43 protein-coding genes and 1 pseudogene (1 of these 44 cut by a window edge) are annotated in these 52,460 nt (G+C 67.7%); 21 read left to right on the top strand and 23 right to left on the bottom strand.

Annotated features, from left to right (window positions below; all coding sequences use genetic code 11):
• Window positions 1–242, top strand: the 3' end of a protein-coding gene (locus ACEQZY_RS03890; protein ID WP_370152435.1) for an ABC transporter ATP-binding protein. Its footprint begins 757 nt before the window's first position; only the last 242 of its 999 coding nucleotides appear in the window; its start codon lies beyond the left edge, outside the window; it ends in the stop codon at window positions 240–242.
• 21 nt (window positions 243–263) lie between these two features.
• Here ACEQZY_RS03890 and ACEQZY_RS03895 read toward each other — a convergent pair whose 3' ends face one another.
• The 4 genes from ACEQZY_RS03895 to ACEQZY_RS03910 all read right to left on the bottom strand — a co-directional run bounded on the left by ACEQZY_RS03895 (window position 264) and on the right by ACEQZY_RS03910 (window position 6,167).
• Window positions 264–3,377 carry an efflux RND transporter permease subunit gene (locus ACEQZY_RS03895; protein ID WP_370152437.1) on the bottom strand — a complete coding sequence of 1,038 codons (3,114 nt, stop codon included), beginning with the start codon at window positions 3,375–3,377 and terminating at the stop codon, window positions 264–266.
• Window positions 3,374–4,507 (bottom strand): efflux RND transporter periplasmic adaptor subunit, encoded by a 1,134-nt coding sequence (locus tag ACEQZY_RS03900; protein ID WP_370152439.1) that lies wholly within the window; start codon window positions 4,505–4,507, stop codon window positions 3,374–3,376. Before ACEQZY_RS03900 ends, ACEQZY_RS03895 begins: the two co-directional genes overlap by 4 nt.
• 77 nt (window positions 4,508–4,584) lie before the next feature.
• A complete protein-coding gene (locus ACEQZY_RS03905) occupies window positions 4,585–4,854 on the bottom strand; it encodes a ribbon-helix-helix domain-containing protein (RefSeq protein WP_370152441.1) in 270 nt (89 codons plus the stop codon).
• A gap of 110 nt (window positions 4,855–4,964) precedes the next feature.
• Entirely contained in the window at window positions 4,965–6,167 is a 1,203-nt protein-coding gene (locus ACEQZY_RS03910; RefSeq protein ID WP_341703552.1) for a pyridoxal phosphate-dependent aminotransferase, read from the bottom strand.
• Window positions 6,168–6,587: 420 nt separating this feature from the next.
• Here ACEQZY_RS03910 and ACEQZY_RS03915 point away from each other — a divergent pair, with 420 nt between their 5' ends.
• The 4 genes from ACEQZY_RS03915 (at window position 6,588) to ACEQZY_RS03930 (ending at window position 10,297) form a co-directional block, all read left to right on the top strand.
• Window positions 6,588–7,616, top strand: a complete 1,029-nt coding sequence (locus tag ACEQZY_RS03915; protein ID WP_370152444.1) for an ABC transporter substrate-binding protein — start codon at window positions 6,588–6,590, stop codon at window positions 7,614–7,616.
• 125 nt (window positions 7,617–7,741) lie between these two features.
• On the top strand, window positions 7,742–8,953 hold the full coding sequence (locus tag ACEQZY_RS03920) for an MFS transporter (RefSeq protein WP_341703550.1): 1,212 nt from the start codon (window positions 7,742–7,744) through the stop codon (window positions 8,951–8,953).
• A complete protein-coding gene (locus ACEQZY_RS03925; protein WP_370152447.1) occupies window positions 8,950–9,840 on the top strand; it encodes a DMT family transporter in 891 nt (296 codons plus the stop codon). Before ACEQZY_RS03920 ends, ACEQZY_RS03925 begins: the two co-directional genes overlap by 4 nt.
• Before the next feature lies 1 nt (window position 9,841).
• Window positions 9,842–10,297, top strand: a complete 456-nt coding sequence (locus ACEQZY_RS03930) for a MaoC family dehydratase (RefSeq protein WP_370152449.1) — start codon at window positions 9,842–9,844, stop codon at window positions 10,295–10,297.
• Here ACEQZY_RS03930 and ACEQZY_RS03935 read toward each other — a convergent pair.
• The 3 genes from ACEQZY_RS03935 to ACEQZY_RS03945 all read right to left on the bottom strand — a co-directional run bounded on the left by ACEQZY_RS03935 (window position 10,294) and on the right by ACEQZY_RS03945 (window position 14,595).
• A complete protein-coding gene (locus ACEQZY_RS03935; RefSeq protein ID WP_370152451.1) occupies window positions 10,294–11,865 on the bottom strand; it encodes a methyltransferase in 1,572 nt (523 codons plus the stop codon). The genes ACEQZY_RS03930 and ACEQZY_RS03935 overlap by 4 nt on opposite strands.
• A gap of 10 nt (window positions 11,866–11,875) precedes the next feature.
• Window positions 11,876–13,558: an energy-dependent translational throttle protein EttA gene (gene ettA, locus ACEQZY_RS03940; protein WP_370152497.1), complete on the bottom strand. Its 1,683-nt coding sequence runs from the start codon at window positions 13,556–13,558 to the stop codon at window positions 11,876–11,878.
• Between the two features lie 107 nt (window positions 13,559–13,665).
• Window positions 13,666–14,595, bottom strand: coding sequence for a histone deacetylase family protein (locus ACEQZY_RS03945; RefSeq protein WP_370152453.1), 930 nt, complete (start codon window positions 14,593–14,595; stop codon window positions 13,666–13,668).
• A 159-nt stretch (window positions 14,596–14,754) separates the two neighbouring features.
• On the opposite strand from ACEQZY_RS03945, the gene ACEQZY_RS03950 reads away from it, so the two are divergent.
• The 3 genes from ACEQZY_RS03950 (at window position 14,755) to ACEQZY_RS03960 (ending at window position 19,630) form a co-directional block, all read left to right on the top strand.
• Window positions 14,755–15,873, top strand: a complete 1,119-nt coding sequence (locus ACEQZY_RS03950; RefSeq protein ID WP_341703719.1) for an efflux RND transporter periplasmic adaptor subunit — start codon at window positions 14,755–14,757, stop codon at window positions 15,871–15,873.
• Window positions 15,874–15,916: 43 nt separating this feature from the next.
• Entirely contained in the window at window positions 15,917–19,048 is a 3,132-nt protein-coding gene (locus ACEQZY_RS03955) for an efflux RND transporter permease subunit (protein WP_341703720.1), read from the top strand.
• Window positions 19,049–19,183: 135 nt separating this feature from the next.
• Entirely contained in the window at window positions 19,184–19,630 is a 447-nt protein-coding gene (locus tag ACEQZY_RS03960; RefSeq protein ID WP_341703721.1) for an Hpt domain-containing protein, read from the top strand.
• 17 nt (window positions 19,631–19,647) lie between these two features.
• Here ACEQZY_RS03960 and ACEQZY_RS03965 read toward each other — a convergent pair whose 3' ends face one another.
• Entirely contained in the window at window positions 19,648–20,169 is a 522-nt protein-coding gene (locus ACEQZY_RS03965; protein ID WP_341703722.1) for a response regulator, read from the bottom strand.
• Between the two features lie 76 nt (window positions 20,170–20,245).
• Between ACEQZY_RS03965 and ACEQZY_RS03970 the strand changes: the two genes are divergently transcribed.
• The 5 genes from ACEQZY_RS03970 to ACEQZY_RS03990 all read left to right on the top strand — a co-directional run bounded on the left by ACEQZY_RS03970 (window position 20,246) and on the right by ACEQZY_RS03990 (window position 24,249).
• Window positions 20,246–20,884 (top strand): flavin reductase family protein, encoded by a 639-nt coding sequence (locus tag ACEQZY_RS03970; protein ID WP_370152456.1) that lies wholly within the window; start codon window positions 20,246–20,248, stop codon window positions 20,882–20,884.
• A 199-nt stretch (window positions 20,885–21,083) separates the two neighbouring features.
• The gene (gene hemA, locus ACEQZY_RS03975) at window positions 21,084–22,298 is read left to right on the top strand and encodes a 5-aminolevulinate synthase (RefSeq protein ID WP_341703724.1); all 1,215 of its coding nucleotides are present in this window, start codon (window positions 21,084–21,086) and stop codon (window positions 22,296–22,298) included.
• Window positions 22,299–22,422: 124 nt separating this feature from the next.
• Window positions 22,423–22,911, top strand: a complete 489-nt coding sequence (locus ACEQZY_RS03980; protein WP_341703725.1) for an ATP-binding protein — start codon at window positions 22,423–22,425, stop codon at window positions 22,909–22,911.
• Between the two features lie 139 nt (window positions 22,912–23,050).
• Window positions 23,051–23,725 carry an OmpW family outer membrane protein gene (locus ACEQZY_RS03985; RefSeq protein WP_341703726.1) on the top strand — a complete coding sequence of 225 codons (675 nt, stop codon included), beginning with the start codon at window positions 23,051–23,053 and terminating at the stop codon, window positions 23,723–23,725.
• A gap of 185 nt (window positions 23,726–23,910) precedes the next feature.
• The gene (locus ACEQZY_RS03990) at window positions 23,911–24,249 is read left to right on the top strand and encodes a chorismate mutase (protein WP_341703727.1); all 339 of its coding nucleotides are present in this window, start codon (window positions 23,911–23,913) and stop codon (window positions 24,247–24,249) included.
• 204 nt (window positions 24,250–24,453) lie between these two features.
• Here the strand turns inward: ACEQZY_RS03990 and ACEQZY_RS03995 are convergent, their stop codons facing one another.
• The 4 genes from ACEQZY_RS03995 to ACEQZY_RS04010 form a co-directional block, all read right to left on the bottom strand.
• Window positions 24,454–24,762 (bottom strand): BON domain-containing protein, encoded by a 309-nt coding sequence (locus ACEQZY_RS03995; RefSeq protein ID WP_341703728.1) that lies wholly within the window; start codon window positions 24,760–24,762, stop codon window positions 24,454–24,456.
• 290 nt (window positions 24,763–25,052) lie between these two features.
• On the bottom strand, window positions 25,053–25,874 hold the full coding sequence (locus ACEQZY_RS04000; RefSeq protein WP_341703729.1) for an NAD(P)-dependent oxidoreductase: 822 nt from the start codon (window positions 25,872–25,874) through the stop codon (window positions 25,053–25,055).
• Between the two features lie 49 nt (window positions 25,875–25,923).
• Window positions 25,924–27,057: an MBL fold metallo-hydrolase gene (locus ACEQZY_RS04005; protein ID WP_341703730.1), complete on the bottom strand. Its 1,134-nt coding sequence runs from the start codon at window positions 27,055–27,057 to the stop codon at window positions 25,924–25,926.
• A gap of 167 nt (window positions 27,058–27,224) precedes the next feature.
• A complete protein-coding gene (locus ACEQZY_RS04010; RefSeq protein ID WP_341703731.1) occupies window positions 27,225–29,018 on the bottom strand; it encodes an acyl-CoA dehydrogenase in 1,794 nt (597 codons plus the stop codon).
• A 112-nt stretch (window positions 29,019–29,130) separates the two neighbouring features.
• Between ACEQZY_RS04010 and ACEQZY_RS04015 the strand changes: the two genes are divergently transcribed.
• Genes ACEQZY_RS04015 through ACEQZY_RS04025 form a run of 3 tightly spaced genes read left to right on the top strand, consistent with a single transcriptional unit; the run spans window position 29,131 to window position 32,091 of the window.
• On the top strand, window positions 29,131–30,081 hold the full coding sequence (locus ACEQZY_RS04015; RefSeq protein ID WP_341703733.1) for an L-threonylcarbamoyladenylate synthase: 951 nt from the start codon (window positions 29,131–29,133) through the stop codon (window positions 30,079–30,081).
• A 3-nt stretch (window positions 30,082–30,084) separates the two neighbouring features.
• The gene (locus ACEQZY_RS04020) at window positions 30,085–31,524 is read left to right on the top strand and encodes an FAD-binding oxidoreductase (protein ID WP_370152462.1); all 1,440 of its coding nucleotides are present in this window, start codon (window positions 30,085–30,087) and stop codon (window positions 31,522–31,524) included.
• 15 nt (window positions 31,525–31,539) lie between these two features.
• Window positions 31,540–32,091 (top strand): dihydrofolate reductase family protein, encoded by a 552-nt coding sequence (locus ACEQZY_RS04025; RefSeq protein WP_370152465.1) that lies wholly within the window; start codon window positions 31,540–31,542, stop codon window positions 32,089–32,091.
• Window positions 32,092–32,113: 22 nt separating this feature from the next.
• Here the strand turns inward: ACEQZY_RS04025 and ACEQZY_RS04030 are convergent, their stop codons facing one another.
• From ACEQZY_RS04030 to ACEQZY_RS04040, 3 genes are all read right to left on the bottom strand, one after another.
• The gene (locus ACEQZY_RS04030; protein WP_370152468.1) at window positions 32,114–33,976 is read right to left on the bottom strand and encodes a TRAP transporter permease; all 1,863 of its coding nucleotides are present in this window, start codon (window positions 33,974–33,976) and stop codon (window positions 32,114–32,116) included.
• Between the two features lie 92 nt (window positions 33,977–34,068).
• Entirely contained in the window at window positions 34,069–35,034 is a 966-nt protein-coding gene (locus ACEQZY_RS04035) for a TAXI family TRAP transporter solute-binding subunit (protein ID WP_341703737.1), read from the bottom strand.
• Between the two features lie 85 nt (window positions 35,035–35,119).
• Complete coding sequence (locus ACEQZY_RS04040; RefSeq protein ID WP_370152471.1) at window positions 35,120–35,623, bottom strand: DUF488 family protein; 504 nt, start codon at window positions 35,621–35,623, stop codon at window positions 35,120–35,122.
• A 182-nt stretch (window positions 35,624–35,805) separates the two neighbouring features.
• On the opposite strand from ACEQZY_RS04040, the gene ACEQZY_RS04045 reads away from it, so the two are divergent.
• The 3 genes from ACEQZY_RS04045 (at window position 35,806) to ACEQZY_RS04055 (ending at window position 41,330) form a co-directional block, all read left to right on the top strand.
• Window positions 35,806–36,951, top strand: coding sequence for an efflux RND transporter periplasmic adaptor subunit (locus ACEQZY_RS04045; RefSeq protein ID WP_370152473.1), 1,146 nt, complete (start codon window positions 35,806–35,808; stop codon window positions 36,949–36,951).
• A 28-nt stretch (window positions 36,952–36,979) separates the two neighbouring features.
• The gene (locus tag ACEQZY_RS04050; RefSeq protein ID WP_341704237.1) at window positions 36,980–40,156 is read left to right on the top strand and encodes an efflux RND transporter permease subunit; all 3,177 of its coding nucleotides are present in this window, start codon (window positions 36,980–36,982) and stop codon (window positions 40,154–40,156) included.
• A gap of 88 nt (window positions 40,157–40,244) precedes the next feature.
• Window positions 40,245–41,330: a DUF2855 family protein gene (locus ACEQZY_RS04055; protein ID WP_341704238.1), complete on the top strand. Its 1,086-nt coding sequence runs from the start codon at window positions 40,245–40,247 to the stop codon at window positions 41,328–41,330.
• An 85-nt stretch (window positions 41,331–41,415) separates the two neighbouring features.
• Here the strand turns inward: ACEQZY_RS04055 and hemW are convergent, their stop codons facing one another.
• The 3 genes from hemW to rph are packed head-to-tail and all read right to left on the bottom strand — an operon-like array spanning window position 41,416 to window position 43,946.
• On the bottom strand, window positions 41,416–42,621 hold the full coding sequence (gene hemW / locus ACEQZY_RS04060; RefSeq protein ID WP_370152477.1) for a radical SAM family heme chaperone HemW: 1,206 nt from the start codon (window positions 42,619–42,621) through the stop codon (window positions 41,416–41,418).
• A complete protein-coding gene (rdgB, locus tag ACEQZY_RS04065) occupies window positions 42,602–43,225 on the bottom strand; it encodes an RdgB/HAM1 family non-canonical purine NTP pyrophosphatase (RefSeq protein ID WP_370152479.1) in 624 nt (207 codons plus the stop codon). Before rdgB ends, hemW begins: the two co-directional genes overlap by 20 nt.
• 4 nt (window positions 43,226–43,229) lie before the next feature.
• Entirely contained in the window at window positions 43,230–43,946 is a 717-nt protein-coding gene (gene rph / locus ACEQZY_RS04070; RefSeq protein WP_341704241.1) for a ribonuclease PH, read from the bottom strand.
• Between the two features lie 185 nt (window positions 43,947–44,131).
• On the opposite strand from rph, the gene ACEQZY_RS04075 reads away from it, so the two are divergent.
• Window positions 44,132–45,601: an alginate export family protein gene (locus ACEQZY_RS04075; protein WP_370152481.1), complete on the top strand. Its 1,470-nt coding sequence runs from the start codon at window positions 44,132–44,134 to the stop codon at window positions 45,599–45,601.
• Between the two features lie 99 nt (window positions 45,602–45,700).
• Here ACEQZY_RS04075 and thrS read toward each other — a convergent pair whose 3' ends face one another.
• From thrS to ACEQZY_RS04095, 4 genes are all read right to left on the bottom strand, one after another.
• A complete protein-coding gene (thrS, locus tag ACEQZY_RS04080) occupies window positions 45,701–46,933 on the bottom strand; it encodes a threonine--tRNA ligase (RefSeq protein ID WP_370152483.1) in 1,233 nt (410 codons plus the stop codon).
• A 252-nt stretch (window positions 46,934–47,185) separates the two neighbouring features.
• Window positions 47,186–48,184 carry an alpha/beta fold hydrolase gene (locus ACEQZY_RS04085; RefSeq protein WP_370152486.1) on the bottom strand — a complete coding sequence of 333 codons (999 nt, stop codon included), beginning with the start codon at window positions 48,182–48,184 and terminating at the stop codon, window positions 47,186–47,188.
• Between the two features lie 147 nt (window positions 48,185–48,331).
• Window positions 48,332–49,789, bottom strand: coding sequence for an amidase (locus tag ACEQZY_RS04090; RefSeq protein ID WP_370152488.1), 1,458 nt, complete (start codon window positions 49,787–49,789; stop codon window positions 48,332–48,334).
• A gap of 73 nt (window positions 49,790–49,862) precedes the next feature.
• Window positions 49,863–50,783 carry an AraC family transcriptional regulator gene (locus ACEQZY_RS04095; RefSeq protein WP_341704246.1) on the bottom strand — a complete coding sequence of 307 codons (921 nt, stop codon included), beginning with the start codon at window positions 50,781–50,783 and terminating at the stop codon, window positions 49,863–49,865.
• 116 nt (window positions 50,784–50,899) lie between these two features.
• On the opposite strand from ACEQZY_RS04095, the gene ACEQZY_RS04100 reads away from it, so the two are divergent.
• Window positions 50,900–51,517, top strand: coding sequence for a hypothetical protein (locus ACEQZY_RS04100; RefSeq protein WP_370152491.1), 618 nt, complete (start codon window positions 50,900–50,902; stop codon window positions 51,515–51,517).
• Here the strand turns inward: ACEQZY_RS04100 and ACEQZY_RS04105 are convergent.
• Window positions 51,496–52,460, bottom strand: a pseudogene (locus ACEQZY_RS04105) (hypothetical protein); the annotation flags it as partial. The gene ACEQZY_RS04100 and the pseudogene ACEQZY_RS04105 overlap by 22 nt on opposite strands.

The following is a 52,460-nucleotide window of genomic DNA, read 5'->3' on the forward strand; positions in this document are numbered from 1 at the left end:
TGTTCCGGCAGCCCAATCATCCCTACACGCAGGCCCTGCTGGCCGAGGCGCCGCGCCTGGTGGCCGAACGGCGCGACTACACGCCGATCGCGGGCGAGATTCCCTCGCCACTGAACCCGCCGCCGGGCTGCCATTTCCACCCGCGCTGCCCGCATGCGACCCAGCGCTGCCGCAGCGAGGCGCCGGCCCTCAGGGAAATCGCGCCGGGCCGCCTGTCGGCCTGCCATTTGAACGACCGCTAGCCGGCACCGGGAGACGGGAGATCAGGCCGTCTTCGGCCGGATCCGGAACCAGGCGGCATACAATGCCGGCAGGAACAGCACCGTCAGCAGCGTCGCCACCAGCAGGCCGCCGATGATCGTGTAGGCCATCGGCCCCCAGAAATCGCTGCGCGACAGCGGGATCATGCCAAGGATCGCCGCCAGCGCGGTCAGCACGATCGGCCGGAAACGGCGGATCGTGGCATCGACCACGGCATCCCAGGGGTGGCTGCCGGCCGCGATATCCTGGTCGATCTGGTCGACCAGGATCACCGAGTTGCGCATGATCATGCCGGCCAGCGCGATGGCACCCAGCATGGCGACAAAGCCAAAGGGCACATTGAAGCCAAGCAGGCCGACGGTGACACCGATCAGCCCGAGGGGTGCCGTCAGCAGAACCAGGATCATGCGCTGGACCGACTGCAGCTGGATCATCAGCAGGGTGACCATGATCGCGATCATCACCGGCACCACGGCGCCGATCGAGGCATTCGCCTTGGCGCTTTCCTCGATGGCGCCGCCCATGACGATGCGGTAGCCCGGCGGCAGCCTCGACCGCAGACCGTCCAGCTGCGGCTCGATCTGCTGGGAGACCACCGGCGCCTGGATGCCGTCGATGATGTCGGCGCGGGCGATGATCACCGGCTGGCGGTCGCGCCGCCAGATGATGCCCTCTTCCAGACCGTACTTCACCTCGGCCACCTGGGTCAGCGGCACCGGCCGGCTGCTGTCGGCGCCGGCGACATTGATATCCTTGATGCCGTTCAGGCTGAGGCGTTCCTCAGGCACGGCGCGGGCAACCACGTCGATCAGTTCGCGGCCCTCGCGATACTGGGTTACCGTGATGCCGGAAACGATGGAGTTCAGGGTGGTCGCGAGATCCTGCGAGGAGATGCCGAGCAGCCGCGCCTTGGCCTGATCGACATCCAGCCGCACCACCTTGCTCAGCTCGTTCCAGTCGAGATTGACATCACGGGTATTCGGATTGGCCCGCATGATGTCGGCAACCTGGAAGGCGATGTCGCGCACCACCATCGGATCGCTGCCATAGACACGGAACTGCACCGGAAAGCCGACGGGGGGGCCGTTTTCCAGCCGGTTGACGCGGCCACGCAGCAGGATGAAATCCTCCTGGAAGGCGCGGATCAGCCGCTCGCGAACCGCCTCGCGCTCCTTGTCGCCGCCGGTCAGCACCACGACCTGGGCGAAATTGTCGTTCGGCAGCTCGATATTCAGCGGCAGATAAAACCGCGGCGCACCGGCTCCCACATAGGTCGTGTAGCTGATGACATCCGGATCCTTTGCCAGCATGGCTTCCAGCTTCAGCGCCTCGGCCTCGGTGGCCGCGATGGAAGCGCCCTGCGGCAGGCGCAGATCGACCATCAGCTCGGGCCGGTTCGACGACGGGAAAAACTGCTGCTGCACGAACTGGAAGGAAAAGCCGCTGGCCAGGAAAATCACCACCGTGGCGCCGATCACCAAGAAGCGGAACCGCACGCACCAGTCCACCACCGGGCGGACATAGCGGTAGATGCCGCGCCGGTAGATGTCGTCGCCATGGCCATGCCCGCCGCCGGATGCGTTTTTGGGCGTCGGCAGCAGGCGATAGCCGATATAGGGCGTGAAGATCACCGCCACCACCCAGGACACCAGCAGGGCAATGGTGACCACGGCAAAGATCGAAAAGGTGTATTCGCCGGCCGAGGACTTGGCAAAACCGACCGGCACGAAGCCGGCTGCGGTGATAAGCGTGCCGGTCAGCATCGGAAAGGCGGTCGAGGTATAGGCGAAGCTGGCAGCGCGGAAGCGGTCCAGACCCTGCTCCATTTTCACCTGCATCATCTCGACGGCGATGATCGCGTCGTCGACCAGCAGGCCGAGCGAGATGATCAGGGCGCCGAGCGAGATGCGGTGGAAGTCGATGCCGAAAATCTGCATGCAGGTGAAGGTGATGGCCAGCACCAGCGGGATGCACAGCATCACCACCACGCCACTGCGCAGGCCGAGGCTGAGGAAGCTGACGCCGAGCACGATCACCACCGCCTCCAGCAGCACCTTCATGAATTCGCTGATCGAGCGCTGCACCACGGTCGGCTGGTCGGCCACCGCGAGCATGTCGATGCCGATCGGCATGTCGGCCCGCAGCCGCGTCATGGTTGCAGCCAGCTGCTCGCCCAGCTCGATCATGTTGCCGCCCTTGGCCATCGAAATGGCCAGCCCGACCCCTTCCTGTCCGTTGAAGCGGAAACGCGGGGCCGGCGGATCCGCGTAGTCGCGATGGATGTCGGCGATATCGCCGAGCCGCAGCAGCCGGCCATTGGCCTGGATCGACAGTTCGGACAGCGCCCGGGCCGTCTCGATCTCGCCGCTGACCCGGGTGGCGATGCGGTCGGAGGCCGTCTGCACCACGCCCGATGCGGTCTGGGCATTCTGCGCCTGGATGACATCGAGGATCTGCTGCGGGCTGACGCCGAGATTGGCCAGCTTCTTGTTCGAGAACTCGATGAATATCTTTTCCGGCTGCACGCCGAGCAGCTCTGCCTTGCCGACATTCTTGATGCGCAGCACTTCCTCGCGCACGTCCTCGACATAATCCTTCAGCTCGCGGTGACTGAAGCCGTCGGCGGTGAAGGCATAGATGGTGCCGAAGGTATCGCCGAACTCGTCGTTGAAAAACGGCCCCTGGGTTCCCTGTGGCAGGGTATGCCGCATATCGGAAACCTTCTTGCGCACCTGGTACCAGATATCGGGCACCTGCTTTGGCGGCGTGTCGTCGCGCAGCACCACGTAGACGGTGGATTCTGCCGGCTTCGAATAGCTCATCACGTAGTTGAGATACGGCGTCTCCTGCAGCTTCTTCTCGATCTTGTCGGTGACCTGCTGCTCGACCTCGCGGGCGGTGGCGCCCGGCCAGTTGGCACGCACGATCATGATCTTGAAGGTGAAATCCGGGTCCTCGGCACGGCCGAGCTGCATGTAGGACAGCGCGCCGGCAGCCAGCAGGATCACCATCAGGAAGCCGATCAGCGACTGGTGCCGCAGCGCCCAGGCCGACAGGTTGAACCCGCCGCCGCCATCCTCGCCGGACGGCGTCGGCATCACCGGCACGCCGCTCACGACTTGATCTCCGCCCGCGCCGGCTCCAGCAGACGCACCGTCTGGCCGGGGATCAGTTTATGGACGCCGGCGGTGACCACCTGTTCGCCGGCCGCCAGGCCGTCGGCGATCAGCACCGCATGCTCGACATAGGCCGCGACGGCAACCGGGCGCAGCGCGACACTGCCCTGCTCCGCCGTTCCGGTATAGATCCACACTGCCGGCCGGTCGCCCTGCTGGTACAGCGCCGACAGCGGCAGGGCGACGACATTGTCGCTGCCGCGGCGGACGATGGTGACGCTGGCCGTCATGCCGAGCCGCATGGCCGGCGGCGGATTCTGCACCGTCACCTTCACGGCATAGGTGCGGGTGACCGGATCCGCGCCGGGCGCGATCTCGCGCACCACGCCGGCGAATTCCCTGTCCGGGCTGGCCCACAGGCTGATCGCGATGGCCGTGGCATTGCGCAGTTCGTCCAGCCGGTTTTCGGCAACGTTGAACACCACTTCCTTCTCTTCCGGCCGCGCCAGCTTCATCACCGTCTGCCCGGCCGACACCACCTGGCCGGCCTCGGCCGAAATGCCGGTGATCACTCCGTCGGCATCGGCATGCAGTTCGGTATAGTCCATCTGGTTCTGCGCCACCCGCAGCTGCGACTGCGCACTGTCGAGCTGCGCCTGTGCGGTGTTGTAGGTGTTCTGCCGGCGGTCGAGTTCGGCCTGGCTGATCACGCGGGTCTCGAACAGCCGCTTGTAGCGGGTCAGCTCGATCTGCGCCTGATTGAAATTGGCCTGCGCCGCACTGACCTGGGCGCGGGCATTCTGGATGGCGAGCCGGGTATCGTCGGGATCGAGGCGCCCGAGCAGCGTACCCTTCTTGACCTCGCTGCCGATCTCGACGAAGCGGGCGACCAGCTTGCCGCCGATGCGGAAGGCAAGGCTGGTCTCGTAGCGGGCCCGCACTTCGCCGGTATAGCTGGAGCGGCTCTCGAAGGCCTGCGGCGCGACAGTTACGGTGCGGACCGGGCGGATCGGTTCCGGCGGCGGCGGCGGCTGGTCGCAGGCGGCGAGGATGCCGAATGCCAGACCGGCCAGAATGAGCCGGAACCCGGCCTGCCGCGCCCCCGCGGCCAGGATATTCATCGCGCGCATGCTGCCTCTCCTGTCGGACGGCAGTCGGGAGCAGAACACTCGGACTCGGAAACTGCGGTATCCCCCGACGCCGCCTGTTACGCCAACTTCTCTGCCGGGATATCCGCACTTGTGGCGGATCCTGCCGGCTGCAGCAGCCCCTGACGGGCACGATCCAGAACCCAGACCCGGATCGCGCTCGACAGATTGCCCGTCCGCGCAGCATCGATGTCGCTGACCATCTGGTTGATGGTCTTGCCTTCCTGGACAGCCGCCTCCTGCAGCGCTTCCCAGAACGCCTGTTCCAGGGAAATGCTGGTGCGGTGGCCGCCGACCACGACGGAGCGTTTTTTTACCGTCGAGGGCATCGCTGACCTGCCCGGCCGGGGTCCGGCCGCCTCAGGAGTTGCTTAGCATCCGCGGTTTTCCGCGCCAAGATCGCCCCCTGCGGCAACGTGACGGCCGTCACCAGTTACCGTCAAGAAAGCCCGGCACAGAAGTCCTGGATCCGCGTGCAGGCGTCCTTCAGGGCCTCGGTCGAGGTGGCATAGGAAATGCGGAAATGCGGGCTGAGGCCGAAAGCCTCGCCGAACACCACCGCAACGCCCTTTTCCTCCAGCAGCGCATTGCAGAAATCGAGATCGCTGCCGATCTTCACGCCGCCCTTGCTGGTCTTGCCGATGGTGCCGGCACAGCTCGGATAGACATAGAAGGCGCCTTCCGGCTTCGGGCAGTGAATGCCGCTGGCCTGGTTCAGCATGCTGACCACCAGGTCGCGCCGCTGCTTGAACACGGCATTGTTCTTGGCGATGAAGTCCTGCGGGCCGTTCAGCGCCTCGACGGCGGCGGCCTGGCTGACCGAGGACGGATTCGAGGTCGACTGCGACTGCAGGCTGCCCATCGCCTTGATCAGCTGCACCGGACCGCCGGCATAGCCGATGCGCCAGCCGGTCATGCAATAGGCTTTCGACACGCCGTTCATGGTCAGCGTGCGTTCGTACAGCGCCGGCTCGACCTGGGCCGGGGTGGTGAAGACGAAATTGTCATAGGTCAGGTGCTCGTACATGTCGTCGGTCAGTATCCAGACATGCGGGTGCTTCAGCAGCACATCGGTCAGCGCCTTCAGTTCGTCGCGGCTATAGGCTGCGCCCGACGGATTCGACGGCGAGTTCAGCACCAGCCACTTGGTTTTCGCCGTGATCGCGGCATCCAGCACCTCGGGGCGCAGCTTGAAGCCGTCCTCGGCCTTGCCGGTCACGAAGACCGGCTTGCCGCCGGCGAACTGCACGATATCCGGATAGCTGACCCAGTAGGGCGCCGGGATGATCACCTCGTCGCCCGGGTTGATGGTGGCCAGCAGGGCATTGAACAGCACCTGCTTGCCGCCGGTGCCGACCGAGATCTGCTCCGGCTTGTAATCGAGGCCGTTCTCGCGCTTGAACTTGGCGACGATCGCCTGCTTCAGCGCCGGGGTGCCGTCGACATCGGTATAGCGGGTTTCGCCGCGGTCGATCGCCGCCTTGGCGGCCTCGCGGATATTCGCCGGGGTCTCGAAATCCGGCTCGCCGGCGCCCAGGCCGATCACATCGCGGCCGGCGGCCTTCAGCGCACGGGCCTTCTGGGTGGCGGCAATGGTGGCCGAGGGCTTGATGCGGCCGAGGGCATCGGACAGGAACGGCATGGGACTGGCGACTCCTAGCGCGGATTCAGAAGTGGAAAGGCGGGCGCACCTTACGTCCGGCTCCGGGTCAGTGCAATCTCCTGTCCCGCACCGGAACCCGGCCAGTCTGCCATAATTTCCGGCAGATTGCCGGCCATATAGGCAAATTTCCCGGCCATCTGCATGAGCCATACGGAACCGGGGCCCCGGCGCCGGAAATGCCGCACCGCCACGACTGGACCGGGAATTGCATACAGTTTTGTCCGAGCCTGTGCCCGATTCGGCCTTGGCGGCCTGTCCGGCGGCACCCTAGACTGCCGCCTTCGCAGCCGCGCCGGACCGGACACACCCGGCGCGTTTGCCTGCGCCAGCCCCGGAGGTACGGCCTGTGCCGGAACCACAAGCGACCGGCGGCCGGCCTTAATGGGGAGATATCTGACCATGACGTTCGCTCGTACGCTTACCCACGCCGCCGCCGGCCTCGCGCTGGCGCTGGGCCTCGGTGCCGCCGGCACCGCCGCCGCGGAAACCAAGATCAAGTTCACCCTCGACTGGGTGATCCAGGGGCCGACCTCCCCGTTCCTCTATGCCCTGCAGAAGGGCTATTACAAGGCCGAGGGCCTCGACGTTTCCGTCGATGCCGGCCAGGGCTCGGCCGGCGCCCTGCAGCGCGTCGCCACCGGCGCCTACGACATGGGCTTCGCCGACATCAACGCGCTGGTCGAATACAACGCCAAGAATCCGGACGGCCAGGTCAAGGCGGTGATGATGGCCTATGACGCACCGCCGTTTGGCGTCTATGCGCTGAAAAAGTCGGGCATCAAGACCCCGAAGGACCTGGAAGGCAAGAAGCTCGGCGCGCCGGTCTTCGATGCCTCGTTCAAGCTGTTCCCGGCCTTCGCTGCCAAGACCGGCATCGACAAGTCGAAGGTGACCCATATCAACCTGAAGCCGCAGCTGCGCGAGCCGAGCCTGAAGGACGGCACCGTCGATTTCATTTCCGGCCACTACTTCTCGTCGGCGCTCGACCTCGAGAAGATCGGCGTGCCGCTCAGCGATGTCGTCGTCTTCACCTATGCCGATGCCGGCATGGACTTCTACGGCAATGCCGTCGTCGCCTCGCCGAAATTCATCAAGGAGAATCCTGCTGCGGTGAAGGGCCTGGTCAAGGCCACCATCAAGGCGTGGAAGGAAGTGGTCGCCAATCCGGAAGCCGGCGTGAAGGCCGCCAAGGAGCGCGACGGCCTGATCGACGCAGACCTGGAGCTGAAGCGCCTGAAGATGTCGATCGAGAAGAATGTCGTCACCGACTACGTCAAGAAGAACGGCTTCGGCGATGTCGACATGGCCCGCCTGCAGCGGTCGTCGGACGCCGTCGCCGCGGCCGTCGGTATCGAGAAGGCGCCGAAGGCCGCCGATCTGTTCGAGGCCGGCTTCCTGCCGCCGAAGGCCGACCGTATGTTCAAGTAAGCCGGCTTCCGGCCGGTACCGGGGCGGCGGGGCAACCCGCCGCCCTTTGTCTTTCCGGGCCGGTTTTTCATTGCCAGGTCCGGTCATCCGACTAGTATGGCGCGTCAAAAAAAGAAAAGCGTGCCATGTCCTCCTCGTCCGCCCCGGCCGCAGCCGGGGAGCCATCCGCCACCGACTGGCCGGCCATTCTCGCCGTGATCGCCGCGGGGGTGCTGGTTTCGATCCAGCTCGGCAAGCTGCCGCCCCTGCTGACGCAGCTGCGGGCCGAATTCGGCCTCGGCATGGTGCTGGCCGGCCTTGTCGCCTCTTCCTTCAATCTGGTCGGTGCCGCCACCGGCATCATCGCCGGCGTGGCCTCCGACCGCATCGGCAGCAGCCGCGCACTCGGCCTCGGCCTGCTGATCACCGCGGCCGGCAGCCTGCTGGGCGGCCTCGCCGACGGAATCCCGCTGCTGCTGGCGGCGCGGCTGGTCGAGGGCTGCGGCTTCGTCCTGACGGTGGTTTCCGGTCCCAGCCTGCTGACCGCGGCAACCCGGCCGCAGGACCGTTCGCTGGCTTTGGGCCTGTGGAGCAGCTACATGCCGCTCGGCGTCGCCTTCGGCATGTTCGGCGCCCTGCTGGTCGGCCGGCTGTTCGACTGGCGCGGGCTGTGGTTCCTGCTGGCGGCGGTGATGGTGCTGGCTGCGCTGCTGATCCTGCGCCGGACCCGGACCATCGCACTGCCGCCGGCCCGGCGCTTCGGCATCGCGCCGCTGCGCCGGCCCGGGCCCTGGCTGCTGGCCGGCTGCTTCGCCTGCTACACGACACAGTGGTTCGCCATCGTCACCTGGATTCCCACCTATCTGCGCGACAGCGGCGTGACCAGCGAGGCGGTGATCGCGGCCGGCGCCGCCCTGGTGGTGCTGGTCAACGTGGCCGGCAACATGATCTCGGCCGCCCTGATGCATCGCGGCCTGCCGCGCTGGCTGATCATTGCCGTGATCTCGGTGGCGATGGGTGCCTTCGGCGTGGCCACCTTCGATACCGCCCTGCCGGTGCCCGCCAAGATTCTGCTGGCCATGGCCGCCTCGGGATTCGGCGGCATGCTGCCGGCGGCCGTGCTGGCCAGCGTGCCGCGGCAGGCCCGCCAGCCCGGCGAGATCGCCACGGTGAACGGGGCGGTGATCCAGCTGCTGAATATCGGCTCCTTCCTCGGGCCGCCGGGCCTCGCCGCCCTCGTCACCCATCTCGGCGGCTGGGATGCCGGCCGCTGGCTGCTGCTCGGCACCGGACTGGCCAGCCTGGTGCTGGCACTGGCACTGCGACAGGTCGAGCGGCGGCAGGAGGCCGGATCGTGAAACCGGAACGCGGCGACCTGTTCATGCTGATGGCCGTCATCGTGTGGGGGAATACCTTCCCCACCGCCAAATACGTGCTGACCGTGCTGCCGCCGCCGGTCTATGCCGCCTCGCGCTACCTGCTGGCGGCGGCGACGCTGATGATCGTGCTGGCCCTGCGCGGCGGGCTGCAGCCGCCGCGACGGCAGGACCTGCCCGGCCTGATCGGCCTCGGCCTGGTCGGCATCACCCTGATGCAGCTGCTGTGGACCAACGCGCTTGACCTCACCACCGCCTCCAAGGGCGCCATCCTGGTTTCGGTCTCGCCGGTCTTCGCGCTGCTGATCTCCGCCTTCCGCGGCCAGCGGCCGGCCCTGCTGGCCTGGCTGGGCGTGCTGCTGTCCTTCGGCGGCGTCTTCCTCGTCATCAACAACAGCCTGACCGAAATCACGGTGGGCGGCGGCAGCCTCGCAGGCGACCTGCTGTTCCTGCTGGTCGCCTTCTGCTGGGCCAACTACTCGGTCTTCTCGACGCCGTATCTGGCCACGCTGGGGGCGCTGCGCACCACCGCCTGGTCCATGCTGTTCGGCGCCCTGCTGCTGTCGCCGGCACTGTTCTTCGGCATCGGCGACATCCGCTGGGAGGCCGTCACCCCCGCCATCGTCGCCTGCTATGCCTTCACGGCGATCATCGCCGGCGCGCTCGGCTATCTGTTCTGGTATGCCGGCATTGCCCGGCTCGGTGTCAGCCGCGCCGTGATCTATTCCTACCTGATCCCGGTCTTCGCGCTGCTCAGCGCCGTCAGTTTTCTCGGCGAGCATGTTTCGCCGGTGCAGTTCGGCGGCGCCATCGTGGTGATCGCCGGCCTGATCCTCACCCGCATCAGCCCCGTGAAGGCGCGCGACTGACATGACCGACCTGTATTTCGACGACCTGCATCCCGGCCAGCTTTTCGTCACGCCGGCCGTGACCGTCAGCGAGGCGCAGATTCTCGATTTCGCCAGGGTCTACGACCCGCAGCCCTTTCATATCGACCGGGTGGCGGCGGCGCAGACGGAATTCGGCGGGCTCATCGCGTCGGGTTTCCAGACCCTGTCGCTGTCGTTTGCGCAGTTTTTCCGTCTCGGCGTCTTCGCCGCCGCCAATCTTGGCTCGCCCGGCATGGAGGAAGTGCGCTGGCTGCTGCCGCTCAGGCTGGGCGACACCATCCATGCCGAGGCCGAGGTGATGGCACTGAAGGCCTCGCAGTCGAAACCCGATCGCGGCGTGGTGACCATGCGGCACGACACCATCAACCAGGACGGCCGGCTGATCCTGACCGTCACCTGCCTGCACCGCCTGAAGCGGCGCGCGGCGCGCGCCTAGCTTTCCGCGATCAGGCAGAGACCGGGCCGGCCATCGGGCAGGCTGACCGGCTCGACCGCCAGCACCACCAGGCCTTCGGCCTGCGCCTGGGCCTGCAGCGTTGCCGCATCCTGACGCGCCGGGTCCGCCAGGGCGATGAACACCCCGGCCACCGCCAGCGCGACCTTCACCGCCGAGAACAGTGCCGGCGCATCCGGCGCCCGCACCAGGGCGTCGCCGGCGAGGATGAGGTCATAATGATCCGGTCGGGCCTCGAGATAGTCGAGCGTGCCGGCCGCCTCGCATTCATCAAAGGCGCCACTCTCGAAGGCAACGCGCACGCGGGCAGGATCGGGATCGACCATGTCGAGATGCTGGCTCAGGCGACGCAGGTCTTCCGCATGCCTTGCCATGCCGCCGCCGATATCGAGAGCCCAGCCGACCTGGAAATCCCGGCCGATCATCCGCTGCGCCACGGCGGCCAGCAGGCCGGCGGCGGGCTGCGCCAGCTGTGCCAGCAGATCGTCGGTGGACAGGGCGGCCAGAGGATCGGCCGCAACCGGCGGTCGCCGGCGCAGGGCGAAGACATAGCCGGCCGCCGGCCGGTTCTCCTCCTTGCGCAGCACCACCTCTTCCAGTGCGACCAGGTCGAAGCCTGCTTCCTCCGCGCGGCGGCGCAGATAGTCCTCGCCATGCTGGTAGCGGCCGGATTTCTCGGCGATGTAGCGGGCGCCGCCGCCCTTCTCGACACTGGCAATGAACAGCCCGCCGTCCCGCAGCGCCCCGTGCAGGGCCGCGAACAGGGGCCGCAGGTCGCCGATATAGATCAGCACGTCGGCAGCCAGCGCCAGATCGTAGCTGTCCGGCCGCCGCTGCAGCAGGGCGACCAGTTCCTCGACCGCGAGGTCGGCATAGACGCCGCGCCGGCGCGCATGCCCGATCATGCGCGGCGACAGGTCGACGCCATCCAGCCGCCGCACCAGCCCCTTCACTTCCGCGCCGACCAGGCCGGTACCGCAGCCGAGATCGATGGCGCGTTCGGCGATCCGTCCGTCCAGCACGCGCCGCGCCAGCGCCGCCAGCTGCTGCGGTGCGCGGTATTCCAGCCAGCCGACCAGCTTCTCGTCGAAGCTGTCGGCGAAGGCATCGAACGTGCTGGCGATGTATTCGGCGCTGGCCTTTTCCGGCGGCTCGCCGGCCAGCACCGCCGCCATGTGGCGGGCCTCGGCATGACCCGGCGCCACCGCCAGAAGGCGTCGGAAGGTGACCAATGCATCGGCACGGCGGTCGAGCCAGACCTGCAGGCGGGCCACCTGGAACAGCAGGGTTTCGGAATCCGGCTGCGCCGCCAGCGCCCGCTGCAGCCGGGCAAGATCCGCGACCTGGCGATCGCCGATGCGCAGCTGCGCCAGCGCCGAGCCGACATGATCGGCCTGCAGCTCGTCCGGCGGCGCCACCGGAACAACGGCCTGCACGCCGCCGAGGCCCAGCAGCATCTCGGAAACCGAACGCGGGCCCGCCGGCGCCGCCGGTCGGCGTGCAGCCGGCCCGCCGCCCTTCTGCTGCGCGCGCCGCTGCCGCCGGTTCATGCCGGTTGCCTCAGCCGCGGCTCAGCGGCTTGTAGCGGATGCGGTGCGGCTGGTCGGCATCGGCGCCGAGCCGCTTCTTCTTGTCCGCCTCGTAATCCTGGAAATTGCCCTCGAACCACTCGACATGGCTGTCGCCCTCGAAGGCCATGATGTGGGTGGCGATGCGGTCAAGGAACCAGCGGTCATGGCTGATCACGATGGCGCAGCCGGCGAAATTCAGCAGCGCCTCTTCCAGTGCCCGCAGGGTATCGACATCGAGGTCGTTGGTCGGTTCGTCGAGCAGCAGGACGTTGGCGCCGGATTTCAGCATCTTGGCCAGATGCAGGCGGTTGCGCTCGCCGCCCGACAGCATGCCGACCTTCTTCTGCTGGTCGGCACCGCGGAAATTGAACCACGAGCAATAGGCCCGGCTCGGCACTTCGCGCTTGCCCAGCTGGATCATGTCGTCGCCGCCCGAGACTTCCTCCCAGACGGTCTTCTTGTCGTCGAGGCTTTCGCGACTCTGGTCGACATAGCCCATCTTCACGCTGTCGCCGACGCGCAGCGTGCCGCCATCGGGCTGCTCGCCGCCGGTAAGCATGCGGAACAGGGTGGTCTTGCCGGCGCCGTTCGGGCCGATGATGCCGACGATGCCGCCCGGCGGCAGCTTGAAGGACAGATCGTCGATCAGCAGGCGGTCGCCGAAGCCCTTGCTCAGATGCTCGGCCTCGATCACCACATTGCCGAGCCGCGGTCCGGCCGGAATGGTGATGGAGACCTGGTCGGCGGCCTTTTCGTTCTGCTGCTGCAGCAGCTCCTCATAGGCCTTGAGGCGCGCCTTCGACTTGGCCTGGCGGGCGCGCGGGCTCTGGCGTACCCATTCCAGTTCCTGCTGCAGGGTCTTGCGCCGGGCGTCCTCTTCCTTGCCTTCCTGCGCCAGCCGCTTTTCCTTCTGGTCGAGCCAGGAGGAATAGTTGCCCTCCCACGGAATGCCGGACCCGCGGTCGAGTTCGAGAATCCAGCCGGCCACGTTGTCGAGGAAGTAGCGGTCGTGAGTGATCGCCACCACGGTGCCCTCGTATTCGTGCAGGAAACGCTCGAGCCAGGCGACCGATTCGGCGTCGAGATGGTTGGTCGGCTCGTCGAGCAGCAGCATGTCCGGCTTCGACAGCAGCAGCCGGCACAGCGCCACGCGGCGCTTCTCGCCGCCCGACAGCTTGGTCACCTCCGCCTCGCCCGGCGGGCAGCGCAGCGCGTCCATGGCGATTTCGACATTGCGCTGCAGGTCCCAGGCATTGGCCGCGTCGATCTTTTCCTGCAGCTCGGCCTGCTCGGCGATCAGCGCGTTCATCTCGTCGTCGTCGGTCACCTCGCCGAACTTCATCGAGACTTCCTCGAAGCGGTCGAGCAGGGCCTTGGTCTCGGCAACACCTTCCATGACATTGCCCAGCACATCCTTGGCCGGATCGAGCTGCGGCTCCTGCGGCAGGAAGCCGACCTTGACGCCGTCGGCCGCCCAGGCCTCGCCGGTGAATTCCTTGTCCAGCCCCGCCATGATCTTCAGCAGGGTCGACTTGCCGGCACCGTTCAGGCCGAGCACGCCGATCTTGGCGCCCGGCAGGAAGCTGAGCCAGATGTCCTTGAGGACCTGCTTGCCGCCCGGGTAGGTCTTGCCCAGGCCCTTCATCACGTAAATGTACTGGTAGGACGCCATCATGCGCTCCGGCGGTGAGTATCTATGAAAGCCGGCCGAGTTGTAGCGAAACGGGCCGGCGGGCGCAATCCGGGGCCCGGATGGGGCCTCGGCAGAAATCGCGGTTTTCAGCCCAGCATCAGAGCCCGAACATGGGCGGCCGAGGCCCGGGCCAGGGCTTCGAGGTCATAGCCGCCCTCCAGCGCCGAGACCAGCCGGCCCTGCGCCGTCGCGGCCGCCACCGCCAGCAGCCGTTCGGTCGCCCAGTGGTAGTCGGCATCGGTCAGCTGCAGCTGGGCCAGCGGATCGCTGACATGGGCGTCGAAGCCCGCCGAGACCAGCACCAGTTCCGGCGCGAAACCCTCCAGCTTCGGCAGCAGCACGGTTTCCATCGCCTGGCGGAATTCCTTCGAGCCGGCAAACGGCCGCAGCGGCAGGTTGACGATGTTGCCGGCCACCCCCTTCTCGCTGGCCGCGCCGGTGCCCGGATAGAGGGGATACTGGTGGGTCGAGGCGTAGAACAGGTCGGGATCGGCCTCGAAGGCGGCCTGGGTGCCGTTGCCGTGATGGACGTCGAAGTCGATCACCGCAATCTTCCGGAGGCCCCAGCGGTCGCGGGCATGCCAGGCGCCGATGGCGACATTGTTGAACAGGCAGAACCCCATCGCCTGGCCCGGCTCGGCATGATGGCCGGGCGGCCGCACGGCGCAGAAGGCGTTGCGGACCTCGCCCTGCATCACCGCATCGATGGCGGCACAGACGGCGCCGGCCGCCCGCAGGGCCGCCTCGCCGGAACCGGGCGAGACCACCGTGTCGCCATCCACATAGCGCAGGCCCGATTGCGGGATCGCCCGCAGGATGCGGTCGGCAAAGCCGCCGGGATGCACCCGGCCGATCTGCTCCGTCGTGGCGCGCGGCGCCTCGCGGCGGTCGAGATAGAGGAATTCCTCGGCTTCCAGCCCTGCCAGCACCGCCCGCAGCCGCTCCGGACATTCCGGATGCCCCTCGCCTGTATCATGGGCGAAACAGGCCGAGTGGGAAAACAGGGCGGTGGCCATGCAGATTCTTTCCTCCCGGCCGCTAATTCGCAGGACCTTGGCAATTAGGACGTATACAATAGATCATGCTCCGGGCCGGTCAGGCAACGCTCCAGGGGGATTCCAGGGGGGCGCTGCCGGAGGTGCGGCAGGCAAGGGATCAGCGGAAAACGGACAGACATGAAACTCTGGGGTCAGGTCATTGTGGTGGGCCTTCTCGCCACGGCTGCCGGTGCGGCCTATTATTACCGGGACAGCCTGCCGCTGGTCGGCGGCAAGCCGGCGGCCACCGCCGCCAGACCCGGCAGCGGTGCCCCCCAGGGCCTGCCGATCCAGACCGCCGCCGCGCGGCGGATGGATGTGACCCGCACCATCGAGGCGGTCGGCACCGCCCAGTCCAACGAAGCCGTCACCATCACCGCCAAGGCGAACGGCATCATCGAACGCATCAATTTCGTCGAAGGCCAGCAGGTCAAGGCCGGCGCCATCCTCGTCGAGCTGGAAGCCGGCGAGAGCAGCGCCAAGATCAACGAACTGCGCGCCGCCCGTGACGGCGCCAAGCTGGCCTATGACCGCGCCCTGGCCCTGGTGGCCAGCCGCAGCGTCGCCCAGGCCCGCGTCGACGAACTGTCGAAGGCCTACGAGGCGGCCGAGGCCCGGCTGACCGCCGAGCGGGCGCGGTTTTCCGACAGCGTGATCCGCGCGCCGTTCAACGGCAAGCTCGGCCTGCGCAAGGTCAGCCTCGGCGCCCTGGTGCGGCCGGGCGACGTGATCACCACCCTGGACGACACCTCGGTGATCAAGCTGGAATTCGACATCCCGGAAACCGTGCTGGGCGGCGTCGCCACCGGCAACATCGTCACTGCCCGTTCCGACGCGCTGCGCGAGCGCAAATTTGAGGGCACCGTCTCCACCATCGACAGCCGCATCGACCCGACCACCCGCGCGGTGCGGGTCCGCGCCCGCATCCAGAATGCCGAAGACGTCATCAAGCCCGGCATGTTCATGACCGTGGCGCTGGCCGTCGGCACCACCCGCGATGCCATCATGATCCCCGAAGAGGCCCTGCTGGCCAGTGGCGGCGAGCAGTTCGTCTATGTGATCAGCGACGGCAAGGCGACCCGCACCCGCGTGCAGGTCGGCCAGCGCCTGCCCGGCCTTGCCCAGGTGATCGAGGGCCTCAGGGGCGACGAGACCGTCGCCGTGACCGGCCTGCAGCAGCTGCGTGATGGCATGCGCGTGCGCGCCACCGGCGCCCCGGTTTCCGGCAGCGCCGCCGACCGCCGCAGCCAGGGCTGACCGCACACCGAACAACACAACATCCTCCGGACGGAGCACTGCAATGGTTCTTTCGGATGTCTCGATCAAGCGCCCGGTCTTCGCCACCGTGCTGTCGCTGGTGCTGATCATCTTCGGCCTGTTCGCCTTGCGCAGCATGTCGGTGCGCGAATATCCAGACATCGACCCGCCGGTGGTCAGCGTCAACACCATCTACCGCGGCGCCTCGGCCGAAATCATCGAAAGCAAGATCACCCAGATCATCGAAGATGCGGTGGCCGGCATCGAAGGCATCCGCGTGATCAGCTCGACCAGCCGCGAGGAATCGAGCTCGGTCAGCATCGAATTCAACCTCAGCCGCAATGTCGACACCGCCGCCAATGACGTGCGCGACAAGGTCAGCCGCGTGCTGTCCAGGCTGCCCGACGAAGCCGATCCGCCGACCATCGCCAAGACCGAGGCCGATGCGAGACCGATCATCTACATCGCCATGTTCAGCGACCGGCTGTCGCTGCTGGAACTGACCGACTATGCCGAACGCTATCTGGTCGACCAGCTCTCCATCGTCGACGGCGTCGCCTCGGTGAATGTCTATGGCGCGCGGCGCTATGCCATGCGCGTCTACCTCGACCGCATGGCGATGGCCGCCCGCAACATCACCGTGCAGGATGTCGAGGGCGCCATCCGCCGCCAGAATGTCGAGCTGCCGTCGGGGCGCGTGGAAAGCAGCATGCGTGAATTCACCGTGCGCACCGAATCCGGCCTGCGCACGCCGGCGCAGTTCCGCAACATCGTGATCGCCGAAAAGGGCGGCTATCTGGTGCGGCTGGGCGAGGTTGCCAAGGTCGAGCTGGCGGCCGAGGACGACCGCACCGAACAGCGCGTCAACGGCGTCACCGCCATCGGCCTGGGCATCATCCGCCAGTCCAAGGCCAATGCGATGGAGATTTCCACCGGCGTCAATGCTGCGGTCGACCGTCTGCAATCCAGCCTGCCGGCCGGCGTGACCATGGAAATCGGCTACGACCAGTCGAAATTCATCAGCCAGTCGATCTACGAGGTGTTCCACGCCCTGATGGTGGCGCTCGGGCTGGTGATCGGCGTGATCTTCCTGTTCCTGCGCTCCTGGCGTGCCACCCTGATCCCGGCTGTCGCCATCCCGGTGTCGGTGATCGGTTCGTTCATCATCATCGGCGCGCTGGGCTATTCGATCAACGTGCTGACCCTGCTGGCGCTGGTGCTGGCCATCGGCCTGGTGGTCGACGACGCCATCGTGGTGCTGGAAAACATCCACCGCCGCATCGAACTGGGCGAACCGCCGCTGCTGGCATCCTTGCGCGGCGCGCGCCAGATCGGCTTCGCCGTCATCGCCACCACCGTGGTGCTGATCGCGGTGTTCGTGCCGATCTCGCTGATGGAGGGCAATACCGGCCGCCTGTTCCGGGAATTCGGCATCTCGGTGGCGGCATCCGTGCTGTTCTCCGGCTTCGTCGCGCTCACGCTCACGCCGATGATGTGCTCGAAGCTGCTGCACGAGGCGAAGGACGAAGGCTGGTTCTACCACGTCACCGAGAAATTCTTCACTGGCATGACCAACGGCTATGCCTGGCTGCTGCGCCGCTCGATCGGCGCACCGGTGGTGGTGCTGGGTCTCGGCGCCGGTGCCGCGGCGGCCGCCGTCGCGATGTTTGCGGCGATCCCGCGCGAATTCGCACCGATCGAGGATCGCGGCGTCTTCTTCGTTTCGGTCACCGGACCGGAAGGCTCCAGCTACGACTATACCCGCAACAACGTGATCCGGATCGAGCAGGCACTGAAGCCGCTGGTCGACCGCGGCGACGCCACCGTCGTGCAGTCCTTCGTGGCGCCGGCCTGGGGCGGCCGGCCCTCGCCGGTCAATTCCGCCTTCATGGTGGTGCGCCTGAAGGACTGGGACCAGCGCAGCGTCAAGCAGCAGGACATCGTCCGCGAAACCTTCCCCAAGCTGCTGGCGATCACCGGCGTGCGCGCCATCGCCATCAACCCGCCGAGCCTGGGCCAGCGCGGCAGCCAGGCACCGGTGCAGTTCGTGATCGGCGGGCCGACCTACCAGGTGCTGGATGACTGGGCCGAGCGCATCCTCGACCGCGCCCTGCAGAATCCCGGCCTGCTCGGCGCCGACAAGGATTACAAGCCGACCCGGCCGGAAATCCGGGTCGAGATCGACCGCAACCGCGCCGCCGATCTCGGCGTGCCGGTCGAGACCATCGGCCGCACGCTGGAGACCATGCTGGGCTCGCGCGAGGTGACGCAGTTCCAGCGCGAGGGCAAGCAGTACAAGGTGCTGGTGCAGGCGCCGCAGGCCCAGCGCGTGACGCCGAACGACCTCAACAACATCTATCTGCGTGCCGCCGGCGACAGGCTGGTGCCACTGGCCAGCCTGGTGCGGCTGGACGAGGGTGCCAGCCCGCGCGAGCTGAACCGTACCGACCGCCTGCGTTCGGTCACCATCTCGGCCTCGCTGGCCCCCGGCTACACGCTGGACCAGGCGCTGACCTATCTCGACCGGGTAGCGGCCGAGGTGCTGCCGCCGGAGGCGCGGATTTCCTATGCCGGCCAGAGCCGCGAGCTGAAGGACACCTCCGCCGCCATCTACCTGACCTTCGTGCTGGCGCTGATCATCGTCTTCCTGGTACTGGCAGCGCAGTTCGAGAGCTGGATCCATCCCACCATCATCATCTTCTCGGTGCCGCTGGCAGTGACCGGCGCGCTGGGCGCCCTGCTGCTGACCGGAACGTCGCTGAATGTCTACAGCCAGATCGGCATCATCATGCTGGTCGGCCTGATCGCCAAGAATGCCATCCTGATCGTCGAATTCGCCAACCAGCTGCGCGACGAGGGCAAGTCGGTCACCGACGCCGTTACCGAGGCCTCGATCACCCGCCTGCGGCCGATCCTGATGACCACCATCGCCACCATCTTCGGCGCCTGGCCGCTGGCCTTCGCCAGCGGTGCCGGCGCCGAATCACGGTCGGCGCTGGGCTGGGTGATCGTCGGCGGCATGTCGTTTGCCACCCTGCTCAGCCTGTTCGTGGTGCCGGTGCTGTACAACCTGCTGGCCCGCTTCACGCGGCCGGCCGGCTTCATCGCCCGCAGGCTGACCGAGCTGGAAACCCGCCCCGATGTCGATGCCGGCCGCTCGGCTGCCGCCGAGTGACCCGGCCGCGGGCCGATCTCCGGAAAGGTTATCGTCTGGTAACTGGACAGGCCGCCGATATCCCGGTTTGATCGGACCTGATCATCCGTACCGGGCTGACAACAGCCCGGCCGGATTCCATAAACAGGCATGGATATGAGTGATTTCGACAACGGCGACAGCGACAATGCCGGCCTGGGCGCGATTCTTGCCAACGCACAGGCTGCCGTTGCGGAACTCGCCGACCAGTATATCGGCTGGGTGAAGGAGGACATGGTCCGGCTGGAAGCCGCCATCGCCCCGATCACCGACAGCGCCGGCAGTGCCGACGCGGTCCGGCTGCGCGCCGTCTACGATGTCGCCCATGACATCAAGGGCCAGGGCAGCACTTTCGGCTACCCGCTGGTCACCGAGATTGCCAACCTGCTCTGCCGCTATACCGAGGCGGCCACGAAACAGGCGAAGACCGACCGTTCAGTGATCGACGCCCATGTCACGGCCCTGCATACCGTGATCAACAACCGCGTCCAGGGCGATGCCGGCGAACTGGGCCGGGAAATCCTTGAGGCCCTGCGCGCCGCCGCCGCCAAAAGCCTCGCCTGACCATCCTGTCCTGAAAATCAGCGCCCCGGAGCCGGGCGCGCATCCGTGCTGCGACGGAACGGTCCGGCATAACCCGGGCGTGCCGTCCGCCGCCGGTCGGGTCCGAAATAGCCACCCTGGCGGATGAAGCGGCGCGGCTTCTCGATGGTCTCGCGCAGCCGCGTCTCGATTGCCTTCGCCGACAGCGGCAGCACCAGGATTTCATGGATCCCGGCCGCCAGGGCCTGCTGCACGCGTTCGCGCGTCACCGTGGCGGTGACGATGATCGCCGGCAGGAAGGGGGCCGGCGACTGCGCATCGCCGCGCAGCCGCGATACCAGCTGCAGGCCGTCATCCCCGTCCGGCAATTCCCAGCGACAGACCAGCAGATCCGGCCGCCAGTCCCCACCGGCCTGCAGCAGGGCCCAAGCGGCGCGACTGCCGGCGGCAAAGCGCGGCTGGCGGATGCCGAAGCCGCCGAGCAGGCTGCGCCAGGTGCCCGTCATCGCCGGGTCTGCCTCGACGATCAGCAGCTGCAGGCGGGCGAGATCGAACCCCATCACATTTCCTCCGTCCGCACCCTTTACAGCCGTCTGCCCGCATCGTCTGGTTAGCACAGATAGCCGGAGCCGCAAAATGACCGATCTGAGCCGCGAGGATGCCGCTTTCCACTATTACGAGCCTGCCAGGGGCCATGGCCTGCCGTATGACCCGTTCAAGGCGATCGTGGCGCCGCGGCCGATCGGCTGGATCTCATCCTGCGATGCCGAAGGCCGGGTCAATCTGGCACCCTACAGTTTTTTCAACGCCTTTCACGACCGGCCGCCGATCATCGCCTTCGGCAGTTCCGGCCGGAAGGACAGCCTGACCAACATCGAGGCGACCGGCGAATTCGTGGCCAGCATGGCGACCCGCCCGCTGGCCGAAGCGATGAATGCCACCTCGGCCAGTGTCGCCCCGGAGGTGGATGAATTCGCCCTGTCCGGCCTGACCCCGGCCCCCTGCCGCCAGGTGCGGCCGCCGCGGGTGGCGGAAAGTCCGGCAGCCATGGAATGCCGCCTGCTGCATATCAGCCACCTGCACGACCTCGACGGCCGGCCGCTGGATGCCTGGATGGTGATCGGCCAGGTGGTCGGGGTCCATATTGCCCGGGCCTTCCTGAAAGACGGCCTGTTCGATACCGGCGCGGCACAGCCGATCATGCGGGCCGGCTATCTCGACCAGTATGTCGCGGCGACGCCGGACAGCATCTTCCGCATGCGCCGGCCGCGCTGATTTTCTGGAAATTGATCCTGATCAATGACTTATCCACAGCCAGCGGCGACCCTGCGACGGCGCGCCGCGGCCCGGACAGGCATCACCCTCTGGTCATTCCACCTGGGCGGTGGCTAATATGCGGGCACCAGCAAACGGTTAACTCCCGCCGGACCTGCCATCCAGAGGCAGGCAGGCCGGACAAAGCAGTCAGAGCCCCATGGATTACGAAGCCCTTTTCGGCCAGGCGGTCGACACATTGCACGCCGAACGGCGTTACCGGGTATTCACGGAACTGGCCCGCAACTGCGGCAGCTTTCCGGTCGCCGACAATTACAGCGGCATCGGCCCTGCGAAGATCACCATCTGGTGCTCCAACGACTATCTCGGCATGGGGCAGAATCCGGACGTGCTGGCGGCCCTGAAGCAGGCTGCCGACCAGTTCGGCGCCGGTGCCGGCGGCACCCGCAACATTTCCGGCAACAGCCATGCCGTGGTCGAACTGGAAGCGGAGCTGGCCGCCCTGCACGGCAAGGAGGCCGCCCTGGTCTTCATGTCGGGCTATATCGCCAACCAGACCTCGCTGGCCACCCTGGCCCGCCTGCTGCCCGACTGCATCATCCTGTCGGATGCCGACAACCACAATTCGATGATCGAGGGCATCCGCCAGTCGGGCTGCGAGAAGAAGGTCTTCCGCCATAACGACCTTGCCCATCTCGAGGAACTGCTGAAGGCGCAGCCGGCCGGCCGGCCGAAGCTGGTCGCCTTCGAGAGCGTCTATTCGATGGATGGCGACATCGCCCCGATCCATGCGATCTGCGACATCGCCGACAGATACGGCGCCATGACCTATCTCGACGAGGTGCATGCGGTCGGCCTCTACGGCGACCATGGCGGCGGCATTGCCGACCGCGATGGTGCCATGCACCGCCTGCACATCATCCAGGGCACACTGGGCAAGGCCTTTGGCGTGGTCGGCGGCTATATCGCCGGCCCGAAGATCATGGTCGACGCCGTGCGCTCCTATGCCCCGGCCTTCATCTTCTCCACTGCCATGCCGCCGGCGATCGCCGCGGCCGCCAGGGCCAGCGTGCGGCATCTGCGCACCAGCCAGGTCGAGCGCGCCCGCCACCAGGAACGCGCCGCCACCCTGCGCCGGATGCTGCTGAATGCCGGCCTGCCGGTGCTGGTGAACCAGAGCCATATCGTGCCGGTGATGGTGGGCGACGCCGCCCTTTGCAAGACGGCCTCCGACATGCTGCTGGCCGATCACGGCATCTACATCCAGCCGATCAACTATCCGACGGTGCCGCGCGGCACCGAACGGCTGCGCATCACCCCCTCGCCCTTCCATACCGATGCGATGATGCAGGCGCTGACCGGCGCCCTGCTGGATGTCTGGCAGCGGCTGGGGCTGCGGCGGCAGGCGGCCTGAAGCGGCAGGCGTATCAGCCCGCCGGCCATTCGCCCGTAATTTTCCGCTTACTTCGCATAAAAACAATTCTAAGTTACGTGTGTCTGCGGTATGACACTGGGAAGTCCGTCGCCCTTTCCAGCCGATGCCAAAACGAATCTTCGAATCCCTCCCCGATTTCGGCTTTACCCGTCAGCAGCTCGAGATTCTCCATCCCCGGCTGCAGGTGCCGCAATTCGTCTATGTCTCGGGCCCGGCCGGCGGCGGCAAGACCACCGCCGCGCTGATGCTGGCCTGGGCCTATTTCCAGCGGGTGAACCGGCCCTTCCGGGCCGATGGCCAGGACATGACCACCACCCAGGTCCGCGAAGCCGCCACCGCACATACCGCCGGTATCCTGTTCAACGACATGGCGGCCCCGCAGGACTACATGAAGGCCGGCTACTGTCTCGACTGCCGCATGGTGTCGTTTGCCATCGCCTTTGACGGCCCCGCCATCGCCCGCCAAGCCTATGCCTATCTGCTGGCCTATCTGCCGGGCCTGGCGTCGCGCGACGATGTCACCGTGATCGCCGTCGAGGAAGACCCCGAGGCCGAGGTCGAACGCTACCGGGTCGACCTGCTGACCAGCTGACCGGCACCTGCCCGCCCCTCTTTGATCCTGATCAAGGCCCGGCACCGCCCGGATGACAGGATGCCTGCGGTTGCGCCCTCCCCGGACGCAAGCTGCAGGCGCCGCGCTTCGGCGCCGTCAGAAGGATCGGAGCAAGAATATGGTACCGGGTCATTTCCGTCTGGCCGCCCTGGCCGGCGCCCTGCTGCTGGCCGGCGGCCTTGCCGCCGCCGATACCGCGGCCCAGTCATCGGGCCAGTCATCGGGCAAGTCGGCCGGCGACATCATGCTGCGCGGCCGCGTGATCGGCCTGCTGCCCGACGAAAGCTCCACCGTCACGGTGATCGGCGGGGATGTCGATGCCAGCAACGCATGGACCGGCGAAGTCGATGTCAGCTATTTCTTCACCGACAACATCGCCGCCGAGCTGATCGCGGCGACCACCAGGCACAAGATGAGCGTGAAGAACGGCAGCAGCGGCAATACCGGGCTGGGCGATGTGTGGCTGCTGCCGCCGACCCTGACCCTGCAATACCACTTCATGCCGAAATCGGATTTCAGCCCCTATATCGGCGCCGGCGTCACCTACGCCGTCTTCTACAGCGAGGATGTTGCCGGCGGCCTGCGCAGCGTCGATTACGACAACGCCTGGGGTGTCGCCTTCCAGGCCGGCATCGATTACCGGATCGGCGACCGCTGGTACCTGAATGCCGACGTGAAAAAGATCCTGCTCAACACCGACGTCACCGTCGTCACCGGTTCAGGCACCACGATCCGGGCCGATACCGACCTCGATCCCTGGGTGGTCGGCCTCGGGGCCGGCTACCGGTTCTGATCGGCCGGACCAGACCCGATCGGGAAAAGCCGGCCCGCCCACCCTCGGTCCGGCCATCCCCGGCACCCCCGCCATCCGGCGGGGGTTTCTTTTTTGTGCCGCCGGCCGCCGGGCCGGATGCTTGACCCCTGCGGCATCGTTCGCATGATGGGCGGCCCGATGGGACCGAGGGAGGAAGCCGCACAATGACCGATGCCAAGCCGCAGGGCGCGCCTGCCGCCGATGCCGATGCCGTGCTGCCGGAGCTGCGGCGGCTGCGCGACAGCATCGACAATATCGATGCCGCGCTGGTCCATCTGCTGGCCGAACGGTTCAAATGCACCCAGCAGGTCGGGCATCTGAAGGCCCGCCACAGCCTGCCGCCGGCGGATCCGGCGCGCGAGGCGGCACAGATCGCCCGCCTGCGCAGCCTGGCCGAGGCGGCCCGGCTCGATCCGGATTTTGCCGAGAAATTCCTCGCCTTCATCGTCCGCGAGGTGATCCGCCATCACGAGGCAATCGCCCAGGAGGCCGGCGGCGACTGAGCCGCCATCCGGGCCGCAGACATGAAAACGGCGGGCCTGGCCCGCCGTTTCCGTTCTGCCTGCGCCGTGGCGCTACTGCAGCAGCAGCAGGCCGAGGCCGGCGGCAAAAGCCGCAAGGCCCAGCACACGATTGATGGCGACATGGCCGAGAATGGCACGGTCGAGCCGGAGAATCGCGTTGTGCATGACGGGCTCCGATCCGCGTTACTTGACGACCAGGTCGTTGCGGACCGCGCGCACGCCGCTGATGCTGCGGGCGATCTCCTCCGCGCGGGTCCGGGCGGCGGCCGTGTCGACGAAGCCGCTCAGCTGCACGACATCCTTGAAGGTCTCGACGCTGATCTGGCCGGCCTTGGTGTCGGGGTCCTTGACCAGCTCCGCCTTCACCTTGGTGGTGATGGCGGCCGAATCGATATATTCGCCGGTCGATTCCCGGGTCGCGGTCGACGAGCAGGCGGCGACCGGCCCGGCCACCATGGCAATCACGACGAGGCTTCTGGCAATGCGGTTCATGACGAAACTCCTTGCGGTGAAAAGGATCGGATGAATGACGGTCGCGACCATTGCGGTCTTGCCGAATACTTCCGTGGCCGCCGGCCCCGCCGGCCGCCACGGGTTTCGATTCTAGCGGGCAATGCGACCGAAATGCGGCCCCGATGCGGGAAGAATGCGGCCTTCCGGCATCCCGGCCGGCCGGCGGGATTCCCGCTATCTGTCTGCCGGATATGGCAAAATGGGAAAGCCCGGCCGCATGGCCGGGCTTTTATCGCCGTGACAAAGTTGTGACACCCGCGATCCGCGCGTCAGACGAAGAAATCCGGCACCAGATCCGTCTCGGCAACGCCTTCATGGCGATAGGCCGACAGGTCGGTGACGCCGGCCGCGGCCAGCACCTCGTCGTCGATGAAGAAATTGCCGCTGCACTCTTTGGCAGGCCGGGTCAGGATCACATGGGCGGCATCGGCCATGATCTCCGGCTTGCGGCAGCGGCGGCGGAAATCCGGCCCGGTGATCACGTTCATCGCGTCGGTATCGATGGCGGTGCGCGGCCACAGCGCGTTGACGCCCACCTTGCCGCGGAATTCCTCGGCCATGCCCAGCACGCACATCGACATGCCGAACTTGGCCATCGTGTAGGCGACATGCGGGCCGAACCAGCGCGCCTCCATGTTCAGCGGCGGCGACAGGTTCAGGATATGCGGATTCGCCGCCTTCCTGAGATACGGCAGGCATTTCTGACTGCACAGATACGTGCCGCGGGTGTTGATCTGGTGCATCAGGTCATACCGCTTCATCGGCGTTTCCAGCGTGCCGGTCAGCGAAATGGCGGAAGCGTTGTTCACCAGGATGTCGATGCCGCCGAAGGTTTCGGCAGCCTTCGCGACCGCCTCCTCGACGATCGCCTCCTCGCGCACATCGACCACCAGCGGCAGCGCCCTGCCGCCGGCCTTCTCGATGGCTTCCGCGGCCGTGTAGATGGTGCCGGCCAGCTTCGGATGCGGCTCGGTGGTCTTGGCGGCCACGGCGATATTGGCGCCGTCGCGCGCCGCGCGCAAAGCGATGGCCAGGCCGATGCCGCGGCTGGCGCCGGTGATGAACAGGGTCTTGCCCTTCAGGTCGCTCATGTCTTCCTCCCTTCCGGCCTGTCCCGGCCGGTTTGTCGCATCCTGCCGCCTATTGCGCCGCGGCACCCTCGGCCGCATCGCTGCGGCGGAACCGCCAGACCCCGGCGGCATCGGCTTCGCGCTCGACCTGCCCGGTCTGCATCAGGTGATGCAGATGCGCCAGTGCCTCGCCGCCGGCCAGGGTCATGTGGTCAGAGATATCGCGCCGGAACAGCAGCGGCAGCGTCTCGGTAACGGTATGCGGCCGGTGCAGCGCGCCGAGCAGGGCATCCAGCCGCACCTGGTGATGCCGGCGCAGCATGTCGATGCGGGTATGCAGCCCGATAAAGGGATCGCCATGGGCCGGCAGCACCAGGATATCGTCGGGCAGGCGGGCGAATTTCGGGAAGCTGTCGAGATAGAGGGTCAGCGGGCCGGCTTCGGGCTCGCCCGGATAGACGCCGATATGCGGCGAGATGCGCGGCAGCACCTGGTCGCCCGAGATCAGCAGGTTGAGGTCGGGCGAGAACAGGCAGGCATGCTCGGGCGAATGGCCGCGGCCGACGATCACCTGCCAGTCATGGGCGCCGATGCGGATGCGCTGGCCCTCGGTGATGCGGTGGAAGCTGCGCGGGATCGGCGACACCGCCTTGCTGAAATTGCCGAAGCCGCGCGCCTTCAGCGCCTCGATCTGGCCGTCGGTGAAGCCGATCTGCCGGTAGAAGGCGATCACCTCGGCCGGCACCTCCGGCATCGCCTCCAGTTCCAGCATGCGGCCGAAGGTCCATTCGCCATGGGTCATCCACAGCGGCGCGTTCCAGCGCTCCTGCAGCCAGCCGGCCAGGCCGAGATGGTCGGGATGGAAATGCGTGCAGAGGATGCGGGTGATCGGCTTGCCGCCGAGATGGCGCGCAAAGACCTGCTCCCAGATCGCCTGCAGCTTCGACGAGCGGAACCCGGTATCGACCAGCGTCCAGCCGGCACCGTCTTCCAGCAGCCAGAGATTGATGTAGTCGAGACCGGGGATCGGCACCGGCATGCGCAGCCACAGCACGCCGGGTCGCATCTCCATCACCTCGGCATCGCCGGGGCGGCCCCCGTTCGCTGCCCTGGCAAAGGGATAGGTCAGGCTGCCGGCGGCATCGCTGGTCGGCGTGCCGTCGATGCCGGGGGTGGCGGACTCGTTTTCCTGGGCTTCGGACACTGGCGGTCCCTTTTGTCTTTGTCGTCACGGAGGCTGGTGGGGCCATTGTGGCCCCGGCCGCGGGTACAGGCAACCGCGTCCGGCCGCCTCCCGCCACAGGAGATAGGGCAGCGCGGCGGCGGCGCCTATCCCTGCCGTTACGTCAAAGGCCGGAAGCCGGCTGCCGCTCAGGCACGCAGCAGTTCCGGCGTCACCTCCTCGAGCCCGGCACTGCCCTCGGTGGCCGACCGGCACAGGCCGTCGACCGACGAGAGCACCTGCTCGGCGAAGACGCGGGCCGAGACGATCTTGGCGGTGAAATACGGATCGGTGGCGCCATTGGCAATCTCGGCCTTTGCCGCCAGCGCCTGGCGCGCCAGCAGCCAGCCGCCCACCGTGCTGGCGAAGGCGCGCAGGAAGGGCGTGGCACCGGCCAGCGCCGCCTGCGGATTGCCGGCAAGCTGGCCGCCCATCCACTGCGTGGCCGCGGTCAGCGCCTTCAGGGCATCGCCGAGATTGCGCTGGATGCCGCCGAAGCCCTCGCCGGCCCGGCCCAGCTCGGCCACGGTGCCGGCAATCTCGCCGAACAGCGCCTGCACCGTCTCGCCGCCATTCAGCGGCAGCTTGCGGGTGACGAGGTCGATGGCCTGGATGCCGTTGGTCCCCTCGTAGATCGGCAGGATGCGGGCATCGCGGTAATGCTGCGCCGCGCCGGTCTCCTCGATGAAGCCCATGCCGCCATGGATCTGCACGCCCATGGATGCCACCTCGCAGCCGATATCGGTAACCCAGGATTTCGACAGCGGCGTGAACAGTTCGACCAGCGCCTTCCAGCGCCTGCGCTCGGCCTCGTCCGGATGATGGTGGGCGCGGTCGATGGCGGCGGCATTCAGGTAGATCAGGCCGCGGCAGGCCTCGGTCAGGCTGCGCATCAGCATCAGGGTGCGGCGCACATCGGCATGCTCGATGATCGAGACATGCTGTTCGGCATTCATGCCGGGATGGCGGCCCTGCTTGCGCTGCTCGGCATAGTCCAGCGCCTGCTGGAAGGCGCGTTCGGCAATCGCCAGTCCCTGGCAGCCGACCGAGAGCCGCGCATTGTTCATCATGGTGAACATGCAGCGCATGCCCTGGTTCTCGGCGCCCAGCAGCCAGCCGACGCATTCACCGTTGTCGCCGTAGCTCATCACGCAGGTCGGGCTGGCATGGATGCCGAGCTTGTGCTCCAGCGAAACCACGCGCAGGTCGTTGCGCTTGCCCGGCTTGCCATTCGCGTCCGGGATGAATTTCGGCACGATGAACAGCGAGATGCCCTTGGTGCCCGGCGGAGCATCGGGCAGGCGCGCCAGCACGAGGTGGACGATGTTGTCCGCCATGTCATGCTCGCCATAGGTGATGAATATCTTGCTGCCGCTGATCCGGTAGGTGCCATCGCCCGCCGGCACCGCCTTCGACTTCAGCGCGCCGACATCCGATCCGGCCTGCGGTTCGGTCAGGTTCATCGAGCCGGTCCATTCGCCCGACACCATCTTCGGCAGGTAGAGCGCCTTCTGCTCGTCGGTGCCATGGGCCATGATCGCGTCGATGGCGCCCTGGGTCAGCAGCGGGCAGAGCGAGAAGGACAGGTTGGCCGCCTGCACCATTTCCTGCGCCGCCATGGTGACTGCCCAGGGCATGGCGCCGCCGCCGAGGTCTTCCGGGAAGGGCATGCCGTTCCAGCCGCCTTCGGCGAATTTCCTGTAGGCATCGGCAAAGCCCGGCGCGGTACGCACAACGCCGTTGTCGACCTTCGCGCCATGCTGGTCGCCGCCGCGGTTGAGCGGCGACAGCACGCCGGTGGCGAATTTCGCGGCTTCCTCCAGCACGGCCGCCACGGTTTCCGGATCGGCATTCTCCAGACCCGGCAGCGTGGCCAGTTCGGCCAGGCCGGCAATCTGCTCCAGCGCGAAGCGCATGTCCTTGACGGGGGCGGCGTAATCCATCTCGGTCTCCCTGTACGCGATCTCTGTAAACTGGCTCTGTAAACCGGCGTTGGCATAATATGGCCCGGGACGCCTAGCAAGGCCAAGGCCGGCAGGCTAAGACAATGCGATCATGGTTGACGTAACGATTTCAGAGGCTGCCGAACGGCTTAAGGCCGGCGCTGTGGTCGCCTTCCCGACCGAGACGGTCTACGGGCTGGGGGCGGATGCCACCGATCCGGCCGCCGTCGCGAAAATATACGCAGCCAAGGGCCGGCCGGATTTCAACCCGCTGATCAGCCACATATCCGATCCCGCGCAGCTCGACGGCCTCGTCGTGATGGATGACCGCGCCCGGAAACTGGCCGCCGCCTTCTGGCCCGGCGCGCTGACCCTGGTGCTGCCCCGCGCCCCCGGCTGCCCGGTGGCGCCGGCAGTATCGGCCGGCCTGCCCTCGCTGGCCATCCGCATGCCGGCACATCCGCTGGCCCGCGACCTGCTGGGCCGGGTCGGCCGCCCGGTGGCGGCGCCCTCGGCCAACCGCTCGGGCCAGGTCTCGCCCACCACGGCCCAGCATGTGCGCGACAGCCTCGGGCCGGACATCGCCGTGCTCGATGGCGGCCCCTGCCCGGTGGGGCTGGAATCCACGGTGATCGGCCTTGCCGGCCCGCAGGCGACACTGCTGCGCCCCGGCGGCATCGCCGCCGAGGAGATCGAGGCGGTGCTGGGCGCGCCACTCGGCCTGCCGCAGGATGCAAAGCTGGAATCGCCGGGTATGCTGCTGAAACATTACGCGCCGCGGCTGCCGGTGCGCCTGAATGCCACTGCACCGCAGCAGGGCGGATCGCAGCAGGGCGGCCGCGAGGGCCTGCTGGCCTTCGGACCGCCTCCCGCGGGTTTCGCCGCCGTCTATGCCCTCAGTGCGGGCAGCGACCTTGCCGAGGCGGCCGCGCGGCTTTACGCGGGCCTGCATGTGCTGGATCATGAACCCGGCCTGACGGGCATCGCGGTGATGCCGATCCCTGCCCGCGGCCTCGGTCTCGCCATCAACGACCGTCTCGCCCGCGCCGCCAGAGGACGCTAGAACATGAATGCCCAGAACAAGATCCGGCTCGCCCCCGACCTGCTCGACCGCTTCCGCGCCATCGTCGGCCCGAAGGGCTGGACCTCCGATGCCGAAACCCTGGCGCCGCATCTGCGCGAATGGCGCGACCTCTATACCGGCAGCACGCCGCTGCTGCTGAAGCCGGCCAGCACCGAGGAGGTCTCGGCCATCGTGAAACTCGCCGCCGAAACGAAGACCCGGCTGGTGCCGCAGGGCGGCAATACCGGGCTGGTCGGCGGCGGCATCCCGTTCGACGGCAACGACGAGATCATCCTGTCGCTGCAGCGGATGAACCGGGTGCGCGCCCTCGATCCGCTGAACGACACCATCACCGTCGAGGCCGGCTGCATCCTCCAGCAGGTGCAGCAGGCGGCCCGCGAGGCCGGGCGGCTGTTTCCGCTGTCCATCGGCTCGGAAGGCAGCTGCACCATCGGCGGCAACCTCTCCACCAATGCCGGCGGCAATGCCGTGCTGCGCTACGGCAACACGCGGGAACTGGCGCTGGGCCTGGAAGTGGTGCTGGCCGACGGGCAGGTCTGGAACGGCCTGCGCGGCCTGCGCAAGGACAATACCGGCTACGACCTGAAGGACCTGTTCATCGGCGGCGAGGGCACGCTGGGCATCATCACCGCCGCGGTGATGAAACTGCATCCGCTGCCCGCCGCCATGGCCACCGCCTTCATCGCCATTCCGGAACCGCAGGCCGCCATCGAACTGCTGGCGCTGGGCAAGGCCGCCACCGGCGGCCAGGTCACCGGCTGCGAGATGATCCCGCGCATCGGCCTCGATTTCGTGCTCCGGCATACCCCGGCCACCGCCGATCCCATCCAGGGCCGGCATCCCTGGTACCTGATCATGGAATTCTCGTCCGGCCGCGCCGATGGCAGCATCGATGCCACGCTGGAAGCCGTGCTGGCCGAGGGCTTCGAGAAGGGCCTGGTGCTGGATGCCACCATCGCCCAGTCCGAAGCGCAGCGCGCCGCCTTCTGGAAGATCCGCGAGGCGATGTCCGGCGCCCAGAAGCCCGAGGGCGCCAGCATCAAGACCGATATTGCCGTGCCGGTATCGCAGATGCCGGCCTTCATCGCCCGCGCCACCAAAGCGGTGGAAGACTATCTGCCGGGCGTGCGCGTCGTGGCCTTCGGCCATATCGGCGACGGCAACATCCATTTCAATCCGTCCCAGCCCGAGGGCTGGGACCGCGAGAAATTCCTCGACCTGTGGGAGCCGATCTCCGACATCATCCATGCCATCGCGCATGAGATGCAGGGCACCATTTCGGCCGAACATGGCGTCGGCCGCATGAAGATCGACGAGATCCCGCGCTACAAGCCGGCCATCGAGATCGAGATGATGCGCAGGCTGAAGCGAGTCTTCGACCCCGACAATATCCTCAATCCCGGCAAGGTGGTGCGGCCGTAAGCCGTCGCGACCGCCATGCCGCTGTTCCGCGCCTATCTGGCCGTCTCTGCCGACGGCTTCATCGCCCGTGCCGATGGCAGCGTCGACTGGCTGCATGACTACGACCCGGTCGAATTCGGCTATGCCGATTTCATCGCCGGCATCGGCAGCATCGTGATGGGCCGCGCCAGCTACGAGCTCGCCCGCAGTTTCGGGCCGGACTGGGCATACCGGGACAAGCGCTGCCTCGTGGTGACCTCGCGGCCGCTGGACGATCCACCGCCGGGGGTCGAAACCCGCACCGGCATCCCGGCCCTGGCAGCGGAACTGCGCGCGGATGCGGCGACCGGCGATGTCTGGCTGTTCGGCGGCCCGCGCCTGTGGGACGGCTTCCTGGCCGCCGGCGCCCTCGACCGGTTCGAGCTTTACGTCATTCCCTGCCTGCTGGGCGAAGGCATGCCGCTGCTGCCGCCGGCACGCCGCGATGTGGCCCTGGACCTGGTCGACAGCCGCGTACTCGGCCGCGGCGTGGTCGCCCAGACCTATGCGGTGACCGCCCGGTCAGCCGGCACGCCCCCCGCATCCTGACGGCGGGGCCGGCGCCGGGCCGTCAACCCGGGTTGGAGGGGGCCGACAGGGCCGCCTTGCGGGCCGCCAGCCGCCCGATCAGATAGACCGCGACGATGGTGCTGATGCCGATGACATCGGTGACCAAGCCGGGCTTGATCATCAGCAGGGCACCGCCGATCAGCGGAATCCGCGTCCACATCGGCATCGGCCCGCCGAAATAGCCGGCCAGCGCCGCCGCCATCACGATGATGCCGATGATCGCGGTAACTGCCGCATGGCCGATGGTGAAGGGATCGCCGATGAACAGGATCGCCGGTTCGTAGACGAACATGAACGGCACCAGGAAGCCGGCAAAGCCGATCCGCACCGCGGCCCAGCCGGCCGGCCAGATCGGTGCCCGCGCCAGCGACCCCGCGGCATAGACGGCCAGCGCCACCGGCGGCGTGATCGCCGACAGGATGGCGAAGTAGAAAGCGAACATATGCGCCGCCGGCTCGATGACGCCGAGCTTCATGATCGCCGGCACCATCAGCGACACCATCACGATATAGGCCGGCGTGGTCGGCATGCCCATGCCGAGGATGATGCCGGCCGCCGCCGTCAGCACCAGCGCCAGCACCAGGCTGTTCTGCGCCAGACCAACCACCACGTTGGTGAAGGTGATGCCGAGGCCGGTCAGGGTGATCGAGCCGATCACCAGGCCGGCGCAGGCACAGGCCAGCGCCACCGCCAGCGTGTTGCGCGACCCGTCCACCAGCGCATCCCAGATCATCTGCCAGTTCAGGCCCTGCCGGGTCGAGGCGCGCAGCATCGCGACGGGAAAGCAGGCCAGCGTGCCGGCCAGGGCGCAGAGCGGCGCCGAATAGCCCATGAACATGCCGGCCAGGATGATGGCGACCGGGATGAACAGGTGGCCGCGGTCGACGATCACCCGGCGCAGGCTCGGCACCTCGTCGGCCGGCATGCCCTTCAGGCCCTGGCGCTTGGCCTCGAAATGCACCGAGGCGAAACAGGCGACATAGAACAGCAGCGCCGGCAGGAAGGCCCACAGCGCCACGGTGGCATAGGAAACCCCGAGGAATTCCGCCATCACGAAGGCGGCGGCACCCATGATCGGCGGCATGATCTGGCCACCGGTCGAGGCCACCGCCTCGACGCCGGCGGCGAACGGCGCCTTGAAGCCGGTGCGCTTCATCAGCGGGATGGTGATGGCGCCGGTGACCATCACGTTGGCCACGGCGCTGCCCGACACCGTGCCGAACAGCGACGAGGACACCACCGCCACCTTGCCGGGGCCGCCGGCCGAGCGGCCGGTCAGCGCCAGTGCGAAATCCATGAACAGCGTGCCGGTGCCGGTGCGCTCCATGAAGGCGCCGAACAGCACGAAGATCATCACATAGGCGGCCGAGACGCCCAGCGTCGAGCCGAAGATGCCTTCGGTGGTCATGTAGAGCTGGTCGACCAGCACCATCGGTGCCACGTCGCTGAAGAACAGCGTGTAGCTGATGAAGCACAGCGCGGTCACCGGCAGTGCCCAGCCGATCACCCGGCGCGTGCAGTCCAGCACCACCAGCACCAGGCCGACGCCGGCAACCATGTCGAAGGTGGTCAGGTCGTCGATATAGATGATGCGGTTGATGAAATAGTCGAAATTGACGAACAGGTGGCCGATCGCGGCGGCGGCGACCGCATAGACGATCGCGTCGAGCCAGACGAAGCGGCGGCGGCCGTCCTTTTCCGCCAGCGGATAGAGCAGCAGGATCAGGGTGACCGCGAAGCTGAGATGGATGGCGCGGAAAATCATCGCTTCCGGCGGACCGAAGGCGATGACATACATGTGATACACCGCCATCGCGGCGCCGATCAGCGCGGCGACGCGCGCGATCAGGCTCTTGCCATTCATCGGTTTCCCCTCCCGCCGGTTATCCGCTCAGCATACCGGCAAAAAAAGACCGGCGCCATCGGTCCCCGATGGCGCCGGCCGCAGGCCCCGTCTTACAGGGCGCCGGCTTCCTTGTAGTACTTGGCGGCGCCCGGATGCAGCGGCACGCCGATATCCTCGGCCATGTCCTTGGCGGTCAGCTTGGCCATCGCCTTGTTGACGGCGGCCATGTCGGCGATATGGGTCGCCATCGCCTTGGTCACGGCATAGACCTTGTCTTCCGGCAGCTTGCAGGACGCGATGAAATGCGTCGAGTAGCCGATCACCGGCAGGTCCTTGTCCTGCTTCGGATAGGTGCCGCCCGGCACGATCACCTTGTTGTAGCCGGCATTGATCTTCTTCATCGCGGCAAGGCCGGCATCGGTGACCGGCAGCAGCTTCATGTCGCGGGCGCTGGCCAGATCCATCACGGCGGCGGCCGGAATGGTGGTGCCGAGCGTGAAGGCCTGGGCATGACCGTCCTTCAGCAGCGCCACGGCATCGTTGTAGGAGGCCATGAAATTGACCTTGCCCATGGCGTCATAGGACAGGCCGTGCGCCTTCAGGATATGCTGCGAGATCGCCTCGGCGGTGTTGCCGCGGGTCTGCACGGCGATCGACTTGCCCTTCAGGTCCTCGACCTTGTTGATGCCGGAATCGGCCAGCACCACGACCTGGAAATACTGCGGATACAGATTGGCGATCTGGCAGACATTGGTCGCCTTCTCGGTGAACGGCGCCTCGCCGTTGACGGCATCGACGGTGGAGATCGAGTTGCCGAAGCCGAAATCGGCCTTGCCATCCTGCACGCCCTTGACATTGGCGATGCCGGCGCCGGGCATGGTCAGCACGCTGCTGCCCGGGATCGCCTTCTCGAACAGCGCCTTCAGCGCACCGCCCAGCGGCACCCAGGTGCCGCCCTGCGGGCCGGTCATCATCTTGTAGTTCTGCGCCGAGGCAGAACCGGCCGCAAGACCGGTGGCCAGCGCAAGAACGGCGGCCGTGACAGTACCGGCACGACGCAAGCTGCGATGAAGCATGGTTTTCCTCCCAGAGTGTATTTTTCGGAGGGCAACTCTGCGGCACCGGCTGCTGGGCCGTCAAGCTTTCCGTGCACGGACGGCATCAGCGGAACAGATCAAGCTGCGGCCGCACCTGCTGCTGCAATGCAGCGTGGCCAATGGTGGTGCCATCGGCCATGAGATGGGTGACGCCGGCGCCCTGTGCCAGCAGGGCCGGTGTCACCAGATGCGTCCGGTGGCAATGCAGCGGATCGCGCTCTGCACACATGATTGCCACCGGCTGCACTGCCGCCAGATTGAGCAGGTCGCGGATGGCGGCCGTGAAATCCGGCTGCTGTGCCCGGCGCGCGTAATCCGGCCGGCCATCCGGTCCGTACAGGCCCGGATCGCGCGGCCGCCCGCCCAGCGCCGCGCCCATCCAGCGATAGGCGATGCCCGCCGCCGGCAGCCAGCCCTCCATGGCGCGCCGGGCGAAATGCGGCACATGGCGCGAGGCCGGCTGCGAGCGCACATCCACCAGGCAGGCCACCCCATGCCGCTGCAGCAGCGCCGCGAACCGGTCGGGCGGATGGCTGGAATGGCCGATGGTGAAAAGGCAGGCAGGCATGACCGCACCGGATTCCGCTGGCTGGGCCGCTTTTGTGACACCCGTCACAGTTACCTTAGGGTAACTATCGAAGGATGGACGCTGTTTGGCCGTACATATATACACGGGCCGGCCGGATTTTTGCAGGAAGTGCCGGCCTGAGGGGACCATTGCGGCGACCCTTCGCCGCCTTACGGGGCAACATGACTCGCTTTGCCAAGATCGGGATTTCCGTCGCCGTGCTGCTGATGCTCGGCGCGGGCGGCGCTTACCTTCTGAAGAACCGGCAGCCGGCCAATGCCGTCGCCGAGGGCGGCGGCAGGTCCGCCAGCCCGGCGCCGGCACGCTTCGCCGGCCTCGAATTCGCCCCCGCCGACCTTGCCACCGCGCGCATCGCCAGCCTGCGCCAGGCCGTGCGCCTGAGCGGCACCCTGCAGCCCCTGAACCAGACCCTGGTGCGCGCCGAGGTGGCCGCCGTGATCCAGGAGATCACCGTGCGCCGCGGCGAGCGCGTGCAGAAGGGCCAGCTGCTGGCCCGGCTGGAGACCGCCGACCTGTCGGCCCGGCTGCGCGAGAAGCAGAGCAATCTTGACAGCGCCCGCTCGGCCCTCAATCTCGCCGAAATCAACCGCCAGAAGGCGCAGACCCTGACCCAGCGCGGCGTGAAATCGCAGACCGCGCTGGACGAGGCGGAGAATGCCTGGCGCACCGCCCGCGCCAATGTCGCCGCCATGGAACAGCAGGTCACCATGGCGAGGAAGGCGGTCGGCGACGCCGCCGTCTATGCACCGCTGGACGGGCTGGTCGCCGAACGCTTCGTCAATCCCGGCGAGCGCGTTGCGGTGGATGCGAAGCTGTTCACCATCGCCGATCTCGACACCATGGAGGTCGAGGCCCTGGTGCCGGCCCGCGACGTGCCGCAGCTGAAGGCAGGCCAGAAGGTGGTGCTGCATGTCGAGGGCTTCGGCAGCCGCGAATTCGACGCCCGCATCGCCCGCATCAACCCGACCGCCCAGGCCGGCACCCGCTCGATCCCGGTCTTCATCCTGCTGCGCAATCCGGACCTGGTGCTGCGCGGCGGCATGTTCGGCACCGGCGAGGCGGTGCTGGCCGAAGCCCCCGGCGCCGTCGCCGTGCCGGCCGATGCGGTGCGGCAGGAAGACGGCGCCAGCGTCGTCTACGTGCTGGCCGGCGACCGGCTGCAGCGGCGGGTGGTGACGGTGGCGCTGGACGGCACCACCGATGGCCGCGTCGCCATCGGCAGCGGCGTGCAGGATGGCGAAACGGTGATCGCCACGCCGGGCCTGCGGCTGAACGACGGCCTGCCGGCGCGGATTTCCGGCCGCTGAGCCGGCGCGCCCGAAGGGAGAGAGCGCCATGTGGCTGACCCGCATCAGCGTCAACAACCCGGTCTTCGCCACCATGATGATGGCGTCGCTGCTGGTGATCGGCCTGTTCGCCTATTTCAAGCTGAGCGTCGAGCAGTTCCCCAGCGTCGAATTCCCCATCGTGGTGATCAACACCACCTATCCCGGCGCCACCCCGGAAAGCGTCGAGAGCGAGGTCACCCGCCCGATCGAGGATGCGGTGAACACCATCGCCGGCGTGCGCAGCCTGACCTCGCGCTCTCTGGAAGGCGTGTCGCTGGTGATCATCGAATTCGAGCTGAGCGTCGATCCGGTCGCCGCCGTGCAGGACGTGCGCGAGAAGGTGGCGCAGGTGACGCCGCGATTCCGCGACGAGGTGGAGGACCCTTCGATCACCCGCTTCTCGCCGGACAGCCAGCCGGTAGCCTCGATCGCCATCCGCAGCGACCGCCGCGACCTGCGCGAGATGACCACCATGGCCGACCAGGTGATCCTCAAGCGGCTGCAGACCGTGCGCGGCGTCGGCAACGCCTATATCGTCGGCGGCCTGAAGCGCCAGATCAACGTGCTGCCGAATCCGGAGAAGATGCAGGCCTACGGCATCGGCATGGACCAGCTGATCGGCGTGCTGAAAAGCGAGAACCAGCAGTTGCCGGTCGGCACGCTGACCCAGGCCCGGCGCGAATATGTCGTGCAGATCGAGGGCCGCGTGGCCGATCCGCGCAGGCTGGCCGACCTGATCGTCGCCCGCCGCGGCGGCGCGCCGGTCTATCTCGGCGATGTCGCCGCCGTACGCGACAGCACCGAGGAGCAGAAGGCGATCGCCCTGTATGACGGCCAGCAGCTGCTGGTGATCGAATTCGTCAAGGTGCAGGGCGCCAACACGCTGGAGGTGATCCGCGGTCTCAAGCAGGCGGCGGCCGAACTGGAAAAGGACCTGCCCTCCGATATCAGCCTGCAGTTCGTGCGCGACGACAGCCGCGCCATCCTGATCTCGGTGAACGGCACCCAGCGCACCCTGATCGAGGGCGGCATCCTCACCATCCTGATCGTCTTCCTGTTCCTGAATTCCTGGCGCAGCACCATCATCACCGGCCTGACCCTGCCGATTGCCGTGATCGGCACGCTGGGCGCCGTCTGGGCTGCCGGCTTCACGCTGAACAAGCTGACCCTGATGGCGCTGTCGCTGGCCATCGGCATCCTGATCGACGACGCCATCGTGGTGCGCGAGAACATCACCCGCCATGTCGGCATGGGCAAGAGCCACCGCCGGGCATCGCTGGACGGCACCAACGAGATCGGCCTGGCGGTGATGGCCACCACCTTCACCATCGTCGCGGTGTTCCTGCCGGTCGCCTTCATGGAAGGCATCATCGGCCGCTTCTTCCTGCAGTTCGGCATCACCGTCACCGTGGCGGTGCTGATCTCGCTGTTCGTCAGCTTCACGCTCGATCCGATGCTGTCCAGCGTCTGGCACGATCCGGACAGCCAGCCGGATGCGAAACGCGGCCCGATCGGTCGTGCCATCGGCCTGATCGACCGCGGCATGGACCATGTCGCCCGCCTGTACCGGCGGATGCTGGGCTGGAGCCTGCGCTGGCGCTGGGTGGTGCTGGTCGTCGCCCTGCTCAGCCTCGTCGGCACCGGCGCCATCCTGCGCTCCGGCGCCATCGGCACCGAATTCGTGCCCGAGCCCGACCTGTCGGAAATCCTGGTGGAGGTGACCACGCCGCCGGGCTCGTCGCTCGACTACACCAAGGCCAAGATCACCCAGGTGCAGGCGGCGCTGAAGGAAATCCCCGAGATCGACTACACGGTGGCCTCGATCAATGCCGGCGGCTTCGCGCGGCGCAATGTCGGTACCCTGTATGTGCGCTTCGTGCCGCTGGGCCAGCGCAAGCGCACCCCGCAGCAGCTGGCGCAGCCGATCCGCGACCGCCTGTGGCAGATCGCCGGCATCGACAATATCAATATCGGCCTGCCCAATCTCGGCGGCGGCCTCAACAAGCCGATCATGATCGCGCTGAAGGGCCAGGACATCGCCGAGCTGGACCGGCTGTCGCGCGAGGCGATGGACATCATCCGCACCGTGCCCGGCGTGGTCGACCTCGAATCCAGCCTGAAGGCCAACAAGCCCACCGTGGCCGTCGACATCGACCGCCAGCTCGCCTCCGATCTCGGCCTCAGCCTCGCCGCCATTGCCGGCACCCTGCGGCCACTGCTGGCGGGCGAGGAAGCCGGCACCTGGAAGGCGCCCGATGCGGAAGACTACGACGTGTTCGTCCGCCTGCCGGTGGACGACCGCACCGGCCTGCCCGATCTCGACCGCATCTATGTCGCCTCCAACCAGATGAATGCCGACGGCAATCCGAAGATGGTGGCGCTGTCGCAGGTGGTCAGCGTGCAGCGCTCGACCGGTTCGACCCAGATCAACCGCCGCGACCTTGCCCGCGAGGTGCTGCTGACCGCGACCACCTCGGGCCGCACCGTCGGCGAGGCCAGCCGCGAGATCCAGGCCAAGCTGCAGCAGATGAAGCTGCCGCCGGGCTATCATTTCTGGTTCGGCGGCGCCTCCAAGGACATGATCGAGTCGGCCGGCTATGCGGCGGCCGCCCTGCTGCTGGCGGTGATCTTCATCTACCTGATCCTCGCCTCGCAGTTTGCCAGCTTCCTGCAGCCCTTTGCCATCATGGCCTCGCTGCCGCTGTCGCTGATCGGCGTGGTGCTCGGCCTGTGGGCCTGGGGCTCGACCATGAACATCTTCTCGGTGATCGGCCTGATCATGCTGATGGGCCTGGTCACCAAAAACGCCATCCTGCTGGTCGATTTCGTCAACCAGTGCCGCCGCGAGGGCATGGAGCGCAGGGCCGCCATCCTCGAGGCCGGCGAAATCCGCCTGCGGCCGATCGTGATGACCACCATGGCGATGATCTTCGGCATGACGCCGCTGGCGCTCGGCCTCGGCGAGGGCGCCAAGCAGACCTCGGCCATGGCCCATGCGGTGATCGGCGGCCTGATTTCCTCCACCCTGCTGACCCTGCTGGTCACGCCGGTGATCTTCACCTATCTCGACGATCTCGGCCGCTTCGTCAGCCGGCTGCTGCCGAAGGCACCGGACGGGCACAGGGATGAACCGGGCGACGCCGCGGATGAGCCCGCTTCAGCCCGCCGCCACCCCGCCGAATAATCCGCCGGCGGCGGCGGAAAATTGTCACGGTGCTGCCCCATTGTCCGCGCTAGACTGGCAGCGGATACTGTGAGCACTGGAGGAAACCATGACCGCGAGCATCGCCAGCTTCGTGATCGACAAGGCCGACCTGAGCCGGACGGCCATCGTCGACACCCCCCTGCCCGCCCTGCAGCCGGGCGAGATCCTGCTGAAGGTGGACAGCTTCGCCTTCACGGCGAACAACATCACCTATGCCGAGATGGGCGACCGCATGGCCTACTGGGCCTTCTACCCCGCCGGCGACAACCGGGGCATCGTGCCGGTCTGGGGCTTCGCCGATGTGATCGACAGCCGGCATGACAGGATCGCCAGGGGCGAACGCATCTACGGCTTCCTGCCGATGGCCACCCATGCGGTGCTGCAGCCGGAGAAGATCACCGATACCAGCTTGGTCGACGGCACGCCGCATCGCAAGGCACTGCCGCCGGCCTACAATTTCTATGTGCGCACCACCGGCGACACCGCCTTTCTGCCCGAGCACGAGCCGCTGCAGGCCCTGCTGCGGCCGCTGTTCATCACCGCCTTCCTGATCGACGACTTCCTCGCCGACGAAAAATTCTTCGGCGCGCAGACGGTCGTGATTTCCAGTGCCTCGTCGAAAACCGCCTTCGGCCTGGCTTGGCTGCTGCACAAGCGCCGCGGCATCACGGTGACGGGGCTGACCTCGGCCGGCAACCGCGATTTCGTCGCGGGGCTGGGCTGCTACGACCGCGTGGTGCTGTATGACGACATCGCCAGCCTGGATGCGGCACAGCCGGCCGTCTATGTCGATTTCGCCGGCAGCGGCGCGGTGCGCAAGGCGATCCACGAACACTATGGCGACGCGCTGAAATACAGCTGCGCCGTCGGCCTGTCGCATCGCGAGACCAGCCCGCCGGGCAAGGGCCTGCCGGGTCCGAAGCCGGTGTTCTTCTTCGCGCCGGACCGCATCAGGAAACGCACCCAGGACTGGGGCCGCGGCGGCATCGATACCCGCTTCGCCGATGCCATCGGCGATTTCCTGCCCAAGGCCGCCGGCTGGCTGCGCATCATCGAGGGCAGCGGCGAATCTTCCGTGGCCGCCGCCTGGCAGGCGACGTTGGCCGGCGAGGTGAAACCCGACGAGGGCCATATCCTCAGCCTGTGGGAGTGAATGTCCTTCGTCGCTCCCGCGAAAGCGGGAGGCCGGCATCTATTGCTGATCTGGGTCCCCGCTTCCGCGGGGACGACGGAAAGGGTTACGCCAGCAGCTTCGCCAGCAGGCCATCGAGCACGGCGCGGCCCTCGCGCGTCGCGACCAGGCGCTCCGGACTGCGCTGCAGCAGTCCGGCGGCTTCCAGCGGCGCGCTGCGTCCGGGCGGCACCAGATCCGCCAGCGAGAGCCCGCCGGTGGCGTCGCGCAGGTTGGCATCCCACACGCCTTCGGCCAGCCGCAGGCCCATCATCAGGGCCTCTTCGGCGCGCTCGCGCATCGGCACCGGCATTTCCGCCTCGCGGCCATGGCCCTGCGTTTCCACCTGCTCCAGCCAGGCTTCGGGCTTGCGGCGGTTCTGCACCGCGCGCCATTCGCCGGCACGCATGAAGCGCGCATGGGCGCCAGGCCCGAGCCCGAGATACTCGCCGCTGCGCCAGTAGACGAGATTGTGCCGGCTCTCGCCGCCGGGGCCCGAGTGATTGGAAATCTCGTAGGCCGGCATGCCGGCCTGCGCCATGATCTCCTGGGTCAGGTCATACAGGGCTGCCTGGTCGTCGGCCGGCATCGGCGCCAGCGCACCGCGCGCCACCGCGCCGGCGAAACCGGTATTCGGCTCGATGGTCAGCGTGTACAGCGACAGATGGTCGCCGGCGAGCCGCAGGGCTTCGGTCAGTTCGGCGCGCCAGCTTTCGGCGCTCTGGCCCGGCCGCGCGTAGATCAGGTCGAAGGACCAGCGCGGCACGGCTTTCGCGGCCGCCGCAATGGCGGCCCGCGCCTCGCCGGCATCATGGGCGCGGCCGAGGAATTTCAGCACATCGCCATCGAAGCTCTGCACGCCGATCGACAGCCGGTTGATGCCGGCCGCGGCGAAGGCGGCGAATTTTCCGGCTTCGGCCGAGTTCGGGTTGGCTTCCAGCGTGATCTCGACATCATCCGCGAAACGCCAGTGCCGGCGCGCGGCATCCAGAATCGCGGCCGCCGTATCGGGCGGCATCAGCGACGGGGTGCCGCCGCCGAAGAATACCGAGGTGATCTCTTCACCGGCGCCGATCCCGGCCGCGGCATAATGCCCAAGCTCGGCCAGATACGCCGCCTGCCAGCGCGCGGCATCCACCTGCGCGCGCACATGGGAATTGAAGTCGCAATAGGGACATTTCGAGACGCAGAAGGGCCAGTGCACATAGAGGCCGAAGCCCCGGCGCGGCGCGGCCCGCTGTGGCGTGGCGATGCTATCCGCGGAAACAGGCATCGATCAGCAGCCGGAAGGCGCGGGCCCGGTGGCTGAGGCCGTGCTTCTCTTCCGGCAGCATCTCGGCAAAGGTGCGAAAGCCATGGCCGACCTCTTCCTCGGGCACGAACATCGGGTCGTAGCCGAAACCATGCTGCCCGCGCGGCGGCCAGTCCAGCCGGCCCGGCGCCAGCCCCTCGAAGCTGTCGACATGGCCATCGGGCCAGGCCAGCGACAGGACGGAGACGAAGCAGGCATTGAACGGCGGTTCGACGCCCTTCTCCTGCACGGCACGCCACACCTTGTCCATGGCGTAGTTGAAATCCTTCTTCGCGCCGGCCCAGCGCGCCGAATAGATGCCCGGCGCGCCATCGAGCGCCTCGACGCTGAGGCCGGAATCGTCGGCCAGGGCCGGCAGGCCCGAGGCGGTGGCGGCGGCCAGCGCCTTCAGCTCGGCATTGGCCACGTAGGTATCGCCGGTCTCTTCCGGCTCGGGCAGGCCGAGATCGCCGGCAGAGACGGCATCGACACTGAACGGCGCCAGCAGGTCGCGGATCTCGACCAGCTTGCCGGGATTGTGGGTGGCGACCACCAGCCGGCCGCCGGGAAAGCGCCGCGCCGCCACGCGGTTATTTCCCCACGGCCTGGCGCTGCAGCGCCATCAGCTCGGCGATGCCCTTCTTGGCCAGCTTCAGCATGGCGGCGAACTGCTCTTCCGAGAACGGGTCCTTCTCGGCGGTGCCCTGCACCTCGACGATGGCGCCCGTGTCGGTGAGGACGAAATTCGCATCGGCCTGGGCGGTCGAATCTTCCGCATAGTCGAGATCGAGCACCGGCTGGCCGTCGGACAGCCCGCAGCTGACCGCGCCGACCTGGCCGATCAGCGGGATCTGCGCGATGGCGCCCTGCTTCACCAGCCCGGCAAAGGCGAGATACAGCGCCACCCAGCTGCCGGTGATGGCGGCGGTGCGGGTGCCGCCATCGGCCTGCAGCACGTCGCAGTCGAGCCGGATCTGGCGCTCGCCGAAGCCTTCGAGATTGGTGACGGCGCGCAGGCTGCGGCCGACCAGGCGCTGGATTTCCTGGGTGCGGCCCGACTGCTTGCCGCGCGAGGCCTCGCGTTCGGTGCGCGAATGGGTCGACCGCGGCAGCATGCCGTATTCGGCCGTCACCCAGCCGCGGCCGGTATTGCGCAGGAAGGGCGGCACGCGCTCCTCCACCGTGGCGGCGCACAGCACATGGGTCTCGCCGAATTTCACCAGGCAGGAGCCTTCGGCATATTTGGCGAAGCCCGGCTCCAGCCGGACGGGGCGCATCTGGTCGGCTTGGCGGCCGCTGGGACGCATGGGTCTCTCCTTGCGGGGACGGAAAAATGCGGAATGGAAAAGCCGTGCGGTTCTAGTCGATAGGCCGGGGCGGGACAAGCCATGCCGGCCGGCGGCTGTATAATATAACAGGATGGATTTGTTGTTCCGCCGCTTCTGCGCTATGAAACTGCCACCAGCTCTTCGGAAACCGGGGGAAGTCCGTCATGTCGTACCGCCCGCTGCCGCCCCGCAGCGCCGCCCTGCTTGCCGCCGCCGCGCTTCTCGCCTCCGGCCCGGCCCTGGCCCCGGATGCCCGCGCCGGCGATGAGGACCAGCCGGGCCTGCACTACCGGGCCGGCGCGCTCGACCTCACCCTCACGCTGGAAGCCGGCTTCGGCCTGTTCAGCGCCGCCAATGCCGGCAACGGCATCGGCAGCACCAGCCGCACCGGCGAACGCGCCGGCGGCCGCGCCTGGGCCGAGGGTTTCGTCGCGCCGGGCCTCGCCGCCAGCTATGACCTCGGCGGCAGCCGCCTCTATGGCGGCATCAAGGCCGTGGGCAGCGCCACCCGCGGCCAGGGCGAGGCACAGGCGACCTCGACCACCAGCGACCGGCCGGAGCATCTCGGCCTTGAGGAAGCCTATCTCGGCTGGGCATCCGGCAGCAGCGTCGCGGCTCTGGGCGAGGACGCCATCGACATCTCGGCCGGCCGCCAGGGCTTCAGCGTCGGCGACGGCTTCCTGATCGTCGACGGCGCCGCCGAGGGCAACCGCCGCGGCGCCTATGTGATCGGCCCGCGCGGCGCCTTCGACCGCACCGCGATCCTGCGCGTCAACACCGCGCCGGTGCGTGCCGACCTGTTCCACCTGCAGGGCAGCACCGACCAAACCCTGATGCGTGGCACGGATGCTGCCGCCACCCGCCTCCATGGCGGCAATATCGAATGGTTCGGCGGCGAAGATGCGGCCCGCAGCGACTACGCGGCGCGCAGCTGGTATCTCGGCGCCACATTCCTGAACCTGTACGAGGCCGACCGCGGCGTTGCCGCCGCCCGCGACGGCATGAAGGTCTATGCGGTGCGGACCGGCGGCACCCTGCTCGGCAGCCTCGGCGAGGCGTTCAGCGATTTCGCGCTCTATTCGGAATATGCCGTCGAGAAAAATGACGGCGCCGGATCAAAGAAAGACGCCAGGGCCTGGTATGTCGAGCCGCAGTATACCTTCCCGGCCCTGCCATGGACGCCGCGGATCAGCTACCGCTATGCCCGCTTCAGCGGCGACAACAATTCATCCGACGGCGCCGACCATGCCTGGGATGCGCTGTATTCCGGCGGCGGTGCCCGCGGCTTCGGCAGCTGGGACCAGGGCGAGATCTATGCCCGCTATGTCGGCGGCAACAGCAATGTCGCCAGCCAGATGATCCACCTGCGCAGCCAGCCGACGGATGCACTGGCTGTGGGTGCGATCTGGTACTGGCATGCCTATGACAGGCGCCCCTCCGGCGTGACCGACGATGCGCTGATGCGCGAGGTCAATGTCTATGCCGAATGGGAAACGCCGCTGCCGGGCCTCAGCCTCGCCGCCGTGCTGGGCGCGGCGCAGGCCGGCCGGGGCCGCCGGCAGGAACTTGGCACGACGGATGCCAATGACCGCACCACCTGGCTCGGCCAGATCGTGTTCGGCTGGTCCTTCTGAAGCGGCGTCACCGGATCTCCGCTTGCGCGGGGATGACGAGAAAAAGAGTTGTCGTCGTTCCCGCGCAAGCGGGAACCCAGCCCCGTCGCAGCATGCGCCTCACTTCACCGCCTGCCCGCGCAGCCGCCGCCCGATCTCGGCCAGGGCCATCTCCTCCTGCCTTCCGTCGCGCCAGCGCAAGCTGAGCGTGCCGCGTTCCATCTCGCGCTCGCCGGCCACCGCCAGCACGGGCACGCCCTGCTCGCGCGCCTCGGCGATCTTGCGGCTGAGCCGGTCGCGGCGGATATCGGTGGCGACCCGCAGCCCTTCGCGCCCCAGCACCGCGGCAGCCTTGCGCACATAACCCTCCTGCTCGCGCCCGATGCTGGCCACCATCACCTGTTCCGGCGCCAGCCACAGCGGCAGCGTGCCGCGGTGATGTTCCAGCAGCATGCCGATGAACCGCTCCAGGCTGCCCAGCACGGCGTGATGGATCAGCACCGGGCGGTGCCGGCGGGAATCGCTGCCGACATAGCTGGCATCCAGCCGCTCGGGCAGCACGAAATCGAGCTGCGCCGTGCCGCATTGCCACGCCCGCCCGTGGCTGTCGCGCAGGTGGAATTCCAGCTTCGGCCCGTAGAAGGCGCCCTCGCCGTTGCGGATGGCGAAATCGAGCCCGGCCTTGCGGGCGGCGATCACCAGCGCCGCCTCGGCGCGATCCCAGGTGGCATCGTCGCCGGCGCGCTTCGCCGGCCTTGTGGAGAAGAACACCTGCGGCGCGCCAAAGCCGAAATCCGAATAGATGTCCCGCAGCAGCTCGCAGAAACGCTGCACTTCCTCCTCCACCTGCTCTTCGGTGCAGAAGATATGGACATCGTCCTGCGTAAAGCTGCGCGCCCGCATCAGTCCCTGCAGCGCGCCGGAGGGCTCGTCGCGGTGCACGGCACCGAATTCGAAGTAGCGCAGCGGGAGATCATGCACCGAGCGGACACGCTTGCGGAACAGCTGGATCTGGCCGGGGCAGCTCATCGGCTTCAGCGCGAAAGGCCGGTTGCCCGAGCTGACGCGGAACATCTCATTGGCGAATTTTTCGGCGTGGCCGCTCTGTTCCCAGAACGCCCAGGACAGCAGCTGCGGCGTGCGGACTTCCATGAAGCCGGCCTCGCGCATGCGCCGGCGGATATAGTCCTCCACCACGCGGTAAATCGCAAAACCGCGCGGATGCCAGAACACCATGCCCGGCCCTTCCTCCTGCTGGTGGAACAGGTCGAGCCGCGTGCCCAGCACGCGGTGGTCATAGGCATCGGGCGCCTGCAGGCGGTCCGGTCTCAGTTCGGGATCGAGGCTGTTCATGGTCGTCTCCGTCGGTTGGCGGAGGCCGGCCGGGCAGCGGATAAACGAGACCCTGAAACGACCGGGGCCCCGTCCGTCGCCGGCGGGGCCCCTGGTTTCTCGTGCTGTGCTCTATCTGCTCACGCGCGACGTCCAGGCTCCCCGCCGGTGGCGGTAACCTTAATAACGACGGTGGTGAGAATGGTGCGCTGCATGGTGCTGCGGACGGTAAGCGGCATGCCGCGCGCCGTCAAGACAGAAAATTGCGCCGGTTCAATCGACGAAAGCGACGAGGGCGGGGATGGTCGTTTTCGGCGCCTCCTCCATCAGCCAGTGGCCCGCCCCGGCCACCACCTGCCCGTCCACATTGCCGGCCACCAGCCGGGCCTGATCGATCAGGAAGGTGCCGGAGGCCTTCTCGCCGGCCAGCACCAGGAAGGGCATGGCAAGCTTGGTCGCCCCGAACCCGGCAAAATCCTTCGCATCCTGTTCGAAGGCCTTGAAGTATTCGAAGCCGGCCCGCATGCCGCCGGGCTGGGCATAGGCCGCCGCATAGAAGCGGCGGTCGGCCTCGGACAGCGAACGCTTGGGATCGGCGGCAAAGTCATTCCAGAAATGCTCGAAATAGATCCGCTCGCGACCCTTCACCAGCGCCAGCGCCGTCTTGCCGTGGAAATGGAAATGCCACAGGTCGCGCAGCAGCCACACCGTGGTCCAGTCGCCAATGCCGGGCAGGAAGGCATCCATCAGCACCACTTTCGTGGTTTCCTGCGGATACTGCGCGGCATAGGCATAGGCGACCATCAGGCCGATATCGTGGCCGACCACCACGGCGCGGTCATGGCCGAGCGCCGCCACCAGCGCATGGACATCCTGCGCCATGGTCTTCTTGTCATAGCCGCCCGCCGGTTTTGCCGAACCGCCGGCGCCGCGCAGGTCCGGCACGATCACGGTATGGCGCTTTGCCAGTTCGGCCATCACCGGCAGCCACATATGCCCGGTCTCGGCGTAGCCGTGCAGCAGCAGCACGGCGCTGCCCTTGCCGCCGGTGCGATAATACAGGCTGGTGCCGTTGACCTTCGCGGTGGCGGCGCGGAAGCCGGCCGGCAGCTTTTCCGCCGGCATCGCGGTCGTCCCGGCGGCGGTTTGCGCCCGGGCGGCGGGGCCCGGCAGCACGCTGCCGAGAAGAAGGAAAACGGCGGCGAGAATGACGGCAGGGGCAGATGCCGGGCGCGGCAGCGACCGGCAGGCAGAGCGCAGAGCGGTGATCATGGCGGTTGTCCCGGCGGGTGAGGCTGCATCACTGGGCGCAGGAATCCGCATCGCCGTAAAGAACAATTCTGCGCCGGCCAGCGCCGCAGCCGGCGAATTCACGCCGCTGACATAAACCCGTATCCAGCCCGCCCAGCCATCGGCCTGTCAGACCCGCGGCGGCGGCACGAAGCCGCCGAAAGCCTCGGCCACCAGCTGCGCGAACATGATCGTGGTGCGGTCTTCCAGGAAGGGCCCCACCGCCTGCATGCCCACCGGCAGGCCGTTTGCCGCGATGGCGACCGGGAAGGCGGTCGCCGGCTGGCCCGTGAGCGTCGCGATGCTGGACCACAGCGGCAGCTGGCCGTAGGGCACCGGCCGGCCGTCGACCTGCACCATGCGGCCCGCCATCGGGCCATGGTCGTGGGCCAGGGCCGGGGTCGGCATCACCGGGCAGAGCAGCACGTCCCAGTCGCGGAAGAAGCGCCGCCACTGATGGGCCAGGCCGGTGCGCAGGAAATCGGTCTGCATCCAGCCGCGATGGCTCATCACCAGGCCATGCTCGACGATGCTGCGCAGGTCGGCCGCCGCTTCCGGCACCGCCCCGGCGCGGATGACGGCGGAGTCGTAATCGGATTGCGGCATGGTGCCGCCGATGAAGGCCATCAGCAGCCGCAGATAGGTGCTGCCCACCAGCCCGAGATCGGGCAGGGCGGCGCTGTCGCGCCCGACCCGGCAGCCGGCGGCTTCGAGTCTGCCGGCCAGATCGTTCAGCGGCCCGCGCACGGCGGCATCGGTGGGGGTCAGCGGATGCTGGTCCACCACGAAGACGCGATAGTCTTTCAGCGCCCGGTGCCGCGGCGGCGGCAGCGCCAGTTGCCAGGCGGTGCCTTCATGGTCGTCGGGCCCGGCCAGCACGTCGAGGCCCAGCATCAGGTCTTCCGCCGAGCGCGCCATCGGGCCGGAGACGGCAAGGTCCATCCGCGCCGCCAGCGACAGCACCGGAATGCCCGGCGGGGTCTGGCCGCGGCCGGGGATGATGTCGCTGGAAGGCTTGTGGGCATAGACGCCGCAGAAATGCGCCGGCACCCGCAGCGAGCCGGCGAGGTCCGAGCCCAGCTCCAGCGCCACATAGCCCGCCGCCAGCGCCGCCGCCGAACCGCCCGACGAGCCGCCCGGCGTGTGATCGGCGCTCCATGGGTTCTTCGAGGTGCCGTAGGGCTCGTTATAGGCCTGCCAGTCGGCCAGCAGATACGAGACGTTGGTCTTGCCCAGCAGCACCGCGCCGGCCGCCTTCAGCCGCGCCACCGCCACGGCATCCTGCGCCACCGGGATATGCTGCTTGCCGGGCAGGCCCCAGGTGGTCGGCAGGCCGGCGACATTGAAGCTCTCCTTCACCGTGACCGGCAGGCCGAGCAGCGGCCGGCCCGCCACCTCCCCTTTTGCCAGCGCCGCGTCGGCGGCTGTCGCGGCGGCGCGGGCGCGGTCGAAATCGCGCACCACCACGGCATTGAGAACGCCGTCACCGGCCTCGATGGCGGCGATCGCGGCCTCGGTCAGCTCGGCCGACGAAACCTCTTTCGCGCGCAGGGCGGCGGCCAGCGCGGTGGCGGTGCGGTATTCCATATCGATGTTTCTCCCGTGATGCCGCGTCCGGGGCAGCATAGCCTGCCCGCCCCTGCGGAAGGCAAGCCGCGCGTCACTTCAGCGGCAGGCAGATATCGGTCAGCAGCTCGGTGGGTGCCACCTCGCGCGGATTGTTGAGGTAATCCTCGAAACAGGGCGCATCGGCGGCCTCGCGGCCCGACTGCACCAGCCATTCGCCAAACAGCCAGTCATAGGCCGGGCGCATGTCGGAATACGGCCCCTTGTGGCGCAGCACCGCATAATCGCCGCCGCGCAGGAAGGCGCGCTGCAGCGGCGGCGCCACGGGGAATGCCGCATCGGACAGCAGGATGCCGGCGGCCGAGCGCAGCTCGGCTTCGGGCACCACGGTCGGATCGGAATAATAGACGCCCTTCATGCACATGTCCGGCCGCAGCAGGCCGCGCGCCGCCAGCGTGCCGAACAGGGTCTCGAAGGCGCGGCCGATCTCCATGTAGCTGCCGCGATGCGGGATCACCACCAGGGCGGCGGGTTCGAGGCTGCGGATTTCGACCTGGTGCATGGCGGCATCTCCGGTGCGCGTGGCGGACTGGGTGAAGCGGGTGTGGCTGCCACGTCTGCGGTATTCGGCCGGCGGCAGGCCATACTGGTCGCGGAAGGCGCGACTGAAGGCGGCGAGACTGGCATAACCGGCGCGCGGCCAGATCGCGTCGAGCGGCAGGTCGGTCTGGCTGAGATCGGCGGCGGCGCGCAGCAGCCGCAGGCGTTTCACCGTGCCGGCGACGGATTCACCATAGACCGCCTGCCAGGTGCGGTGCCAGTGCCAGGGTGACAAAGCCGCCACCCCGGCCAGCGTATTCAGGTCCGGCGCCTCGTCGAGATGGGCGTAGATATAGTCGATGACGCGGGTGAAACGGCGGATATAGCCGGCCTGGCTGGCGCTGTCGGCCGGTACCGCAGATCCGGCGGCGGGCGCTTCCGAAGCATCGGGATCGAAACGGGCGGGACCGGACATGGCGGCGGCACCTCGGCTGGATGAGCGACAGTTGCGGCATCGACTGGGGCAGACGCTAGCATGGCCGCTTTTGACAAATCTTGCGGAAGTGGGATGGCGGCATGATAGCCTGCGATATGGCTCCGCTCCGCTCCCTGCTGCCGCTCGCCGCGCTGCCGGTCATCGCGCTGCCGGTCATCGCGCTGCTCGCTGCTGTTGCGGCCGCGCCGGCGCAGGCCACCGATGCGCGGGCGGCCGATGCGCGGACGGCCGATGCGCGGGCGGCCGACGACACGCTGCCGCCGGTGGATCCGCCGGGCGTGTGGCATCGCATCGGCCTGACCGCCGAAACCACCACCAGCACCTGCATCGGCAACCCGGTGACGCCGCTCTGCGCCCTGGATACCTGGTATGCCTGCTTCCTGCGCGACCAGCCGGAACTCTGCCGCCTGATCGAGGCCGGCGTGGTGCCGCCACCGCTGCCGCAGCCGCGCAGCGTCAACGAATGGCGGGAATACCGCGTCGTCTATGCGCGCCGGCCATCGGCGCTGGACCCGGTCGACCGCAGCACCGAAGGACCGCTCAAGGCCCAGCCGGGCGATATCCTGATCGGCGTGATGGCACGGGTCTGCTACGACAGCCTGCAGGCACCGCGCTGCCAGACGAATATCGAGAACGATCCGCCCGGCGTGTTCATGCTGCGCAGACAGGGCGACATCTGGACCAACCCGTATTATTTCCGGCCGCGTTTCTGACCGGGCGCCACTGGTGATGCCGGCGGTGATGCGGGCGGCGCCAGCCGGGCGATGCGATCGGTCTCGCCGGCACTGCGCGGCTTGCCGTCGAGGCGGGTGCGGCTCAGGTTTGCCAGCAGCCGGTCGCGGCGGGCGGGATCGCCGGCCGCGGCACGGATGGCGGCGAGGCTCTCCGGACCCATGCGGCCATCGACCTCGACCCTGCCATCCGTGCCGTTCACGGCCTGCTGCAGAAACTGCGTGCCGAGTCCGCGCCCGTCGAGAAACAGCGTGTCCGCCACCGCACGGGCGACATCGCCCGGCAGATTCTCGAGCGCGGCGGCGCCGCCCACCGTATGGAGAACGTCGTCGAAATACGCGCGGTAGACATGCAGCTGCTGCGCCGGCGTCAGATCGGCCGGCGCCAGTGTGGCCGGCAATCCGGCCAGCAGGCCGCGCCGGCGCATGTCGGCCAGTGTCGCCGGCAGGATGCCGCCCGCCGCCCTGCTCTCCGGATCGACCATGCGGCCGCCCTCTTCTGCATAGAGATGCGCATAGACGTCGCGCTGGACCGGGCTGTCCGGCATCAGCCAGTCCTGCGCCGCCTGGAAATCGGTCCAGGCATCGCGGTTTTCCGGTCGACTGAAAATCGCGGTCTTGTGCGGCGGCACCGGCACTGACACCGGCACTGACACCGGCGGCGCAGGCCGGCGGATGGTGATGTAGCTGTCCGGCAGCGGCACGGACTGCCGGGCGGGCGCGGCATCGGCCCGTGCACCGGCATCCGCCCGTGCACCGGTATCCGCCCGTACACCGGGCCGCGCCTGCGCCTGCGCCTCATGCCGGCGGTCGATGTCGTCGGGTGTCGGGGCCGGGCCCATTCTGTCGCCCACGGCATCGCGCAGGGCGGCCATGGTCTCGCCCTCGCCATTGGGGCCGACGCGGCCATCGGCCCCCAGCGGCA

Source organism: Ferrovibrio sp., assembly GCF_964218355.1.
Lineage (GTDB): Bacteria > Pseudomonadota > Alphaproteobacteria > Ferrovibrionales > Ferrovibrionaceae > Ferrovibrio.

What these genes read in the sequence shown, in the direction of transcription:
- ACEQZY_RS03900 (WP_370152439.1), bottom strand. Translation starts at nt 4,507, where the DNA reads ATGCGCGCGATGAATATCCTGGCCGCGGGGGCGCGGCAGGCCGGGTTC.
- ACEQZY_RS03905 (WP_370152441.1), bottom strand. Translation starts at nt 4,854, where the DNA reads ATGCCCTCGACGGTAAAAAAACGCTCCGTCGTGGTCGGCGGCCACCGC.
- ACEQZY_RS03910 (WP_341703552.1), bottom strand. Translation starts at nt 6,167, where the DNA reads ATGCCGTTCCTGTCCGATGCCCTCGGCCGCATCAAGCCCTCGGCCACC.
- ACEQZY_RS03915 (WP_370152444.1), top strand. Translation starts at nt 6,588, where the DNA reads ATGACGTTCGCTCGTACGCTTACCCACGCCGCCGCCGGCCTCGCGCTG.
- ACEQZY_RS03920 (WP_341703550.1), top strand. Translation starts at nt 7,742, where the DNA reads ATGTCCTCCTCGTCCGCCCCGGCCGCAGCCGGGGAGCCATCCGCCACC.
- ACEQZY_RS03930 (WP_370152449.1), top strand. Translation starts at nt 9,842, where the DNA reads ATGACCGACCTGTATTTCGACGACCTGCATCCCGGCCAGCTTTTCGTC.
- ACEQZY_RS03935 (WP_370152451.1), bottom strand. Translation starts at nt 11,865, where the DNA reads ATGAACCGGCGGCAGCGGCGCGCGCAGCAGAAGGGCGGCGGGCCGGCT.
- ettA (WP_370152497.1), bottom strand. Translation starts at nt 13,558, where the DNA reads ATGGCGTCCTACCAGTACATTTACGTGATGAAGGGCCTGGGCAAGACC.
- ACEQZY_RS03945 (WP_370152453.1), bottom strand. Translation starts at nt 14,595, where the DNA reads ATGGCCACCGCCCTGTTTTCCCACTCGGCCTGTTTCGCCCATGATACA.
- ACEQZY_RS03950 (WP_341703719.1), top strand. Translation starts at nt 14,755, where the DNA reads ATGAAACTCTGGGGTCAGGTCATTGTGGTGGGCCTTCTCGCCACGGCT.
- ACEQZY_RS03955 (WP_341703720.1), top strand. Translation starts at nt 15,917, where the DNA reads ATGGTTCTTTCGGATGTCTCGATCAAGCGCCCGGTCTTCGCCACCGTG.
- ACEQZY_RS03960 (WP_341703721.1), top strand. Translation starts at nt 19,184, where the DNA reads ATGAGTGATTTCGACAACGGCGACAGCGACAATGCCGGCCTGGGCGCG.
- ACEQZY_RS03965 (WP_341703722.1), bottom strand. Translation starts at nt 20,169, where the DNA reads ATGGGGTTCGATCTCGCCCGCCTGCAGCTGCTGATCGTCGAGGCAGAC.
- ACEQZY_RS03970 (WP_370152456.1), top strand. Translation starts at nt 20,246, where the DNA reads ATGACCGATCTGAGCCGCGAGGATGCCGCTTTCCACTATTACGAGCCT.
- hemA (WP_341703724.1), top strand. Translation starts at nt 21,084, where the DNA reads ATGGATTACGAAGCCCTTTTCGGCCAGGCGGTCGACACATTGCACGCC.
- ACEQZY_RS03980 (WP_341703725.1), top strand. Translation starts at nt 22,423, where the DNA reads ATGCCAAAACGAATCTTCGAATCCCTCCCCGATTTCGGCTTTACCCGT.
- ACEQZY_RS03985 (WP_341703726.1), top strand. Translation starts at nt 23,051, where the DNA reads ATGGTACCGGGTCATTTCCGTCTGGCCGCCCTGGCCGGCGCCCTGCTG.
- ACEQZY_RS03990 (WP_341703727.1), top strand. Translation starts at nt 23,911, where the DNA reads ATGACCGATGCCAAGCCGCAGGGCGCGCCTGCCGCCGATGCCGATGCC.
- ACEQZY_RS03995 (WP_341703728.1), bottom strand. Translation starts at nt 24,762, where the DNA reads ATGAACCGCATTGCCAGAAGCCTCGTCGTGATTGCCATGGTGGCCGGG.
- ACEQZY_RS04000 (WP_341703729.1), bottom strand. Translation starts at nt 25,874, where the DNA reads ATGAGCGACCTGAAGGGCAAGACCCTGTTCATCACCGGCGCCAGCCGC.
- ACEQZY_RS04010 (WP_341703731.1), bottom strand. Translation starts at nt 29,018, where the DNA reads ATGGATTACGCCGCCCCCGTCAAGGACATGCGCTTCGCGCTGGAGCAG.
- ACEQZY_RS04015 (WP_341703733.1), top strand. Translation starts at nt 29,131, where the DNA reads ATGGTTGACGTAACGATTTCAGAGGCTGCCGAACGGCTTAAGGCCGGC.
- ACEQZY_RS04020 (WP_370152462.1), top strand. Translation starts at nt 30,085, where the DNA reads ATGAATGCCCAGAACAAGATCCGGCTCGCCCCCGACCTGCTCGACCGC.
- ACEQZY_RS04025 (WP_370152465.1), top strand. Translation starts at nt 31,540, where the DNA reads ATGCCGCTGTTCCGCGCCTATCTGGCCGTCTCTGCCGACGGCTTCATC.
- ACEQZY_RS04030 (WP_370152468.1), bottom strand. Translation starts at nt 33,976, where the DNA reads ATGAATGGCAAGAGCCTGATCGCGCGCGTCGCCGCGCTGATCGGCGCC.
- ACEQZY_RS04035 (WP_341703737.1), bottom strand. Translation starts at nt 35,034, where the DNA reads ATGCTTCATCGCAGCTTGCGTCGTGCCGGTACTGTCACGGCCGCCGTT.
- ACEQZY_RS04040 (WP_370152471.1), bottom strand. Translation starts at nt 35,623, where the DNA reads ATGCCTGCCTGCCTTTTCACCATCGGCCATTCCAGCCATCCGCCCGAC.
- ACEQZY_RS04045 (WP_370152473.1), top strand. Translation starts at nt 35,806, where the DNA reads ATGACTCGCTTTGCCAAGATCGGGATTTCCGTCGCCGTGCTGCTGATG.
- ACEQZY_RS04050 (WP_341704237.1), top strand. Translation starts at nt 36,980, where the DNA reads ATGTGGCTGACCCGCATCAGCGTCAACAACCCGGTCTTCGCCACCATG.
- ACEQZY_RS04055 (WP_341704238.1), top strand. Translation starts at nt 40,245, where the DNA reads ATGACCGCGAGCATCGCCAGCTTCGTGATCGACAAGGCCGACCTGAGC.
- hemW (WP_370152477.1), bottom strand. Translation starts at nt 42,621, where the DNA reads ATGCCTGTTTCCGCGGATAGCATCGCCACGCCACAGCGGGCCGCGCCG.
- rph (WP_341704241.1), bottom strand. Translation starts at nt 43,946, where the DNA reads ATGCGTCCCAGCGGCCGCCAAGCCGACCAGATGCGCCCCGTCCGGCTG.
- ACEQZY_RS04075 (WP_370152481.1), top strand. Translation starts at nt 44,132, where the DNA reads ATGTCGTACCGCCCGCTGCCGCCCCGCAGCGCCGCCCTGCTTGCCGCC.
- thrS (WP_370152483.1), bottom strand. Translation starts at nt 46,933, where the DNA reads ATGAACAGCCTCGATCCCGAACTGAGACCGGACCGCCTGCAGGCGCCC.
- ACEQZY_RS04085 (WP_370152486.1), bottom strand. Translation starts at nt 48,184, where the DNA reads ATGATCACCGCTCTGCGCTCTGCCTGCCGGTCGCTGCCGCGCCCGGCA.
- ACEQZY_RS04090 (WP_370152488.1), bottom strand. Translation starts at nt 49,789, where the DNA reads ATGGAATACCGCACCGCCACCGCGCTGGCCGCCGCCCTGCGCGCGAAA.
- ACEQZY_RS04095 (WP_341704246.1), bottom strand. Translation starts at nt 50,783, where the DNA reads ATGTCCGGTCCCGCCCGTTTCGATCCCGATGCTTCGGAAGCGCCCGCC.
- ACEQZY_RS04100 (WP_370152491.1), top strand. Translation starts at nt 50,900, where the DNA reads ATGGCTCCGCTCCGCTCCCTGCTGCCGCTCGCCGCGCTGCCGGTCATC.